54 protein-coding genes (1 of these 54 running past the window's edge) are annotated in these 56,309 nt (G+C 61.5%); 29 read left to right on the top strand and 25 right to left on the bottom strand.

Going from position 1 to position 56,309, the window contains the following annotated elements; translation table 11 throughout:
- The 3 genes from AC4DF4_RS01430 to proB all read left to right on the top strand — a co-directional run.
- Positions 1-698: the 3' portion of an NAD(P)-binding protein gene (locus AC4DF4_RS01430; protein ID WP_490046326.1), read on the top strand. 88 nt of this gene lie to the left of the window's left edge; only the last 698 of its 786 coding nucleotides appear in the window; the start codon falls outside the window, past its left edge; it ends in the stop codon at positions 696-698.
- A 5-nt stretch (positions 699-703) separates the two neighbouring features.
- A complete protein-coding gene (locus AC4DF4_RS01425; RefSeq protein WP_490046332.1) occupies positions 704-1,327 on the top strand; it encodes an FAD-dependent oxidoreductase in 624 nt (207 codons plus the stop codon).
- 75 nt (positions 1,328-1,402) lie between these two features.
- Positions 1,403-2,194: a glutamate 5-kinase gene (gene proB / locus AC4DF4_RS01420; RefSeq protein WP_490046325.1), complete on the top strand. Its 792-nt coding sequence runs from the start codon at positions 1,403-1,405 to the stop codon at positions 2,192-2,194.
- 113 nt (positions 2,195-2,307) lie between these two features.
- On the opposite strand, the gene AC4DF4_RS01415 is transcribed toward proB, so the two are convergent.
- The gene (locus tag AC4DF4_RS01415; protein WP_490046324.1) at positions 2,308-3,570 is read right to left on the bottom strand and encodes a valine--pyruvate transaminase; all 1,263 of its coding nucleotides are present in this window, start codon (positions 3,568-3,570) and stop codon (positions 2,308-2,310) included.
- A 55-nt stretch (positions 3,571-3,625) separates the two neighbouring features.
- Here AC4DF4_RS01415 and AC4DF4_RS01410 point away from each other — a divergent pair, with 55 nt between their 5' ends.
- Together AC4DF4_RS01410 and AC4DF4_RS01405 are read left to right on the top strand one after the other, a co-directional pair.
- Positions 3,626-4,117: a redoxin domain-containing protein gene (locus AC4DF4_RS01410; protein WP_490046323.1), complete on the top strand. Its 492-nt coding sequence runs from the start codon at positions 3,626-3,628 to the stop codon at positions 4,115-4,117.
- A gap of 104 nt (positions 4,118-4,221) precedes the next feature.
- Entirely contained in the window at positions 4,222-5,202 is a 981-nt protein-coding gene (locus tag AC4DF4_RS01405) for a CPBP family intramembrane glutamic endopeptidase (protein ID WP_490046322.1), read from the top strand.
- On the opposite strand, the gene AC4DF4_RS01400 is transcribed toward AC4DF4_RS01405, so the two are convergent.
- Positions 5,199-5,963 (bottom strand): ComF family protein, encoded by a 765-nt coding sequence (locus AC4DF4_RS01400; RefSeq protein ID WP_490046321.1) that lies wholly within the window; start codon positions 5,961-5,963, stop codon positions 5,199-5,201. The genes AC4DF4_RS01405 and AC4DF4_RS01400 overlap by 4 nt on opposite strands.
- Positions 5,941-6,966, bottom strand: a complete 1,026-nt coding sequence (locus tag AC4DF4_RS01395; protein ID WP_490046320.1) for a CPBP family intramembrane glutamic endopeptidase — start codon at positions 6,964-6,966, stop codon at positions 5,941-5,943. Before AC4DF4_RS01395 ends, AC4DF4_RS01400 begins: the two co-directional genes overlap by 23 nt.
- Positions 6,967-7,050: 84 nt before the next feature.
- Here AC4DF4_RS01395 and AC4DF4_RS01390 point away from each other — a divergent pair, with 84 nt between their 5' ends.
- From AC4DF4_RS01390 to AC4DF4_RS01365, 6 genes are all read left to right on the top strand, one after another.
- Positions 7,051-7,902, top strand: a complete 852-nt coding sequence (locus tag AC4DF4_RS01390) for an SMP-30/gluconolactonase/LRE family protein (RefSeq protein WP_490046319.1) — start codon at positions 7,051-7,053, stop codon at positions 7,900-7,902.
- 76 nt (positions 7,903-7,978) lie between these two features.
- Entirely contained in the window at positions 7,979-9,211 is a 1,233-nt protein-coding gene (locus AC4DF4_RS01385) for a hypothetical protein (RefSeq protein WP_490046318.1), read from the top strand.
- A gap of 41 nt (positions 9,212-9,252) precedes the next feature.
- A complete protein-coding gene (locus AC4DF4_RS01380) occupies positions 9,253-9,900 on the top strand; it encodes a hypothetical protein (protein WP_490046317.1) in 648 nt (215 codons plus the stop codon).
- A gap of 98 nt (positions 9,901-9,998) precedes the next feature.
- On the top strand, positions 9,999-11,399 hold the full coding sequence (gene rimO / locus AC4DF4_RS01375) for a 30S ribosomal protein S12 methylthiotransferase RimO (RefSeq protein ID WP_490046316.1): 1,401 nt from the start codon (positions 9,999-10,001) through the stop codon (positions 11,397-11,399).
- 72 nt (positions 11,400-11,471) lie between these two features.
- A complete protein-coding gene (locus AC4DF4_RS01370; RefSeq protein ID WP_490046315.1) occupies positions 11,472-12,038 on the top strand; it encodes a hypothetical protein in 567 nt (188 codons plus the stop codon).
- A gap of 148 nt (positions 12,039-12,186) precedes the next feature.
- Positions 12,187-12,435 carry a hypothetical protein gene (locus AC4DF4_RS01365; RefSeq protein WP_490046314.1) on the top strand — a complete coding sequence of 83 codons (249 nt, stop codon included), beginning with the start codon at positions 12,187-12,189 and terminating at the stop codon, positions 12,433-12,435.
- 47 nt (positions 12,436-12,482) lie between these two features.
- On the opposite strand, the gene AC4DF4_RS01360 is transcribed toward AC4DF4_RS01365, so the two are convergent.
- Positions 12,483-13,946 (bottom strand): protein adenylyltransferase SelO, encoded by a 1,464-nt coding sequence (locus AC4DF4_RS01360; protein ID WP_490046313.1) that lies wholly within the window; start codon positions 13,944-13,946, stop codon positions 12,483-12,485.
- 118 nt (positions 13,947-14,064) lie between these two features.
- Here AC4DF4_RS01360 and AC4DF4_RS01355 point away from each other — a divergent pair, with 118 nt between their 5' ends.
- The 3 genes from AC4DF4_RS01355 to AC4DF4_RS01345 all read left to right on the top strand — a co-directional run bounded on the left by AC4DF4_RS01355 (position 14,065) and on the right by AC4DF4_RS01345 (position 15,519).
- A complete protein-coding gene (locus tag AC4DF4_RS01355; protein WP_490046312.1) occupies positions 14,065-14,511 on the top strand; it encodes a hypothetical protein in 447 nt (148 codons plus the stop codon).
- A gap of 260 nt (positions 14,512-14,771) precedes the next feature.
- Entirely contained in the window at positions 14,772-15,287 is a 516-nt protein-coding gene (locus AC4DF4_RS01350; RefSeq protein ID WP_490046311.1) for a hypothetical protein, read from the top strand.
- Positions 15,247-15,519 carry a hypothetical protein gene (locus AC4DF4_RS01345; RefSeq protein ID WP_490046310.1) on the top strand — a complete coding sequence of 91 codons (273 nt, stop codon included), beginning with the start codon at positions 15,247-15,249 and terminating at the stop codon, positions 15,517-15,519. The genes AC4DF4_RS01350 and AC4DF4_RS01345 overlap by 41 nt, the downstream gene beginning before the upstream one ends.
- A gap of 12 nt (positions 15,520-15,531) precedes the next feature.
- Here AC4DF4_RS01345 and AC4DF4_RS01340 read toward each other — a convergent pair whose 3' ends face one another.
- Entirely contained in the window at positions 15,532-16,461 is a 930-nt protein-coding gene (locus tag AC4DF4_RS01340) for a CvfB family protein (RefSeq protein WP_490046309.1), read from the bottom strand.
- Here AC4DF4_RS01340 and AC4DF4_RS01335 point away from each other — a divergent pair.
- From AC4DF4_RS01335 to polA, 3 genes are all read left to right on the top strand, one after another.
- Positions 16,460-16,729: a hypothetical protein gene (locus AC4DF4_RS01335; RefSeq protein ID WP_490046308.1), complete on the top strand. Its 270-nt coding sequence runs from the start codon at positions 16,460-16,462 to the stop codon at positions 16,727-16,729. The genes AC4DF4_RS01340 and AC4DF4_RS01335 overlap by 2 nt on opposite strands.
- 43 nt (positions 16,730-16,772) lie before the next feature.
- Complete coding sequence (locus tag AC4DF4_RS01330; RefSeq protein WP_490046307.1) at positions 16,773-17,801, top strand: hypothetical protein; 1,029 nt, start codon at positions 16,773-16,775, stop codon at positions 17,799-17,801.
- A 622-nt stretch (positions 17,802-18,423) separates the two neighbouring features.
- A complete protein-coding gene (gene polA, locus AC4DF4_RS01325) occupies positions 18,424-21,201 on the top strand; it encodes a DNA polymerase I (protein ID WP_490046306.1) in 2,778 nt (925 codons plus the stop codon).
- Between the two features lie 9 nt (positions 21,202-21,210).
- Here polA and lptB read toward each other — a convergent pair whose 3' ends face one another.
- The 4 genes from lptB to AC4DF4_RS01305 are packed head-to-tail and all read right to left on the bottom strand — an operon-like array spanning position 21,211 to position 24,498.
- A complete protein-coding gene (gene lptB, locus AC4DF4_RS01320) occupies positions 21,211-21,975 on the bottom strand; it encodes an LPS export ABC transporter ATP-binding protein (protein ID WP_490046305.1) in 765 nt (254 codons plus the stop codon).
- A 34-nt stretch (positions 21,976-22,009) separates the two neighbouring features.
- Entirely contained in the window at positions 22,010-23,359 is a 1,350-nt protein-coding gene (locus AC4DF4_RS01315; RefSeq protein WP_490046304.1) for a hypothetical protein, read from the bottom strand.
- 32 nt (positions 23,360-23,391) lie between these two features.
- Positions 23,392-24,210 (bottom strand): 3-deoxy-8-phosphooctulonate synthase, encoded by an 819-nt coding sequence (kdsA, locus tag AC4DF4_RS01310; protein ID WP_490046303.1) that lies wholly within the window; start codon positions 24,208-24,210, stop codon positions 23,392-23,394.
- A 27-nt stretch (positions 24,211-24,237) separates the two neighbouring features.
- Positions 24,238-24,498, bottom strand: coding sequence for a DUF1844 domain-containing protein (locus AC4DF4_RS01305; protein WP_490046302.1), 261 nt, complete (start codon positions 24,496-24,498; stop codon positions 24,238-24,240).
- 366 nt (positions 24,499-24,864) lie between these two features.
- On the opposite strand from AC4DF4_RS01305, the gene AC4DF4_RS01300 reads away from it, so the two are divergent.
- On the top strand, positions 24,865-25,023 hold the full coding sequence (locus AC4DF4_RS01300) for a hypothetical protein (RefSeq protein WP_490046301.1): 159 nt from the start codon (positions 24,865-24,867) through the stop codon (positions 25,021-25,023).
- 160 nt (positions 25,024-25,183) lie between these two features.
- Here the strand turns inward: AC4DF4_RS01300 and AC4DF4_RS01295 are convergent, their stop codons facing one another.
- Positions 25,184-25,414 (bottom strand): hypothetical protein, encoded by a 231-nt coding sequence (locus AC4DF4_RS01295; RefSeq protein ID WP_490046300.1) that lies wholly within the window; start codon positions 25,412-25,414, stop codon positions 25,184-25,186.
- Positions 25,415-25,486: 72 nt separating this feature from the next.
- Between AC4DF4_RS01295 and leuC the strand changes: the two genes are divergently transcribed.
- Genes leuC through leuD form a run of 3 tightly spaced genes read left to right on the top strand, consistent with a single transcriptional unit; the run spans position 25,487 to position 28,178 of the window.
- The gene (gene leuC / locus AC4DF4_RS01290) at positions 25,487-26,911 is read left to right on the top strand and encodes a 3-isopropylmalate dehydratase large subunit (protein ID WP_490046299.1); all 1,425 of its coding nucleotides are present in this window, start codon (positions 25,487-25,489) and stop codon (positions 26,909-26,911) included.
- Positions 26,912-26,921: 10 nt separating this feature from the next.
- Entirely contained in the window at positions 26,922-27,533 is a 612-nt protein-coding gene (locus AC4DF4_RS01285) for a Uma2 family endonuclease (protein WP_490046298.1), read from the top strand.
- 42 nt (positions 27,534-27,575) lie between these two features.
- Positions 27,576-28,178, top strand: a complete 603-nt coding sequence (gene leuD, locus AC4DF4_RS01280) for a 3-isopropylmalate dehydratase small subunit (protein WP_490046297.1) — start codon at positions 27,576-27,578, stop codon at positions 28,176-28,178.
- A gap of 355 nt (positions 28,179-28,533) precedes the next feature.
- Here the strand turns inward: leuD and AC4DF4_RS01275 are convergent, their stop codons facing one another.
- Positions 28,534-29,739 (bottom strand): OmpA family protein, encoded by a 1,206-nt coding sequence (locus tag AC4DF4_RS01275; protein WP_490046296.1) that lies wholly within the window; start codon positions 29,737-29,739, stop codon positions 28,534-28,536.
- 102 nt (positions 29,740-29,841) lie between these two features.
- Between AC4DF4_RS01275 and AC4DF4_RS01270 the strand changes: the two genes are divergently transcribed.
- Both AC4DF4_RS01270 and AC4DF4_RS01265 read left to right on the top strand, forming a co-directional pair.
- Positions 29,842-30,159, top strand: a complete 318-nt coding sequence (locus AC4DF4_RS01270) for a hypothetical protein (protein WP_490046295.1) — start codon at positions 29,842-29,844, stop codon at positions 30,157-30,159.
- Positions 30,160-30,223: 64 nt separating this feature from the next.
- The gene (locus AC4DF4_RS01265) at positions 30,224-31,549 is read left to right on the top strand and encodes a homoserine dehydrogenase (protein WP_490046294.1); all 1,326 of its coding nucleotides are present in this window, start codon (positions 30,224-30,226) and stop codon (positions 31,547-31,549) included.
- Positions 31,550-31,565: 16 nt separating this feature from the next.
- Here the strand turns inward: AC4DF4_RS01265 and AC4DF4_RS01260 are convergent, their stop codons facing one another.
- The gene (locus AC4DF4_RS01260; protein ID WP_490046293.1) at positions 31,566-32,321 is read right to left on the bottom strand and encodes a DUF1287 domain-containing protein; all 756 of its coding nucleotides are present in this window, start codon (positions 32,319-32,321) and stop codon (positions 31,566-31,568) included.
- Between the two features lie 135 nt (positions 32,322-32,456).
- Here AC4DF4_RS01260 and AC4DF4_RS01255 point away from each other — a divergent pair, with 135 nt between their 5' ends.
- A complete protein-coding gene (locus AC4DF4_RS01255; RefSeq protein ID WP_490046292.1) occupies positions 32,457-33,104 on the top strand; it encodes a DOMON domain-containing protein in 648 nt (215 codons plus the stop codon).
- 11 nt (positions 33,105-33,115) lie between these two features.
- Positions 33,116-34,405: a 1-acyl-sn-glycerol-3-phosphate acyltransferase gene (locus AC4DF4_RS01250; RefSeq protein WP_490046291.1), complete on the top strand. Its 1,290-nt coding sequence runs from the start codon at positions 33,116-33,118 to the stop codon at positions 34,403-34,405.
- Between the two features lie 2 nt (positions 34,406-34,407).
- On the opposite strand, the gene AC4DF4_RS01245 is transcribed toward AC4DF4_RS01250, so the two are convergent.
- On the bottom strand, positions 34,408-36,915 hold the full coding sequence (locus AC4DF4_RS01245) for a M16 family metallopeptidase (protein WP_490046290.1): 2,508 nt from the start codon (positions 36,913-36,915) through the stop codon (positions 34,408-34,410).
- Positions 36,916-36,962: 47 nt separating this feature from the next.
- On the opposite strand from AC4DF4_RS01245, the gene AC4DF4_RS01240 reads away from it, so the two are divergent.
- Positions 36,963-37,190 (top strand): hypothetical protein, encoded by a 228-nt coding sequence (locus tag AC4DF4_RS01240; RefSeq protein ID WP_490046289.1) that lies wholly within the window; start codon positions 36,963-36,965, stop codon positions 37,188-37,190.
- Here the strand turns inward: AC4DF4_RS01240 and AC4DF4_RS01235 are convergent.
- On the bottom strand, positions 37,187-37,831 hold the full coding sequence (locus AC4DF4_RS01235) for an NAD(P)H-dependent oxidoreductase (RefSeq protein WP_490046288.1): 645 nt from the start codon (positions 37,829-37,831) through the stop codon (positions 37,187-37,189). The two genes, AC4DF4_RS01240 and AC4DF4_RS01235, sit on opposite strands and share 4 nt — an antisense overlap.
- 7 nt (positions 37,832-37,838) lie before the next feature.
- The gene (locus AC4DF4_RS01230; protein ID WP_490046287.1) at positions 37,839-40,307 is read right to left on the bottom strand and encodes an LPS-assembly protein LptD; all 2,469 of its coding nucleotides are present in this window, start codon (positions 40,305-40,307) and stop codon (positions 37,839-37,841) included.
- A gap of 107 nt (positions 40,308-40,414) precedes the next feature.
- On the opposite strand from AC4DF4_RS01230, the gene AC4DF4_RS01225 reads away from it, so the two are divergent.
- The gene (locus AC4DF4_RS01225) at positions 40,415-41,308 is read left to right on the top strand and encodes a TIGR01777 family oxidoreductase (RefSeq protein ID WP_490046286.1); all 894 of its coding nucleotides are present in this window, start codon (positions 40,415-40,417) and stop codon (positions 41,306-41,308) included.
- 497 nt (positions 41,309-41,805) lie between these two features.
- Here the strand turns inward: AC4DF4_RS01225 and AC4DF4_RS01220 are convergent, their stop codons facing one another.
- Entirely contained in the window at positions 41,806-42,090 is a 285-nt protein-coding gene (locus AC4DF4_RS01220) for a hypothetical protein (protein ID WP_490046285.1), read from the bottom strand.
- A 492-nt stretch (positions 42,091-42,582) separates the two neighbouring features.
- On the opposite strand from AC4DF4_RS01220, the gene AC4DF4_RS01215 reads away from it, so the two are divergent.
- Complete coding sequence (locus AC4DF4_RS01215; protein ID WP_490046284.1) at positions 42,583-45,327, top strand: hypothetical protein; 2,745 nt, start codon at positions 42,583-42,585, stop codon at positions 45,325-45,327.
- Between the two features lie 662 nt (positions 45,328-45,989).
- On the opposite strand, the gene AC4DF4_RS01210 is transcribed toward AC4DF4_RS01215, so the two are convergent.
- The 8 genes from AC4DF4_RS01210 to AC4DF4_RS01175 form a co-directional block, all read right to left on the bottom strand.
- Positions 45,990-46,697, bottom strand: coding sequence for a 3-keto-disaccharide hydrolase (locus tag AC4DF4_RS01210; protein ID WP_490046283.1), 708 nt, complete (start codon positions 46,695-46,697; stop codon positions 45,990-45,992).
- An 11-nt stretch (positions 46,698-46,708) separates the two neighbouring features.
- Positions 46,709-48,061 (bottom strand): Gfo/Idh/MocA family protein, encoded by a 1,353-nt coding sequence (locus AC4DF4_RS01205; protein WP_490046282.1) that lies wholly within the window; start codon positions 48,059-48,061, stop codon positions 46,709-46,711.
- 165 nt (positions 48,062-48,226) lie between these two features.
- Positions 48,227-48,370, bottom strand: a complete 144-nt coding sequence (locus tag AC4DF4_RS01200; protein WP_490046281.1) for a hypothetical protein — start codon at positions 48,368-48,370, stop codon at positions 48,227-48,229.
- Entirely contained in the window at positions 48,367-49,245 is an 879-nt protein-coding gene (locus tag AC4DF4_RS01195) for a sialate O-acetylesterase (RefSeq protein WP_490046280.1), read from the bottom strand. The genes AC4DF4_RS01200 and AC4DF4_RS01195 overlap by 4 nt, the downstream gene beginning before the upstream one ends.
- 54 nt (positions 49,246-49,299) lie before the next feature.
- Positions 49,300-50,673: an alpha-L-fucosidase gene (locus tag AC4DF4_RS01190; protein WP_490046279.1), complete on the bottom strand. Its 1,374-nt coding sequence runs from the start codon at positions 50,671-50,673 to the stop codon at positions 49,300-49,302.
- Between the two features lie 154 nt (positions 50,674-50,827).
- The gene (locus AC4DF4_RS01185) at positions 50,828-52,150 is read right to left on the bottom strand and encodes a Gfo/Idh/MocA family protein (protein ID WP_490046278.1); all 1,323 of its coding nucleotides are present in this window, start codon (positions 52,148-52,150) and stop codon (positions 50,828-50,830) included.
- 28 nt (positions 52,151-52,178) lie between these two features.
- On the bottom strand, positions 52,179-53,024 hold the full coding sequence (locus AC4DF4_RS01180) for a sugar phosphate isomerase/epimerase family protein (protein ID WP_490046277.1): 846 nt from the start codon (positions 53,022-53,024) through the stop codon (positions 52,179-52,181).
- A gap of 15 nt (positions 53,025-53,039) precedes the next feature.
- On the bottom strand, positions 53,040-54,713 hold the full coding sequence (locus AC4DF4_RS01175) for a DUF6807 family protein (RefSeq protein WP_490046276.1): 1,674 nt from the start codon (positions 54,711-54,713) through the stop codon (positions 53,040-53,042).
- A gap of 76 nt (positions 54,714-54,789) precedes the next feature.
- On the opposite strand from AC4DF4_RS01175, the gene AC4DF4_RS01170 reads away from it, so the two are divergent.
- On the top strand, positions 54,790-55,842 hold the full coding sequence (locus AC4DF4_RS01170) for a helix-turn-helix domain-containing protein (protein ID WP_490046275.1): 1,053 nt from the start codon (positions 54,790-54,792) through the stop codon (positions 55,840-55,842).
- On the opposite strand, the gene AC4DF4_RS01165 is transcribed toward AC4DF4_RS01170, so the two are convergent.
- Positions 55,787-56,110 carry a bifunctional ornithine acetyltransferase/N-acetylglutamate synthase gene (locus AC4DF4_RS01165; protein ID WP_490046274.1) on the bottom strand — a complete coding sequence of 108 codons (324 nt, stop codon included), beginning with the start codon at positions 56,108-56,110 and terminating at the stop codon, positions 55,787-55,789. The genes AC4DF4_RS01170 and AC4DF4_RS01165 overlap by 56 nt on opposite strands.
- Positions 56,111-56,309: the final 199 nt, after the last annotated feature.

Raw genomic sequence — 56,309 nt, 5'->3', positions numbered from 1 at the left:
CGGATGAACGGATTACTGATTTCCACGAGATTTATTCGCTCTTCGATGAGGCGACGATCCGCGAGCAGGCCGCACGGTGCGTCCAGTGCGCCGCGCCCGCGTGCGTCGCGGGGTGTCCGTTGCACAATCACATTCCGGAATGGGTCGGCCTCGCGGCGGAGGGCCGGTATCTGGAGGCGGCCGGGATTTCGCGGCTAACGAGCAACATGCCGGAAATCTGCCCGCGCATTTGCCCGCAGGAGCGATTGTGCGAGGGGGCCTGCGTCATCCACGCTCCGGAGGAGCCGGTCTGCATCGGGGCGATCGAAAAATTCATCAACGAATACGCGCTGGCTCATGGCGAGGGCCGCGTCGCCTGCCTGCCTCCTAACGGGAAGCGCGTGGCGGTGGTCGGCTCGGGGCCGGGCGGGATGGCTTGTGCGGACGAGCTCTCGCAACTTGGATATGCGGTGACGGTGTTTGAAAGCCAGATGTTGCCAGGCGGGCTGCTGTTGTTCGGCATTCCGGCGTTCAAGCTGGAAAAGGAGGTGGTGGAGCGGCGGGTGAACATTTTGCGCCAGCAGGGCGTGGAGTTCAAAGTGGGCGTGACGGTGGGCAAAGACGTCACGCTGACGCAGCTCCAGGCGGATTTTTCGGCGGTCTATCTTGGGATCGGCGCGTTGCAGGCCAAGCCGCTGGACGTGGCGGGCGCGGCTTGAAGGGCGTGATCCAAGGGCTGCCGTTTCTCGCGCAGAAGAACGCGCCCATCGCGCTGGGGCTGCCGCCCGTCGAGGTGAAAGGCAAGCGCGTGGTCGTGCTGGGCGGCGGGGATTCGGCGATGGACTGCCTGCGCACGGCGGTTCGCTGTGGCGCGGCGGACACGGTTTGCGCGTATCGCCGTGACCTGGCTAACATGCCCGGTTCGAAGAAGGAATACGCGAACGCCTTGGAGGAGGGCGCCCGGTTCATGTTCCTGACAAACCCGATCTCGCTCGAAGGCAACGCCAACGGGGAGGTGACGGCCGTCTATTGCATGCGCATGGAATTGGGCGAGCCGGATGCCTCGGGCCGCCGCAAACCGCGCGCGGTGCCCGGATCGGAATTCACGTTGCCGGCGGACCTGGTGATGATCGCCTACGGTTTCGATCCGGTGCCGTTCCCGGCGGAGAGCGATCTATCACAAATCGAGGTGAACGACTGGGGCGCGACGAAGGTGGACGCCGAGCAGCGGACCAACATTCCGGGGGTGTTTGCCGGCGGCGATGTGGTGCGCGGTCCGAGCTTGGTCGTGCATGCCGTGCGCGATGGTCGCAAGGCCGCGGCCGGAATCCATCGCTATCTGGGCTGATTTTTCGCGAGCTTGCACTGGCGCGGGCGCATGAATGCGGCTATGTCGGGCATCGCCTCACGGCGAAATTTCCCCATGATTCCCGATCTCACACTCATCAAGGCCGGCACCGGTGTCCTCACGAAAGCGAACGACGGCACGCTCGACCGCGCCGCGCTTGTGCACCTCGTTTCGGCCATCGCCGCACTGGTGAACGCCGGCCACCGCTGCCTTTTCGTCTCGTCGGGCGCGGTCGGATCGGGCGTTTCCGCACTGGGCCTGAGCGAGTATCCGCAGGACACCGCCACCCGCCAGGCCTGCGCCGCGGTCGGCCAGGCAAGGCTGATGCAGACTTACAGCAGCTTGTTTGCAAACTTCGAAATCACCATCGCCCAAGTGCTGCTCACCGCGGGCGACCTCGGCACGCCGGAGCGCGCGGGTTACGTCTCGGACACGCTCGAGCGACTTCTATCCGAGCCGGGCATTTTGCCGATCATCAACGAGAACGACTCGGTCGCGGTCGAGGAATTGAAATTCGGCGACAACGACATGCTCTCCGTCCGCGTCGCGAAACTCGCCGGAGCCAAGCGCATCATCCTACTCACCAGCGTCGATGGTCTGCTCGATCCGGAAACCAACGAGCTCATTCCCGAGGTGACCGACATCGACAATGTTTTCCGCCACGTCCGCGAGGACAAGGGCCGCTTCTCGATGGGCGGCATGGCGTCGAAACTCGCCGCGGTGAAATTCGCCGTGGCCGCGGGCATCGAGACCCACATCGCCCACGGTCGCCACCCGGAGCGGCTGGCGGAAATCGTGGCGGGGCAGGGGATTTCGACCCGGTTTCACGCGGCCGCTGGCCCGTCAAATCCAGAGCGGGTGGATTGAATCCGCCGCCGATGAACTTGATTTCCACGCCCATCAGGCCTGATGCGGAAAGCATTCCGGCTGTCTCAGCCGGATCCGGAGGCTTCGCTCCCGACTGAGACCGTCGGGACACATTATTTCAGGCGGCGCACTTCCTCGGCGATGATTTTTAGCCCGTCTCTCACGACGGTTTCGTCCATCGCGTAGGACACGCGGATGCATTCGTGGCGGTGCGGCCAGTTTTCGTCCTCGTGGCCGAAGAAGAAATGCTGGCCGGGGATGACGAGGACCTCGCGTTTTTTCAGGCGTTCGTAGAGTTCCTGCGAGGTGATCGGCAGGCCGGGGAACCAGAACCAGAGGAACAGCGCGCCCTCGCTGCGGTGCATGAACCAGTCGATGTCGTCGCCGAACGCGTCCATCGCGGCCTGGCGGGCGAGCCGGCATTTTTCCTGGTAGAACGGGCGGACGACCTCGCGGCTGAGGCGCAGGATCTCGCCGGATTTGATCAGCGGCAGGGTGATTTGCTGGCCGATGTTAGGATTCGACAGGCCGGCGATGGCGCTCATCGAGCCGAGCGCGCGGATGATTTCCGGCGGGCCGATGACGATGCCGGTGCGGGTGCCGGGCAGGCCGAGTTTCGAGAGACTGAGCGTCAAAATCACGTGCGGCTCCCAGAACGGCGTGGCGTCGGCGAAGATGATGCCGGGGAAGGGCGCGCCGTAGGCGTTGTCGATGATGAGCGGGATGTTGTGTTGCTTGGCGATGGCGGAGAGGCGGGCGATTTCCTCGTCGGTGAGGACGTTGCCGGTGGGATTGGTGGGGCGGGAGGCGCAGATCGCGGCGATGTCGGGGGTGACTTCGAGCTGGTCGAAATCGACGCGGTATTTGAACTCGTGCGGGCCGGTTTTTTCAATCAGCGGGGTGACGGCGCGGAACAAGTCGCCGCTGGCACCCTGGTTCGCGTAGCCGATGTATTCCGGGACGAGCGGGAGCAAAATTTTGCGGCGACTGCCGTCGGGCATCGGTCCGGCGAGCAGGTTGAAGAGAAAATAAAAGGCGGTCTGGCCGCCGCTGGTGACGCCGACGTTTTCCGGGCCGAGCTCCCAGCCGAAGGTCTCACGGAAGAGCGTGGCGATGGCTTGGATGAAATGCGGGTTTCCGCCGGGCGGGTCGTAGGTGGTGAGCGCGCGCTCGAGGCCGCCCATTTCCTCCATCAGTTCGTGGAGCCGCCGCCGCCAGACGGCGTTGATCTCGGGAATGCGGGCGGGTTGGCCGCCGCCGAGCATTTTCAGGTCCGGGCCGCCGCTGGCGAGGGCGTGGCCGAGGTCGTCCATCAGCTCGCCGATTCCGCTGCCGCAGCCGAGGTGTTGCCCAAATTGTGAGAATTGGTATGACATATCCGGATGCCACGTTCTAGGATGCCGGCGAACTTCAAACAACCAACAAACCACCATGTCCATCAAAGTCGGCGACCAAGCCCCAGATTTCACCCTCGTCAGCAAAACCGCCAACGGCCCGGAGCTGGTCACGTTGAGCGAGCTTGTCGGCAAATCCAACATCGTCCTGCTGTTCGTGCCGATGGCCTTCACCGGCGGCTGCACGGCGGAGTTTTGCAGCATTTCCCAAGGGATTTCCGAGTATGACGCGCTCGACGCAAAGGTGCTCGGGATTTCCGGCGACAATCCGTTCGCACAGGAAGCCTGGGCGCAAAAGGAAGGCATCACGATCTCGCTGCTCAGCGACTACGAGCACAAGGTGACCGGGGCTTACGGCGTGGCTTACGAGCAATTCCTGCCCGCGAAGAACCTGATCATGGGCGGCGTGCCGAAGCGTTCGGCCTTCGTGGTGGATAAATCCGGCGTGGTCCAATACGCCGAGGTGCTCGAAAATCCCGGCGACATGCCAAACTTCGATGCGATCAAGGCGACCTTGCGCGCGCTCTGAGAAACCCGCGTATCTCATTTCAAAAAAGCCGCCGGGAGATTTTCCCGGCGGCTTTTTCATGCTCCTCTGGACAAGCGGCATGGAAACCTTCCAGATTAACGCACTTGAAACGCTTTTTCCAATCCGAGGCCGGCGCGGCGGTGCTGTGGGTCGTCTCCGCGATCCTGCTGGCCGCGGTGATTTCGCCGTGGCTCTACCAAGTGGGAAAGTGGTTCGGGGGAGTTTCCGCTGCTAGCGATTTGAACGCGCTCGCCGAGTGGTTGGGAAAGTCATGCCGCCGGGCGGATTTCGACCGGTATTTCAGCCGCGCGCTGGTGATTTCCGGGCTGGCGTTGCTGCCGTTTTTATTTCGCAGGATCCGCCGGATCCGGATCCGGGTCGGCACAGGCGCGGGCGGAGTGGCTGCGCGGCGGGTTTCCTGGCAATCCATGGTGATCCAGATCGCCGCGGGATGCGTCATCGCGGGCGGCATCTTGTGGGCGACGGGCGCGGTTCTGGAGACGTTGGGAGCATACGTCCCGGAGAACAAAGTGCCTGGCATTGGAAAGCTGGCGGGCGGGATTTTACCCGCGGCGATCGGGGCTTCGCTGTTGGAGGAATGGCTGTTCCGCGGGCTCCTGCTAGGTCTCTGGCTGAAATTCGCCAAACCGCTCGCCGCCTGTCTCGGCACCTCGCTTTTTTTCGCCTTCGTCCACTTCCTGCGGCCGCCGTCCGAGGCGGTCATCGCCGCACCCGGAGCGCCGCTGGCGGGCTTCGAGCTGTTGGGGAAAATCCTGCTTCATTTCACCGATCCGCGGTTTTTCATCACGGATTTCGCCACCTTGTTCGTCATCGGGATGATACTTGCGATTGCCCGCGTGCGGACCGGGGCGCTGTGGTTTTCAATCGGTCTCCACGCCGGTTGGATCCTCGCGTTCAAGTCGTTCAACATGATTTATAAATCCGTGCCCACGCATCCGCTGCGGCCGTGGGGCGTGGGCGACTCGCTGCGTTCCGGGGTTGTGCCGCTGCTCGCGCTCGGGCTGACCGCGGTGATTTGCCACTTTGTCTTGAAGCGCTTTGAAACGACGCGGACGCTAGGTTAGCCCCGCATCACGGTGACGGCGCAGACTTTTTGAAACCCCGCGCGGCGGAGGATTTTCGCGCATTCGTCCACAGTCGAGCCGGTGGTGAGCACGTCATCGACGAGCACCGCGCCCGCCGGGGATTGCTCGCTCCGGCGGCGTCCGGCGGCGGTGATGACGAAGGCCCCGCGGAGGTTTTCCAGTCGCTGCGAGCGGGTGAGCGCGGTCTGGTGCTCGGTGGCGCGGATCCGCCGCAGGGCGCCGATGACGGGCAAGCCGGTATGCGCGGATAGCACCCGGGAGATTTCCTCGGCCTGGTTGAAATGGCGGTGTTGCAGGCGCTTGCGATGCAGCGGCACGGGCACTAACGGCCAGTTTCCCGCGAGCGCCGGAGCCAGCCGGGGATCCGCGAACGCCCCGGCGGCGAGACGCCCGAGGTCCTTGGCCAGATGGAGTTCCCGGCCGTATTTCAGGCGGTGGATGATCTCCAGCACGCGCTCGTCGCGCACCATCGCCGGCCGCGCGAACTCGAAGGCGAACTTCAGTTTGCTGCAGTTCGGGCAGGCGAAGGGGCCTTCGATTTCCCCCGGAAACGGCTCGCCGCAGGTTTTGCAAAACGGCTCGACGAGTTGCGGCAAGTCGGCGTCGCAGGCATCGCACAAGGCCCGCCCTTCAGATAGGTTTTCCCGGCACACCGCGCAGAGCGGCGGATAGAGCAGGTCCAGCGCGCGGGACGCGAGTTTCCGCCAGCCGCGGATTTCAAGCCGGGGTGTCGGTGTCATCGGCGGGCGTTGTCAGATAGCTGGAGAGGACTCCGGCGATGAGGATGCCGGCGAGCGGAACCAGGCCTTGCGTGGGGGACGCGCCTGAGATCACCCACAGGATCGAGTCCGGGCGACTCGCCGCCATGGTCACACCGCCGAGGATCATGTTCGTGAAAATCCAGCCGGCATGAAGCCCGATGGGCAGGCACAGCGAGGCGGTCCGCCAGCGGGCGTAGGCGAGCACGCCGCCGAGCGCGAGCAGCGGGGTGAAGGTCCCCAGCACGACGCGCGGCTCGGAAAACTGCCCGGCGATTTTCCGCAACAACTCGAAGCCAACGCCCGCCGCGTCCGGGTCGGCCACGTGCAAGCCCGGCGGCGGATTGAGGAAATGGACGAGCGCGAAAAGCACCGCCGACATGCCGAGCGCGGCCGCGGGCCGCATCGCCCGCAGGAAGATCCCCATCGCGATTCCGCGGAACAGGATTTCCTGCAAGACCGCCAGCCCGAGCGCGGCCGCGAACGCCCGCAGCACGAGCTTCGGCACGCTTTCCCCCGGACTTTTCCACTCGAAAACTCCTGCCAGAACCATTACCCCGGCGATCATGAGAAACAGCGCGGTGACGAGCAAAAACCCGGTCACCCCTTGCCGCGTCCCGCGCGGATTGCTCGCCAGCCGTTGTCCGGCGGTGCGCGCCCTGGCGTTTTCCGGCAAGCGGAACGACCACGGATTTCCGCCTGCCCCCGCCTGTCCGCCGCGCAGCCATCGCATGAACGGCAGGAACAAAACCACCGCGAAAACCGCCAGGCTTGCCTCGAAAAACCCCGGAAAACCCGTCCTCTGGCAGATCCCCGCCAGCCACTCCAGCGGGCCGTTGGTTTGTTTGGTGGCGCAGATTTCCGCGATGGCCTTGCCGGCGTTGTAAAGCAGCGGGGCGGTCCACGCGCCTAGCAGCACCACGGCCGCGGCGTAGAGCCAAACTTTGAAGACATCGCTGGAAGCCTCGCTGCGCATGGGTGACATCTTGTCAGGGGTTAGATAAAATGAAAGCCTTGGATCGGTGATTTTACGATGGCGCGCGTTTCCCCCGGCTTTTAAGGTTCCGTCATGGTCAGCATCGAACCGATCGGAAACATCCGCAGCCAGTGGGGCGAAGGCCCGGTCTGGTGGCATGACGCGCTCTATTTTGTCGATATCGAGGGCCACCGCGTCCATCGCTTCGACCCGGCGGACGGCAGCGGGAAATCCTGGGACGTCGGCCAACGCGTGGGCACCGTGGTCCCTCGCGAGAGCGGCGGACTGGTCATCGCGGGCGATCACGGGATGTTTTTTCTCGATGAGGAAAGCGGCCTGCTCACCCCGATCGCCGACCCGGAACCGGACAAGCCGGACAACCGTTTCAACGACGGCAAGTGCTCGCCCGACGGCCGGTTTTTCGCCGGAACCATCAGCCTGGTGAAGAAAGCCGGCGACGCCCGGCTCTACCGGCTCGACCCGGATCTCACGCTCCACGAAGCCTTCGGCCCGGTCACGAATTCCAACGGCATCGCCTGGTCGGCGGACGGGAAAACGGTTTTTTACATCGATACGCCGCGCCGGGAGGTGCTCGCCTTCGACTACGAGAACGGCCACCTGCGGAACCTGCGCGGCGTGGTTTCCACCGCGCATCTCGACTCCTCGCCGGACGGAATGGCCATCGATTCAGACGGAAATTTATGGATCGCGTTTTGCCACGGCGCGTGCGTCGTTTGCTTCGATCCGGAGTCCGGCGCGGAGCTGCGGCGCGTCGAGCTGCCGTGCCTGGAAACCACCGCCTGCGCGTTCGGCGGGCCGGATTTGGCGGATCTTTACGTGACCACCGGCGTCCACAAATCGGTGGTCGAGGAGCACGCCGGGCGCTTGTTCGTGATCCGCGGGCTGGGGGTCCATGGACTGCCCGCGAACGCCTTCGCGGGTTGAGGCTCCGGCGGTTTTTGGAAAAAACCGGGAGCATGGATCGTTATCGTGATGTAAGAATGTCCGTCGCTCAAATTTCATGAAACTCACACCTCTCACCGCCTTGGCCGCCCTCGTTCTCATCGGAGTTGGAGGTTTCATGGCGGGTCGCGTCTCGTCTCCGGCCTCCTCCGAGAAATCACAAGATGGCCCGGCGGAAACCCGGTCAACCCGCTCGGCAGCGCGGAATTCCTCAGGAAATGGAACGGAAACCACCAGTTCCTCACGCAGCACCCGCCCGGAGCGTGACGCGAAATCAGCGCCCCAAGACCGCTTGGCGCGCCTAGAGTCGCTCATGCGCGGGGAAAATCCGCTGGACCGGAATCGCGCCTTGCTGGCTTACATCGACCAGCTCGGACCCGGCGATTTCGAAGCAGCCGTCGCCCATTTCCGCAGTCTCGGCCTCACCGACGAGCGGATGGGCGAATATTCGCTGCTGCTGACGGCATGGGCGCAGGCCGATCCCTTGTCCGCCTTGGCTTATGCCAAGGAAAACACCCGTGGCGGGTTCGCCTCAGGCACCATTCTCACCTCATGGGCTTCGACCGATCCGGAAGCCGCCATCCGCTGGGCGCAAGCGAATCACCAAGGTGACGAAGCCAATCCCTATATGCCGGGAATCATCCGCGGCATCGCCGAATCCGATCCCGCCCGGGCCACAGTGCTCCTCGCCGCCATGCCCAAAAGTGTGGAGCGCGGCAACGCACTCGATTTCATTTTACCGCATCTCCTCCAGCAAGGAACCGAAGCCACCCGCGCCTGGATCGCCGCCATCACGGATGATTCCCTCCGCAACGGTGCCATGATGCGCGCTGCGGAAAAGCTCGCCGCCACCGATCCGGCCGGCACCGTTTCCTGGCTCCTCGCCAATCCCGGCGAAGCCTCCGAGCGTCGCATCGATGATATTTACAGCGCGTGGTCGAAAAAAGACGAACAAGCCGCATGGAATTCCTTCAACACCCTTCCCGCCGGTGAGGCCCGCAGCAACGCCCTCCGCGGCATGATCACCAGCGCCGCCGCGCAAAACCCGAAGGAGGCGTTCTCCCTGATGGACCGCTATCCCAACGACGTCAACGACCGCTTGGTGCGGAATTTCGTCTGGCACTCCTTCGGCAACGACCCCGCCACCGCCGTCGCGGCGATCGCCCGGATCGGCGACCAGAACCAACGCGATCAAATGTACCGCCGCACTCTCGACGCTTGGCAGAAGGACGACCCGGCTGCCGCCGAAGCTTGGCTGCGCAAGAATCCCGGCGCGCTCGCCCCGCGTTGACATCCGCTTCCCGCCCGTCCAACGTCCCGCCCATGGACACGATGAAACTTCTTCTTGGCGCGACCATCGCGCTGCTGCTCGGTGCGCTCGCCGTCTCCTGGCAAGGCATGAATCAGGGGGTGAAGAACACCCCGCCGGATGAAATCGCTCGCCTGCAAAAACAAGTGAAGGAACTCCGCGCCGAGCAAGACAACCTCAAGATGCAGCGGGACTTGCAACAACTCCGCAGCGAATCCGTCCAGACGCCCGCCAACTCCGAACTCGAGGCGATGAAGCTCCAGCTCGCGCAAAACAAGCGCGCGCTCGAGGAAATGGAACTCCGCAAGGAAGCCGAAGCCCGCGACAAAAAAGTCGCCCAGGATGAAGAAGGCCTGCTCGCCCAGCGCGGCCTCGAGGGCAAGGACAGCGAGCTCCGCCGCGCCCGCATGATTAGCGACGCCCTGCTCGTCGGCCGCATCAAGGAATACGTCGAGGACGCGCAATACGGCGGCTTCGTCACCTTCGAGGTGTTGATGCCCGAGCAGATCCAAACCGGCGTCATCGTCGCCATCCGCCGCAAGACCGGCATCCTCGGCCAACTCAAGGTTTCCGACATCACCCCCGAGGGCGCCATCGCCAACCCGCTGCCCGGCTTCGGCCCGGTCAAGCCCCAGGTCGGCGACGAACTCATCCTGCCGCCGCAGTATTAAGGTAAAAGCTGAGATGCTGAAATGCTGAGAAGCTGAAATTGCTTCGCTCGCCTCTTTCTCTTATCTCAGCATTTCAGTTTTTCAGCATTTCAGAATTTATGACAACAGTTGGTCTCATCTCACTCGGCTGCGCCAAGAACCTCATCGACTCGGAAGTCATGATCGGCCACCTCGCCCAAGCCGGCATGTCCCTAACTCCCGACCCCGAGCTCGCGGACGTCCTCATCATCAACACCTGCTCGTTCATCGACATGGCCAAGCAGGAATCCATCGACGCCATCTTCGGCGCCGTGAAGGACCGCTCGGAGGACCCCGACCGCGAGCGCCAGAAAATCATCGTCGCCGGCTGTCTTTCACAGCGTTTCGCCAAGGACCTTCCCGGCATCATGCCGGAGGTGGACGCCTTCATCGGCCTCGACCAGATCACCAAGGTGGCTCCGATCATCGAGAACCTGCTAGGGAAGAAGAACGACTCCGAAGTCCAGAAAACCGAAGGCCCGTCCGCCACCGAGGACCCGCGCGATTTCGTCACCCTCAAGCCGCAATACGTCCCGGACTACTCGACGCCGCGCATCCGCCTGACGCCCGACCATTTCGCCTACGTCAAGATCGCCGAGGGCTGCAACCACACCTGCACCTTCTGCATCATCCCGACCATCCGCGGCAAGCACCGCTCGCGGACGCAGGACTCCGTCGTTAGAGAGGTCCAGGCGCTCGTTGCATCCGGCGTGAAGGAAATCAACCTCATCTCCCAGGACACCACCTACTTCGGCATGGACCAGTGGGAAGGCAAGCGCCCGACACCGAGCTCGCCCGTCGATTCCAGCCGAGGCGAATCGCTCTCCACCCTGCTCCGCGAGATCAACAAGATCGAAGGCGACTTCTGGGTCCGCCTGCTCTACACCCACCCCGCGCATTGGTCGGACGAGCTCATCACCACCATCGCCGAGTGCGACAAGGTGGCGAAATACGTCGATATCCCGCTCCAGCACATTTCCGATAGAATGCTCGCCGCCATGAAGCGCGTGACCAGCGGCGACTACATCCGCGACCTGCTCCGCCGCATGCGCGCCGGCATCCCCGGACTCGGCATCCGCACCACCTTCATCGTCGGCTTCCCGGGCGAGACGGAAGAGGATTTCCAAGAGCTGTTGGAGTTCATCGAGGAGTTCCGTTTCGAGCGCGCCGGCGTTTTCCAATACTCCAAGGAAGAAGGCACCCGCGCCTACAAGATGGACGGCCAACTCCATCACGCCACCCGCAAGAGCCGCTGGTCCCGCGCCATGGCCGCGCTCCAGAAAATCGCCGGCGAGACCAACCAGGCGCAGGTCGGCAAGGCCGACCGCGTGTTAGTCGAGCAGCCCGGCGTCGCCCGCACCCAGTGGGACGCCCCGGAAATCGACGGCTCGGTGATGGTGGATGAAAGCATCCCCGTCGGCGAGTTCGCCGACATCACCATCGGCGACTGGCGCGGTTACGATCTCGTGGCGGCGAGGTGAAACAAGTCCCATGAATCCCATAGGACTTGTTATCGGCTTGGTGCCGTGCGTTGCGAGTCTATCGTTCTCGGTATGGATCGCTTGGAGCTTTCGCCGTTACCCCAAGCCACCCCTGTGGAGTATGATCTGTTTGCTGATCTTCGGCATCGGGACGATCAGGCTGATCTCCATCATTGGGGTTTCACCATTCAGCATCGTGGTATTGACGGTGCTTATCGCGATCTTGTCCGTCGTGCAGGCGCTCGCACTGATCTGCCAAAGGTGGTTGGGAGTCACCGGATGTCATGGGGCATTGCAGCGACGGTCGTTCTCCCGTTTGTGGTTTGGACGGACCTTCGCTTCCGGATCACCGTGGTTGAGGCGGATGGCACACCGGTCGAGGTGGATCCGAAAGGATTCCATTTCCATCGACCGCCACGCAGCTACTTCCAAGGTTTTCACTACGGCTATGGAAATCGATTGAAAAAAGGCGTGGTCTATTTCGGATTCTGCCAGTGGGTGAGACACCGCGAAGACTGGAGTATTTTCGGGGATGCCGGCCCTCCTGGAGGAGGTCGCATACGCGGGAGCCTGGCGCTCACTGACGGGGGCTGGGAAAATTGGCCGATGAGGATAACTGTTCCTCCCGGAGTGCCTTGATGAATCACAGACGGGTGGCGCAGAGCGCTTCTGTAAATTCAGCGTAAACGGCCCGATGGTTCTTGTCGGAAGCCCGGATCCGGAGGTTTCCTTCGGATGTCATGAAAACCACACGTTTCCCGCGGGATTCCGCACCGCTCTAACCGTCATGAATCCGGACCGAAAGACCCACCCAGTCGTCCTCGTGGCTTGTGCCATTCTCGCCATTTCCTACCTCGCGGGATATGCCGTGATTCGCCGGGACTGCACGACACTCGGTGCCAACTGGTTCATCACACCCTCCTATCTTTCCACAAATACGAGCTTGCAGACCTTGTACCGCCCGTGTTTGCGATTCGAGAAACTCCTGGGTTGCGGGCAGTTTACAACCTCGCCTTGGGGAATGAGCGATCCGTAGCTAGCTCATTCCATCCGCGAATGAACGAAGTCGCATCGTGCGCCCGCTCACGTCCCGCAGAACGTCTTGTAGCCAGCACCGCCAGCAGGATCGGGCGAGCGGTATTCCGGGACATCGCGGGCGTGGTCGTAGGGTGTTGCTAGAATTTCCAGGAGGCGCTCCATCGGGCCCGTGTCGCCTGATTGGCCGGCGGCGAGCGCGGCTTCGACGAGGTGGTTGCGCGGGATGAAGGCGGGATTGTGGGCGTTGCGGAGTGCGGCGGATTCCCCTGGGGATTGCGGTTGGCGGGCGAGGCGGGCCTGCCAGGTTTCCTGCCACTGGCGGAAAATTTCATCGGGCGCGGGCCGGGCGAGCGCGGCGAAGGTGTTGGTGAAATCCGCCTTGGCGCGGTGCATCCATTCGAGCAGGGAATGGACGAGGGCGGTGTCGCCCGCCTCCTCGTTGAAGATGCCGATTTTCCGCCTCATTTCCGCGAGCCAACAGGCCTGATAGCGGACGGTGAAATTCTCGACTGCCGCGGTCGCCAGCTCGATGGCGCGGGTTTCCTCCGGGTGAATCAGCGGCAGCAGGGCTTCTGCCAGACGGGCTAGATTCCACTGCGCGATGGCCGGCTGGTTGCCGTAGGCGTAACGGCCTTGGCGGTCGATGGAGCTGAAGACGGTGGCCGGATCGTAGGCGTCCATGAAGGCGCAGGGGCCGTAGTCGATGGTCTCGCCGGAGAGCGCCACGTTGTCGGTGTTCATGACGCCGTGGATGAAACCGACGCCCATCCACCGCGCGATCAACGCTGCCTGACGCCCGATCACCGCCTCTAGCAGGCCGAGCGCGGGATTTTCCGCCGCGGCGAGCTCGGGGAAATGGCGCTGGAGCGTGTAGGCGACGAGCACCTCCATGTCCGCCCGGTCACCCGCGGCGGCGGCCCATTCGAAGGTACCGACGCGGATGTGGCTGGCGGCCACCCGCGTGAGCACCGCGCCGGGGAGTGGTCCGTCCTGGCGCATGACCTCCTCACCGGTCGCCGCCACGGCGAGGCTGCGGGTGGTAGGGATGCCGAGCGCGTGCATGGCCTCGCTGATGATGTATTCGCGCAGCATCGGTCCGAGCGCGGCCCGGCCATCGCCGCCGCGGGAAAACGGCGTGCGCCCGGAGCCCTTGAGCTGGATGTCGAAGCGCTCACCGCTTGGGGTGATCTGCTCGCCTAGCAGAATCGCCCGCCCGTCGCCAAGCGTGGTGAAGCCGCCGTATTGGTGGCCGGCATAGGCCTGGGCCAGCGGCGAAGCGCCCGGCGGCAGTGCGTTTCCGGCGAAGACGGCCTCGTCTAGCGAGTCGGCCGCCAGACCGAGCGACTCCGCCAACGGGCGGTTCAGCACGACCAGCCGCGGCGCGCGCACCGGCACCGGCGCGATGGCGAAATGAAAGACCTTGGGCAGCGAGCCATAGGAATTCTCCAAGCGCCAACCGGCATCGGTGGCAGCGGACGCGGGGACAGGAGGCGGGTGGGATTCGGACATGCCCGAACTTCCCCGATTTTCACGATCCGTCGAGGCGGGGATTGGAGAGAATTTCCCAAACCTCCAAATCCCTCTAAGGAGCTGCATCCCGGCCTCACGCTCACCGGCATTTTACAACGTGCTCGAAAAGCTCCGCAGCGGCGAGCCGCTCACCGCCAAGGAAAAGCAAATCCACGACCAAGGCCTCGTCACCGTCCTCCGCCAGATCCACGACGAGCTGGATGAAGCCGTGTTGGAAGCGTATGGCTGGGAGGACTGTAGTGGCGATCACCGGTCGCCAAGCCCGCCGGAGGCAAGCCGACCTCGCCGGCACGGAAACTTCCGATCATTCAAAAATCCAAAATCAACAAACTTCAATCGTCAATCAACTCCTCTTCCTCCCCCCTGGCCCGACCGCCTCCCAGACCAAGTCGCCATCCTCCGCAAGCTCATCGCTGCTTACGACAAGAATGTCGCAACTCCTGACCCCGAATCCATCTCCGCCCACTTCGGCCGCAAAAACAAGAAACGCACCGAGCAGATCGAGGGGATTCTGGAGACGCTCAAAGGTCTGGGGCAGTTGTAATCACGCTTCACTCCTCCCTTGCAATCATCCTCCCCAAGTGGCAAATTCCCGCCGTTGTCCAATGAACAAAATCCCCACCACCCAACCGGATCCGCTGGATCAAATGTCCGAGGAATACCGGAAAATCCGCTCGAATCAGCCATCGCGTTCGTCCGCGGAAATGCGCGCACAACTGGAGAGGAACCGTTTGGATTACGCCGAAAAGCCGCAACCATCCAGCGAGCGCGCTCGTCCGGTGGGCTGAAAAAAGCGGGCTGATCGTGAGTCCTTCCCTGTGGGAGGGAAAGGCAGCGATCGGCGGCTCAGAGCATGACATCTGGGAACTGGATGGCGAGGTTTGGAAAGTCACGCGTCCGGATCGTTTCGGCTGGACCGTCCTTCCGGGAGAAGACGGAGTTCCACATCTCGCCGAGGCCACACCGCTCGAATATCTCGAACGCTGGCAAAACGCGAACCGTCTGCTTGGCGACAACGCGATACTCCAGGGCGTATCGGAAACCGATGAAGGCGTTCAGGTTGTCATCTCGCATCCATTCATCGAAGGCCCGTATCCGGAAAAACGCGACATCATCAGCGAGCTACGCAAACGCGGATTCATTTTGGTGCCGAGGTTTTTCATCGGCTCCGAATCGGATTCGTCATTTTACAACGATGCGAAGCGGATCGGGATATTTGACGCGACCTGCGACAATTTCATCCTTAGCCAAGGTGTGCCGATCCCGGTGGATGTGGTGATTGTCGAAGTCGGCGACCTACTGCGACTCCAAATACTTTGAAGAATCCCCGCTCAAGCAGCGCATCCGTGAGATCCACGACGAGCTGGATGAAGCCGTGTTGGAAGCGTATGGCTGGGAGGACTGTAGTGGCGATCACCGGTCGCCGCGACTGGATCGCTCCGGTGAAGACGACTCGCGGCGACCGGTGATCGCCGCTACGCTGCCCGACCAAGTCGCCATCCTCCGCAAACTCATCGGCAATCACGACAAGAGTGTCGTGGCTCCTTATTGACCTCTCGTCCCCTTAGTCAGCTTCCTTCACCAGCCGGATGCCGTTGTTCTCAATCATGATCTCACCCTTCTTGAAGAGCGCGCCGGTGGCTTGCTTGAAGGTGCGCTTGCTCACTCCTAACTCGTCGTTGATCTCCGCGGCGGGGCTGTGGTCGCCGATGGACCAGAAACCGCCGCGGGCTTCGAGTTCGGAGAGGATTTGGCCTTCCAGGTCATCGACTTTCGCGCGGCCGGCGGCGTGCAGGCTGATGTTGATTTTCCCGTCCGGGCGGAGGGCGGTGATGTAGCCTTTGAGGGCTTCGCCGGGTTGGAGCGGCTGGAAAACTTCGTTGGCGAAAATCAGGCCGCTGTGGGTGCCGTTGATGATCGCCTTGTAGCCGAGGTCGGTTTTCCCGAAAATGATCAGATCGACTTCCTGCTCGAGCCGGAAGTCGGGCGGCGTCAGGTCCATGTGCCGCGCGATCCGGCTGGAGGCGATGATGCGGCCGGTCTGCTCGTCAATGTGGACGTGGACGATGTAGTTTTTCCCGACATCCATGCGGATTTTCTGCTCGCGGAAGGGGACGAGCAAATCCTTCGGCAGGCCCCAGTCGAGGAACGCGCCGACGCCGGTGACGGCCACGCATTTCAAGCGGCCGAACTGGCCGGGCATGACCTTGGGCGACTGGAGCGTGGCGACCGGGCGGTCCTCGGAATCGTTGTAAAGGAAGACGTCGAGGGATTCGCCGATGCTGCAACCGCGAGGTATTTCCCGGTGAGGCAGCAGGATTTCCCCCAGCTCGCCGCCGTCGAGAAAAAGCCCGAAGCTTTTCTCATGTAGGATTTGAAGGGACGCGCGCTCGCCGATGGTTGCCATGGCGGGACGATGCACCCGCGGGGGGGGCGCGTCGATGGCGGATTCGCCGCTTGTCTCCGGTTTCCCGCGCCGCCAGTCTCCGGCCATGGAAAGTCACGAGTGGTTCGAAAATACCGACGACGGGAAAGTCTTCTACCGGGCGAATTACCTCGGCACGCGGTGGACGATCATGACGACGCGGGAAAAGCGCAACCCGACGTGGACCGACCTGAAACCGCCGTCGGAAGCGGTGTGGCGCGAGCTGCGCGACGTGGTCTGGAAAAAATACCAACGCAAGCGCTGCCCGTGGGAGCGGGTCGCGGACTTGGATAAAATCCTGGGCGACGAGCCGCTGCCCAAGCCGGGGAAGCCCTAAAGCCGCGCTCGCCATCGGGCCGGACCGTGCTTATTTTCTCGCCGTGATCGCGCGACAGAAGACGAAATATCCGGTTTCCCAATCGTTGCGGCAGTATCTCTATCACTTCGACCGCTACCGGGAAATTCCGCGGGTTTATGAAGAGCTCTGCCGCTTCAGCGGGGCGATTCCATACGAGGATCCCAAGGGCAAGGAAACCTTGTGGCTCACCGTGATGTATCCGCCGGAGGTGCTCGCAGAACTGCGGCCGCGGCTGACGAGCATCTACACGGAGCTCAAACTCGGCCGCGATGTGGAGCAGCACGACCACCTCGTGGTGGACCGCATCGACTTCGGGGATTTCGGGAATTCGAAACCTTTCCGCATCCGCGTCACCAACCTCTTCAACGACAACTCCGACTATTTCTACGTCAAGCAAGCGGACTCCTCGCGCATCTACGGCCTGGAGCTGGAGCACATCCTCTCGCCTAACCGGATCAACTATCTGGTCAACGGCAACACCCTGATCGAGGAACACATCGCCGGAGTTCCGGGCGATGTCTTCATCCGCGACTACCTGAAGCAGCCCGGCCTCAACAAGGTGCGGATCGCCAAGGAGTTCACGAAATTCACCGAGCGCAGCTTCATCCGCCTGCTCGGCGACATGCGCAGCGTGAACTACGTGGTGGACATCACCCCGGACTTCGAGGAGGTCCAATACCGCGTGCGGGCGATCGATTTCGACCAGCAGTCCTACGAGGGCAACGGCAATATCTATCTGGCGTTCCGCTTCAACTCGAACCGCCAGGTCACCCGCCTCGCCTTCGACGTGCTCAACCGCAAGAGCATCGACCAATACGTGGCTGAGGAACACGCGCAGATGGCCCGCCGCGCCAAGGTCGAGAGCGGCCGCCTGCGCGCGCTGCTCGGAATCATGCGGCGCGAGGACATCGCCCCGCGCGAGCACGTCGTCACGCTGGCCCGCGAGCTCGACCGGATGCACGCCACCAGCGGCTTCGGCGACTGCACCTCGATGGGCGAGCTCACCGCCATGCACATTTCCCTGATGCTCGACATCAAGCCGACCAACTGACAGGGGGGCCGCCGCCGGCTCCACCGGCTTCCCCCGAAACTGTAGCGGCTGTCTGTGACTGTCGCTAACTTCCGTTTCATCATCCCCGCTTCCGCTCGCCACCAGATTCGGCTCCGGCGTCTCCACCAGCAGGTGGAAATGATTGCCCATCAGCACCCATGCATGCACCCGCCAGCCGTAGCTCCCGCAGGTCCTCTCCATCAGATCCACCCAGCCGTAGTGGTCCTTGTCGTCCTCCACCACCTCGAACGTCAATGCTTGTTAGTCGGGACCCTATCGATATCGATATCGACTGACCCTATCGACTGGAACCTATCCGGCGGCGAAGTGGAAGCTACCCGGTGGCGGGGTAGAAGTTGCCCGGTGGCGAGGTGGGAGCTACCCGGTGGCGAGGTGGGACCTACCCGGCGGCGAGGTGGGACCTACCCGGTGGCGAGGTGGGAGCTACCCGGCCCCGAGGTGGAGGTCACCCGGCGCTGGAGTGGGAGTGAAGCGGTGGCAGCGTTTGGACCTCATCTTGATTTTTGCGTTTTCTTGCGCCTTTTTGCGGCTGAAACTCTTCCTCTGATTCAAGCCGCGCACTCTTCTGGACTCGCCGGGAAAGCCCGCCCAAGCTCCGGCCATGAAACGCCTCTTCCTGCTCGACGGCATGGCCCTGATTTACCGGGCCCATTTCGCCTTCATCCAGAATCCCATCCGCAACTCCAAGGGCACCAACACCTCCGCGCTCTACGGCTTCATCAACACGCTGCTGTCGATTCTCGAAAAGGAAAACCCCACCCACATCGGTGTCGCCTTCGACACCTCCGCGCCCACGCCGCGGCACATTTTATTTCCCGCCTACAAGGCGCAGCGCGACGAGATGCCGGAGGAGCTCGCCGCGGCGATTCCGCACGTGAAGGCGCTTTGCCGGGCGTTCGGGATTCCCGTGCTGGAGGTCGATGGCTTCGAGGCGGACGACATCATCGGCACGCTGGTGAAGCGCGCGGAGCAGGATGAGTTCGAGTCGTTCATGGTGACGCCGGACAAGGATTTCGCCCAACTCATTTCGGAAAGCACCTGCATGTGGAAGCCGGGGCGCAAGGGCTCCGACCATGAAATCATCGACCTGCCCACCATGCTTGCGAACTGGGAAATCGAGCGCCCGGAGCAGGTCATCGACATCCTCGGCCTGTGGGGCGACGCCGCGGACAACATTCCCGGCATCCCCGGCGTCGGCGAGAAGACGGCGAAGAAGCTCATCGCCGAGTTCGGCTCGATCGAGAATCTCATCGCCAATTCCGCGAAGCTCAAAGGCAAGCAGAAGGAAAACGTCGAGACCCACGCCGACCAGGCGCTGCTTTCCAAGGAGCTCGCCACCATCATCCTCGACGTCCCGGTGGACGTCACCTGGGACGAGCTCGTCATTTCCGAGCGCAACGACGAGGCCTTGAAAACGCTCTTCAACGAGTTCGAATTTCGCACCCTCACCAAGCGGCTTTTCCCCGCCGCGGGCGCGGAGCCGGGCCAACCCGAGGTGCCCGAAACGCCCACCCTCTTCGAAACCTTCAAGACCATCCGCGACGTCGAGCACACCTACCACCTCGTCGACACCCCGGAACTCCAAGCCCAACTCTTCGCCGCGCTCGCCCAACAGAAATCCTTCTGCTTCGACATCGAGACCACCGGCCTCGACCGCTTCACCTCCAGGCTGCTAGGCGTGGCGTTCTCTTGGAAAGCCCACGAAGGCTGGTATCTTCCCTACTCCGATTCCCTGCTCCCTGCTGTTCGTTCCGCCCTCGCATCTCCCGCGGAGAAAATCGGCCACAACCTCAAGTTCGACCTCTCCATTCTCCATCATCACGGCATCGAGGTCGCGGGTCCGTTCTTCGACACGATGCTCGCCGACACCTTGATCGCCCCCGAGCGCCGGCACTCGATGGATTACCTTTCCGAAATCCTGCTAGGCTACACCCCGGTCAAGCTCGCGGACATCTCGAAGCCCGCCGCCGAACCCGACGCGGCGACTCTGCTCGATCTCTTCTCCCACGCGGAAAAAGCCAAGGCCTCCAAGGACCTCGACATCGCCGCCATCCCGCTCGCCATTCTCGCGGAATACGCCGCTGAGGATGCCGATGTCACTTTCCAGCTCGCACAAAAAATCCGCCCGCTTCTAGCCGAGTCCGGTCAGGAATCCATCCTCAAACAAATCGAAGGCCCGCTGCTGCCCGTCCTCGTCGGCATGGAAATGGAGGGCATCGCCATCGATCCCGCCGCGCTCGGCGTCATCGGCGACGAGCTGCAAATCCAAATCGACGAGCTCGCGAAATCGATCCACGTCCACGCGGACCGCTCGTTCAACATCGCCTCGCCCAAGCAGTTGGGAGAGATCCTTTTCGACCAGCTCGGCCTGGCCGAAAAAGCCAAGAAGACCAAGACCGGCCAATACAAGACCGACGAGCAGACGCTCGCCACGCTCGAAGGCAAGCATCCGATCATCAGCGACATCCTCGCCTGGCGCGAGTCCACCAAGCTCAAGGGCACTTACCTCGACGCGCTGCCCACCCACATCGTCGCCGAGACCGGGCGCATCCACACGCATTTCCATCAGCTCGTCGCCGCCACCGGCCGGCTCGCCTCGTCCGATCCCAACTTGCAGAACATCCCGGTCCGCTCCGAGGCCGGCCGCAAGATCCGCAAGGCCTTCGTCCCGCGCGACGGCTTCACGCTGCTTTCCTGCGACTACTCGCAGATCGAGCTCCGCGTGATGGCCGCGATCTCGCAGGACGTCACGATGATCGAGGCCTTCCAGAACGATGCCGACATCCACACCATCACCGCCGCGAAGGTCTTCGCCGTCGAGCCGGAGAACGTCACCTCCGACATGCGGCGCACCGCGAAGATGGTGAACTTCGGCATCATCTACGGCATCTCCGCCTTCGGTCTCAGCCAGCGCCTCGCCATCCCGCGGACAGAGGCGGCTAACATCATCGAAGCCTATTTCCGCGAGTATCCCGCCATCCGCCAGTTCATGGATCGCACGGTCAACGAGGCCCGCGAGGCCGGCTACGTCGAGACCCTCAGCGGTCGCCGCCGGTATTTTCCGGACCTCAATTCCGGCAACCAAAACCTCCGCGGCATCGCCGAGCGCGCTGCTATCAACATGCCGATCCAAGGCACCGCCGCGGACATGATCAAACTCGCGATGATCCGCATCGCCACGCTGCTGCGGGAGAATTCCTGTCAGTCCAAGATGCTGCTCCAGGTGCATGACGAACTCGTCTTCGACCTCGCCCGCGACGAGCAGGAGGAGCTCGTCCCGCAGATCCTCACCGCGATGAAGACCGCGCTGCCGCTTCCCAACGGCGTGCCCGTCGAGGTCAGCTCCGGCACCGGGCCTAACTGGCTCGCGGCGCATTGATCGCCGCCATCACATCCTGAAATCCTCGCCCAGGTAATGCTTGCGGGCGATGGGGTCGTTGACGAGCTCGTCGGACGCGCCTTCGAGGATGACGCGGCCGTCGTGAATGAGGAAGGCGCGGTCGGTGATGCTGAGGGTTTCGCGGACCGAGTGGTCGGTGATGAGAATGGCGAGCCCGTCGCGGTCGCGCAGCTCGCGGACGATGCGCTGGATGTCCTCCACGGCGATGGGATCGATGCCGGCGAAGGGCTCGTCGAGCATCAGCAGCGTCGGGTCCGAGCACAGCGAGCGGGCGATGGCGAGGCGACGTTTTTCGCCGCCGGACAGGGTGATGGCAAGCGACTTGACGAGCTTGCTGATGCCGAAGCGATCCAACAAATCATGGGCGCGTTCATGGCGCTCGGCGCGGTTGAGATTCGGCCGGGTTTCGAGAATGGCTAGCAGGTTGTCCAGCACCGAGAGCTTGCGGAAAACCGACTCCTCCTGCGGCAGATAGCCGAGGCCGAGGCGGGCGCGGCGGTGCATCGGCATGCGCGACATGTCGTGGCCGTTGAAACAGACCGAGCCGGCGTCGGCGGGGATCAAGCCGGCGATCATGTAGAACGAGGTGGTCTTGCCCGCGCCGTTAGGGCCGAGCAGGCCGACGATTTCCCGGGGCTGGACGGTGATGGAAACCCCGTCCACCACGGCGCGGCCGTTGTAGGTCTTGCGAAGTCCGTTAGCAAAAAGGACGGCGGATTCCGTATGGGAGCAGGTGGAGCCGGGGTGGTGCATCGTTGGAATGGGTGTCGATCAGGCCGGGAAGCGGCTACTTCTTTTTGGATTCGAGATTTCCGCCCATGTCCCAAACTCCTTCGGTGACGAAGCTGCCCGTCTTGGGGGACATCCGGATGGTGAGGTTCGGCTCTCTCGCCCGCATGAAGGTCGTGCCCTGGGTATACCAAGGGTAGCCGCCGCTGAGGATGATCTGGTCGGCTTTGACGTTGTAGGTGAAAATGGCGCCGCTGGCGTGGATGGGGTCCTTGCCCGGCTCCGCTTTCTGTTCGATGAGCACGGCGCCGGTGGCCACGATGCGCTCGACCTCACCGAAGCCCGAGCCGGGACTTCCTTTCGCGCCGGGCTTGGCTTTTTCAGATGCTTCCGGGGCTTTGTCCGGCGGGGTGCTTGCCGGAGCCGCGGATTTCACCGTGTCTTCCGGCGATTCCTTCGAGTCGGCTTTTGCGACTTTGGCCGGCTTTTTCTCGAAGAAAATTTTCAGCTCGTTGGCTCCGGATAGATTGAAGCGCGGGTCCTTGACGGTGACGTTTTTCAGGTAAACCATGACGCCTTCGTCCGCATCGTAATACATGCCGCCCTCGCAGTGGATCAAGGTGTCGTTAGGACCGCTCTGGATTTCGAGCGGTTTCGCGGGTGCCGGCACGGTGTCCGTGGCGACGGCCGGGAGATCCGCTTGAGTGACGAAGGCGGCGGCGTCTTTCGAGACGGTGGCGGCAGCCGCCACATCGTGGTCCAGGCTCTTGCGGGCACCGGTTTGCGCGGCGGTGGCAGCGGCGGCCTTGGATGCGGCGTCCGCCTGGATCGCGGCGGTTTCTGCGGCGGTTAGCGACTTGGGTGGCGCGGCGACCAGCGACTGGGTGAGAAGCGAGACGCCGAGGAGAGCGGTCGTACGGAGCGGTGATTTGGGAGCATGCATGGTCGTCTCGGTGGGAGGAGCTTGGAGGTTGGTGGTGACGGGGCCGAGCATAAAACCCTTGCCCTGCGCGACGGAGTAATAAAGGCCGCTGCCGCGGGTGCTCATCCGGTCGGATTGCAGGTGGACGGGATCCTTGGTGGTCAGCAGGCCTTTTTGCTGGTTGAAAACCGCCTTCGCGAGATCGACGCGCCCGCGCTGGGTTTGATTGGAGTTGTAAAACAACACGGTAACCGTGTCGCCGGCGATTTCCCCGGCACTGACGATGGTCATCGCCTTGGCATTCATGACGCTGACCAAGCGGCGGTTTTCATCGTAGCGCGGGAGGATCACGTTCTTGAGCTCGCTGCCGTCTGGAAGGAGCCCGAAGGCGGGAATTTTCTCCACCGGCGGCGGCGTGGCCGCCACTTCCGCGGCCAGGGTGGCGGCGGGCACGACAAGCGCGAGGGCTGTAAGAATGCGGCGCAAGAACGGGCGGGATCGATTGGGTTTGAGCCGCCTCAGTGCGAGGCGTGATGAATCGCGATCAGTTTGACGAGAAGGTCCTCGATGAATTCGAGCGGGATTTGGTTAGGCCCGTCCGAGACGGCGTTGGCGGGGTCGGAGTGGACTTCCATGAACAGGCCGTCGAGGCCGGTGGCCACCGCCGCGCGGGCGAGGACCGGGGCGAGCTCGCCGTCACCGCCGGTGGCGCCGCCGAGTCCGCCGGGGCGTTGGACGGAGTGGGTGGCGTCGAAAATAACAGGCAGGCCCTCCTTGCGCATCCAGTAGAGCGAGCGCATGTCCACGACCAGGTTGTTGTAGCCGAAGGTGGTGCCGCGCTCGGTGATGAGGAAGCGCTCGCAGCCGAAAGCGCGCATTTTTCCGGCGATGTTGACGGTGTCGAGTGGGGCGAGGAACTGGCCTTTTTTGACGTTCACGGCGCGGCCGGTTTTGGCGGCGGCTTCGAGCAGGTCGGTCTGGCGGCAGAGGAAGGCGGGGATTTGCAGGAGATCGACGTGCTCGGCGGCGATCGCGGCCTGCTCGGCGGTGTGGATGTCGGTGGTGACGGGGACGCCGAGCTCCTTGCCGATTTCACCGAGGATGCGGCAGCCTTCCTTCACGCCGGGGCCGCGGAAGGCGTCCACGGAGGTGCGGTTCGCCTTGTCGAAGGAGGCCTTGAAAATGAAATGGATGCCGGTGCGGTCGGCGATTTCCTTGAGCGAGCGCGCCATTTCCCAGGCGAACGCCTCGGATTCAAGCGAGCATGGGCCAAGGATGAAAAAGGGAACCGGCCCGCCGACGGGGACCTTGCCAATGTTGAAGGGGTCGAAATTCATGGGAGTTGGATGGGGTCAATGATCGGTTTAAGCTTGGGCGGCTTGGAACAGCGGGCGGAGATTGTCGAGCGCGGTGGTGAGCAGCTTCTGCTCGGAAGTTGTGAGATTCCCGCAGGTTTTGGAAGCGAGCATTTCCAGTGAATCAATCACGGATTTGGCGGCGCGCAGGTTGATTTGTTTCTCCCCGCTGTGGGGATTGGGAATCTGGCCGAGAAACAGCCCGGCGTTCTGGGCTTGGAGGATGATGAATTCGTTGAACCGGGGATCGGCTTCTGGCGCTGCGGGCATGTCGTGAGAGTCCGGGCTGCGGGAGAAATATACAAGTGGGAAGACGGAGGGCCGGGCGGATTGCGGTCTGGGAAGCGCCGCCGCCCGACTCGTCTTTTGCCTTGCAGGGCCGGACACCGCCGCTAGTCTCGCGGCTCAATGGCATGCGTTTCATGTCATCGCCCAATCAAAAACCACCTCATTGAAATCATGAAACTCGCCTTCATCGCCGCTGCTGCCGCGCTTTTCGCCGCCTCCTGCTGCCCAAGCGCCCCTGCTCCCAGCCAACCGGCTTACGTGGCTCCGTCCAAGTGATTTCCCTCTCCGCCGCCCTTCCTCGCTGAAAACCTCTTCTTCATTCTCCTTAAACCTTCCGATTCCACTCCCATGACCCGTATCCTCTGCACTCTCGTCGCTTCCGTTTTCGCACTGTTGGCCGCTTCCTGCTGCTGCACCGGCGAGCAAAAGGCACCCGGCCTGCGTTCGCTCCCCCAATTCCAAGAAATCCAGTCGGCTCCTGCTCCTGAAGTGCATTACTCCAAGTAATGCCAGCCTTCCGGTGCGTTCATCGCGGGTAATCAAGTGTCCCCGGCATCGGGCGGGATCTTCATAGTGGTGACACCAAAGTCACAAGAATAGGCTGCCTAAACCGGAAAACGCCCTGTCATATGCTTGATTGCTACCCATGAAGCACGATCTTCCATCCTCAGGAGATTCCAAGTTCAATGGGAACTTGCGTCATTACCACCGGTCCCAGCCCCAAACGCAGCGAACCTGGGATGAATGGGTAGAGGGTTCTCCCACCAAGGTCCGGCATTTCCGGAATTGGCTGAAAATCATCGGAATCATCGCCGGCGTGCTCGCGCTGGCGGGAATCATTGCCGGCTTGGTCATCGTGCTCAGCTGAGGTTCCGGTTTCTTTCAGCCGGATTTGCATGCGGCTTTGACATTCTGAATCCGCATGGGCATTTTTCCCGCCCGTCGCCAACCACGGCGGACATCTTACACCATGGGAAAAAGCCTCTTCCAAAAAGTCTGGGACGCACACACCGTCGGCACCATCGCCGATGGACGCACGCAACTCTTCATCGGCACGCACCTCATCCACGAGGTCACCTCGCCACAAGCCTTCGGCATGCTCCGCGATCTCGGGCTGAAGGTGAAATTCCCCCAGCGCACCTTCGCCACCATCGACCACATCGTTCCGACGATCAATCAGGACCAGCCCGCGGATCCGCTCGCGGCTGAGATGATCGATGCGATCCGCAAGAACTGCGATGACTTCGGCGTCACCTATTTCGATCTCGCCTCCGGCAAACAAGGCGTCGTCCACGTCGTCGGACCCGAGCAAGGCATCACCCAGCCCGGCACCACGATTGCTTGCGGCGACTCGCACACCGCCACCCACGGTGCGTTCGGCGCGATCGCCTTCGGCATCGGCACCAGCCAGGTCCGCGACGTTCTCGCCACCCAGACCATCGCTCTGCAGGAAATGAAGGTCCGCCGCATCGAAGTGAACGGCGACCTCGCTCCGGGCGTTTATGCCAAGGACGTCATCCTCCACATCATCCGCCTGCTCGGCGCGAACGGCGGCATCGGCTACGCCTACGAATACGCTGGCGACGTCTTCGAGCGCATGTCCATGGAAGAGCGCATGACCGTCTGCAACATGTCCATCGAAGGCGGCGCCCGCTGCGGTTACGTCAATCCGGACGCCAAGACCATCGCCTATCTCCACGGCCGCCCGTATGTGGACATGACCGACTTCAGCGCCACCGCCGCCCGCTGGCTTTCCTTCGCTTCCGATGCGGACGCCGCGTTTGACGACATCGTCAAAATCAACGCCTCTGAAATTGAGCCGACCGTCACCTGGGGCATCTCCCCGGACCACGGCATCTCGATTTCCGAAAACATCCCGGACCCTGCAACCGCTTCGACCCCGCTGGAAAAAGCCACCATCGAGGAAGCCCTCGCCTACATGAAACTTGACGCCGGCACCCCGATCAAGGGCGTGAAAATCGACGTCGCCTTCATCGGCTCCTGCACCAACGGCCGGATCTCCGACTTCCGCGAAGTCGCGAAATACATCCAGGGCCACCACGTCGCTCCCGGCGTGCAAGCCATCGTCGTCCCCGGCTCGCAAGTCGTCGCCATCCAGGCGGAACAGGAAGGCCTGCCGAAAATCTTCACCGACGCCGGCTTCGAATGGCGCGGCGCGGGATGCTCGATGTGCCTGGCGATGAACCCGGACAAACTCGTCGGCGACCAGCTCTGCGCCTCGTCGTCTAACCGCAACTTCAAAGGCCGCCAAGGCTCGCCCACCGGACGCACCGTTCTCATGTCGCCCGTCATGGTCGCCGCCGCCGCGATCCGCGGTTCCGTCGCCGACGCGCGCGAGGTTTTCACGCTGGAAGCGAGAGCGGCAGTCGCCTAGAATCCACGTTATGAGCAGCGCCGCCACGAACTTACCCATCACCGCCGCCGAATATCTTGAAGGAGAACTGCGCTCCGAAATCCGGCATGAGTTCGTGGACGGGCGGATCTACGCGATGTCTGGCGTCAGTTTCCGGCATAACGAAATCTGTTTGGATACAGCCACGGCCATCAAGAACCACCTTCGTGGCGGACCCTGCCGGGTTTTTATCGAGGCCGTGAAAGTCCAAATCGCCGACGACGTGGGAGAATCCTATTATTATCCGGATGTCTTCGTGACCTGTGAACCCGCCGACGATCAATCGTATTTGGCTCGGTCGCCCAAGCTCATCATCGAGGTTATCTCCGAATCGACCTCGCGCTTTGATCGAGGCGACAAGCTCACCACTTACAAACGGATGCCGAGCGTCGAGGAAATCGTTTACATCGAGCAGGACTGGCCGGAGATCTACATCGTCCGGCGCTCGGACCATTGGAAAAAGCATATTTACACTCAGTTCGATTCCTTGATTCACCTCGAGTCCATCGACCTCACGCTTCCGGTCTCCGCCTTCTATCGATCCGCTCCATTTCCCGACGACGTGAAACGGCCGTGGTATCTCATCAACCGCGAGGACGGCTAATTTCAGCATTTCAGTTTTTCAGCATTTCAAAATCTACCTAATATGGCACTCGAACCTGTTCCTTCCGTCACCGGCCGCGCCGTTTTCATCCCCGGCGCCGACATTGATACCGACCGCATCATCCCGGCGCGTTTCATGAAATGCGTCACCTTCGACGGTCTCGGTGAATTCGCGTTCTACGACGTGCGTTTCAATTCCGAGACCGGTGAAAAAACCGACCACCCGCTCAACGACCCGCGCTTCGCCAAGGCCTCCATCCTCGTCGCCGGCGTGAACTTCGGCTGCGGCTCGTCCCGCGAGCACGCCCCGCAGTCGCTGCGCAAATACGGCTTCAACGGCGTCATCGCCGAGTCCTTCGCGGAAATCTTCTACGGCAACTCCACCACGCTCGCGATGCCCTGCGTGATGGCCAGCCCGGCCGACGTCGTCGCCATCCGCGACGCCGTGGAAGCTGATCCGGAAACGGAAATCACCATCGACGTGCAAGCGCTCCGCGTCCGCACCTCCGGCGGGCTCGACATCCCGGTCACCATGCCCGACTCCGCCCGCGAAGCCCTGCTTTCCGGCCGCTGGGATCCGATCCAGGAGCTGCTCGACAACGACGCCGCCATCGACGCGAAGGCGGCCGAGCTGCACTACGTCTGACGGCGACTCATTGCCGGGTGACTTGAATGCGGATGAAACACGTGCTGCCGGAGCTCAACGGGATTTTCGCCTCGCGAGTTTCCAAAGTGCCGAGTGTCGAAATCACGGTATCCGTAAATCCGGCGGGCGCGCCGGCTTATACAAGGTCTGCCCTTGGCAAACACCAGTAAGGGCAAACAAAATCGCGAACGCAAAAAATCGGTGGCTGGAACGGGCTTGCATGGCGGATTTTTGAAATACCACCTCCGGTTAGTCTGCTTTTTAAAAAGTCAATGCGGAGAGATAGTTTGGATGGCTTATCCATCTAAATTTTTACTCCAAGTTAAAACTTGCCGGAGGAACTGCAACACGCGGATCACTCGACCGGCTGCGCGCGGGGGATGGCGCGGGGGATTTCGACTTCGGGAAGCTCTTGGAATTCCTCGACCGGATTCGCCCGCAGTGGCTTCACGAGAATCGCTTTAGGCGCGGGTGCGGGAGATTCCTCGATGACGGCGGCCTTCTGCGGAACGACCGTCATCTGGGCCTTGTTCGGCGGGGTTTTGCGCATGCGGATTTCCACCCGGCGGTTGGCGGATTGCTCCTCGGCGGTGCCGGTGATGATGAGCGGTTCATAACGGCCGAAGCCGCGGGTGATGATCTTGGAGCGGTCCATCCGCAGGGAGGTGACGAGGTAGTTTTTTACCGCTTCGGCGCGCTTGATCGAGAGGTTGAGGTTGAATTCGTCGCCGCCGACGAGGTCAGTGTGGCCCTCGATCCAGCAATAGAGACCGGGATTCCGGTCCATCAGCAGGCCGAGTTTCATCAGGCCGACTTTGGCGCTCTCGCGGAGTTCCGAGCTGTTGAATTCGAAAAGCAGGTCGCTGGGCAGCATGGTTTTCTTGCTGAGCAGGATGTTGGCGGGCAGATCGAGCAGGCTGTCGAGCGAGATCACGCCGTCGAGCGTGCCGTTCTCGACCTTGCCGTTGGCACCTCGTTTGATGAGGTCGTCGGTGAACTTCCCTATCTCATTATCGTCCACGAGGGCCGCGCCGGGATCCACGGTCATCTGGCCGATTTCCGCTGGCTTGATGTTGACCGGCTCGCGGCCGAGTTCGGGGAGATCGGCGTCCACTTCCAAGCCTGCGGAAATTTCGAGCGCGGTAGCCTCGGGATTTCCCGCTGCGGCCGGGTTTTTCATCTGCAGCGCATACTCGGCCTCGATGATCGCGGGCTTGATGTCGATTTGCTGATCCTTGGGCAGAATGTCCAACAACTCGACCTCGTCGAGCAAGGCCGCGCTGTCTTTGGGCGGCTGGATGACGTCTTCCGGCGGCAGCGATTTCTCCAGATCCATCGGCCGCACTTGCATCTGGCTGACATCGATCGGTTTGGTGCTGAGTTCGCGGGCCTGCTCGAATTTGAAGGCGATCTTCATCTGATCGAGCGCGAAGAACACGATCACGTGCAGGAGGATCGAGACCAGCATCGCCACCGCCGCCCACCAGCCAAGATGATCCGGGCCGGGCAAGCGATAAACCCTCCCGCCGCGCGATGCACTCCATGAATAGGCGTTTGCCACGGCGGGACTATACCCAGATCGAAAGGGCTGGCAATCACCAGAAAGCCTGTTTATTTTCGGTTTGGCATCTCTGTGCTGACTTTACAACAACCTCCCCAATTTATGGCTGCCAAGAAAACTGCGAAAACGACACCTGAATCCGCCCCGAAAAAAGCGGAAGCGACCCCCAAGCCCGCTGCGAAAAAAGCCGCCAAGAAGGCCGCTGTCAAAAAAGCCGATCCGGCCCCCGCCGCTGTGAAAGCTTCCGCTCCCGCCGCTGCGAAAAAGGCTCCCGCCAAAAAAGCCGCCGCGAAACCATCGCTCGACACGGTCGCCCGCGCCGCTTACCTCAACTACCGCAACCGCGTGGAAAAAGGCCTGCCCGGCGATTCCCACGGCGACTGGCTGGAAGCGGAGCGCCAACACGGCGAGCCGGGCTGATCGCCGGTTTTTTCCATCTGTTCCGGCTTGGACAAGCGGGTAAAACGCGATCACAGTCCCCCGCGTGAACCCCTGCTCATCTCTCGGCATCGGCCTGGCCGGCTTCGGAACCGTCGGTTCCGGTGTCTGGAACACCCTTCAGCGTAACGGCGAACTCATCACCGGACGCACCGGCGGAGACGTGACCTTGCACATCGCGAAAATCCTCGTCCGCGACCTCGCGAAAGTCCGCGCCACGACCGGGGAAGTCGCGGCCGAAATTTTCACCACCGACTGGCGCGCACTCGTCGCGGACCCGGCGGTGGACATCGTCGTCGAACTCATCGGCGGCACGACCGACGCGTTTGAAATCGTCGCCGCCGCCCTGCGCGCCAAGAAACCGGTGGTCACCGGCAACAAAGCCCTGCTCGCCGAGCGCGGAGTCGAGCTGTTCGCCATTTCCCGGGAAATGGACACGCCGATCCACTTCGAAGCAGCCGTCGCCGGCGGCATCCCGATCATCCGCACCGTGCAGGACTCGTTCATCGGCAATAGGATTCACTCCTTTTCCGGAATCATCAACGGCACTTCAAACTACATCCTCGGTCGCATGACCGACGCCGGGCTCACCTTCGAAGCCGCGCTCGGCGAGGCCCAAGCGCTCGGCTACGCGGAGGCCGATCCGGCGCTCGACGTGAACGGCTGGGACGCCGCTCACAAGGCGATTCTCCTCGCCACCCTCGCCTACGGATTTCCCATCGATCCGGCATCGATCCACGTCTCCGGCATCGAGCAAGTCCGCCCCGCCGACATCAATTTCGCCAAAAACCTCGGCTACGTCGTCAAGCTGCTCGCGGTCATCCGGGAGCATGCCGACGGCGCGGTTGAGCTTCGCATCCAGCCGTCATTCATCGCCCAAAGCCACATTCTCGCCTCCGTCCACGGCGTCTTCAATGCCGTCGCCGTGCATGGCGATGCCGCCGGTGAATCGCTTTTCTACGGTCGCGGCGCGGGTCAGGATCCTACCGCTTCGTCCGTCGTGGCGGACCTCGTGGAAGCCGCCCGCTCGCTGAAGCAGGTTTCCGGCCACCGCGGCTTCCTGCCATATCGCGAAAGCGGCCGGGTTCTGCCGGTGGGGGAAACCTCCACCGCGTATTACGTCCGTTTCGACGTCACCGACCGCCCCGGCGTGATCGCGGAAATCGCACGGGTGCTGGCGGACCAGCGCATCGGTATTTCCGGCACCCATTCGCCGGTGAATCCCGCGAATCCGGACGCCGCCTTCGTGGACATGGTTTTCCTGCTGCACACCTGCCCGTTCGGAAAACTCCAGGCCGCGCTGACCGAGATCGAGGCGCTCGACTGCATCAACAGCACGCCGGTCGTCTTCCGCATCGAGAATCTCGGCTAAATCCCGCCGGGAAATTTCACCGCGCCCCGTCAGCCGGAAAGCGGAAATGGCGCTGGATGCTGTAGTCGAAAAGGATGTTCTCCCATTTCACTCCGGCACCGATGTTGTGGACGACCCACATTTCATTCGCACGGTCGCCAGGCCCCGGAACGGCGATCCCGATGTGGGGTTCCGCGTTGCCGAGCGACCAGACGACGATGTCTCCCGGATGATAGTCGGCCGCATTGCGGGACGGGGTGAGGCTTTGTCCCTTGTGTTCGAAGAAGCGCTGGAGGTTCGGAATCCGGCGATGGTCGATGTTTGTGTCAGGAGCCGACGCGTTCCAAAGCTGCGGATAAGTGCGGAAACTCTCGGTCATGTCCTCATGGACCAAAACCTGCAAATCCATGTCCATCGCGCGGTAGCAGCGGACCAGCACATCGGCGGCGACGCCTTTATTTGCTGGCACGTCACCGTTAGGATAGGCTATCTTGTAATAGGAGGGGTCGAAGGCGACGGCATCCCCGGAATGGGAAAGCGCCGCGGCGGCGAGGCCGTCGCCGAAGCTCTTGGAACTCTCCAGCGAGGGAATCAGCAAAGCGGCCTGATCCATCGAAGCGCCCACCTGGGCCGCCTTGAGAAAGGGAATCAGGGGCCGGCCAAACCAGAACCCCATGCCCAGAGCAATCGCGATGATCACCCAGCCGCCGAAGAAGTTGCGGCGCTTCGGCTTTTGAGGGCGCGGGCCAATGTACTCAATGGTGCTGTAAAATCCGGATTTCGAACGGGCCATGAATAAATTTGTTAAGGGGCTTGAACCAAATGCCCGGCCAAAAAGCCACCAAATTTAAGTTTTTTTTCACCTGTCGGAAATCGGAACTCATTTCGCGCCTCGACATGAAATCCCGGCCGCGTCCAGATTCCCGGCATGATGGTTTTTCGCAGCGCCCGGCCCTTGGTTTGGGGTGAATTGGATGTGTCCTTGTTCGGCTTGGAAAAGGATCTGCACGGCACCCCGCTCCAAGCGGCCGCGGCGTTTTCCATCGTCACCGACGAGCGGTATTTGTGGTTCATCGCCAACCACCGCAAACCCGCGCTCGTCCACCCGAAAGCGCGCCCCGGTGCTTTCCAGGCGGAACTCTGGCGCTACGACGTCGCCGAGTTGTTCTTCGCGGACCCGGTCAGCGGGCGGTATTTCGAGTTCAACCTCGCGCCTAACGGAGCTTGGTGGTCCTGCGAGTTCACCGCCCCGCGGGTGCGGGCGGAGGAGACGGAAATCGCGATGCCCGAGGTCGCGACTTTCGCCGAAATGTCCGCCGACGGCTCGTGGCTCGCCGCCATGGCCATCCCTCTCGACCTGCTGCGCGCGCGGCTGGATTTCGGCCCGGAAACGCGACTCAACGTGACGATGATCCTCGAATCCCCGGCCCAGAAATTCGTCAGCGCCAGCGATCTGGGAGCCGGCGAGCCGGATTTCCATCAGCCGGAGCGGTTTTCGGAAATCCAGTTCGCGCCGTTGCCGATTTCATCCGCCGGACCGGTGGATTCCGGTTTGACATCGCCCTCGTTGGTGTAGCATCCGGGCCCATGAGCGCATCCATCATCCGCCGCTTGTCGGGCGATTTCATCCGCCTGACCGGTGGAGCGCTGATCCGTTGGATCTACCGCATCCAGCTGGTGCATCCCGAGCGCCTCCCGGCGACGGGCGGGGCGCTGTTACTGCCTAACCACATCACCTTCGCGGACGGCTTTTTCATCACCGCCGCCTGCCGGCGGCATGTCCGCTTCGTGATGGACGAGGCCTACGTGGCCAGGCGCTCGGTCCGCCTTTTCACCAGCATTTTCCAGACGGTGACGATCCGCGTGAACCAGCCGCGCGAGGCCATCCGCATCACCATCGAGGCGCTGCAAAGCGGCGATCTCGTCTGCCTGTTTCCGGAAGGCCAGCTCACCCGCACCGGCGCGCTCAACGAACTGAAGCGCGGCTGCGAACTGATCGCGAGAAAGGCCGGCCACCCGCTCATCCCGCTGTGGTGCGACGGCGCGTGGGGATCGGTTTTTTCCTTCGAGCGCGGGAGGTTTTTCGGCAAGCGCCCTTACCTGAAACGGCCGGGAATCATCGTGGCGCTGGGGCATCAGATCAGCCCGGAAACGGCGGATCTGGAAATCGTCCGGCAGGAAATGTTAGTCGCTTCCGCGGAGGCGGTTTCCAAGCGCTTCGAGTCGCCCCGCTGGGGCACGCGGCTGCCCCGGGGAAATGGTGCCGCGCTCGAAAACCTGCGCGATGCCGACGAAGCCGCGATCCGCCGGACGTGGGTCAACGGCTACCAGATCAGCCAGGTCAGCACCCTGCAATGGCGGCAGCCGTTTTCGATTTTGAACGACGACCCGGTGCCGGCGAGCCTGCCCGGCTTGCGGCTGGCGTTTCCCGAAATGGTCCATGCGGCGGTGAAAATCCACGAGTTCGTGCCCGGCAAACAATCCGCGACCTGGGTCGGCGGCGACCGCCTGCGCGAGGTGCTCGGCCACACCCAGCTATCAGGCGCGATCGTGTTTTACGACTTCGGCGAGCACGCCTTGGATCCGGTTTACCGGGCGGGCTTGCTGCATTGCCCCTGCCTCGCCGTCGATGGAATGGTGATCGCCATGTCGATGCCCGATCCGACGAAACCGTGGGCGGATAGCGAGCCGCAAGCCGGCCACAAACCCGGCACCTGGGGGAAACTCCTGCCCGGCTGGTATCTTCTCCCGTCGGAAGACGGCGGCCTCCGGGCGCACGGCCCGGCCGCCCCGGAAAACGGCCTCGAACTCCCGGCGGGCTCCTTCCTCGATGCGGAAGGTTTCCTCACGCGGCCGACCCCGAAAACCCGCCGCTGAGATTACTCGGGCAGGACGGTGACGATGGTCGGCGTTACCGAAAAGACACGGGCTGCGGTTTGCCGGACCTGCTCCGGCGTGAGCGCGTTGTAGGCGGCGGGCAGGCGGCGGTATTCGTCGGCGGGGTGGCCGAACAGCAGATCGAGCGCGACGTGGCGGGCAATGGATGACGGCGATTGCTGTTGGATGGCGAGACCGCTGAGGACGGTGGAACGGACGCGGTCAAACGCTTCGTCCGGGATGCCGTGAGTGGCGATCTTTTCGATTTCGATGAGGATTTCCCGCCGGGCGAGCTCGACCTGCGCGGGCGAGGTGGCGACGTAGAAGGTGAAGAGGCCGGCGTCGTAGCCGAGGAACTGGGTGGCTCCGACCTGATAGGCGAGGCCGAGCTCCTCGCGGATGCGGGTGAACAGCGGACCGGCCATGTCGCTGGCGTATTCCTGGATCATCGCCAGCGCGTGGCGGTCCGGGCCGCTGACGGTGGTGCCGGGGAAGCCGATGGTTAGAACGGCCTGCTTCTTCGGCAGGTGGCGGGTATGGTGCGCGCCGGGCGTGGATTGGCTGGCCGGTGCCGTCCAGCGTTCGCCTTGCGGAAGCGCGGAAAATTTCCCGGCGATGAGTTCAAGCGTCGCCGCCGGATCGAAGTCCCCGGCGATGGCGAGAGTGACGTTAGACGCGTTGAAATGGCGTGAGTGATGGGCGCTGAGCGCGAGGCGGTCCAGCGCGGTCAGGCTTTCCAGCGAGCCGAGCGAATCGAGGCCGTAGCCGGTGCCGCCGAACGCCGCCTCGCGCAGGGCGCGGAACCCGGTGTGCAGCGGGTCTTGCAGGGCTTCCTCAAGAGCGGCGAGCTGGCTGGCTTTTTCCCGGCCGATCGCGTCGCCCGGAAGCGAGGGCGAGAGGATGACTTCGGCGAAAACACCGGCGATGGTCGCGAGATCCGGCGCGAGTCCGGCGGCTTGGACGAGCAGCGCGTTGTTGCCCGCGGTCGCGCCGATCGACGCGCCGAGCGATTCAAGGGTGACGGCGATTTCCTGCGCCGTGCGGGTGAGCGTGCCTTTAGAAAGCGTCGAGGCGAGAAGCTGGTTGAGGCCGTTAGTCCCCGGAGTTTCGGACGGAAGCCCGCCCCGCACGGCGGCTTGGAAATGGACGAGCGGGACGCGGTGGTCCGGGATGAGCGCGAGCGTGAGGCCGTTGTCCAAAACGTGGACTTGGAGTTCCTCGCGGACGCGGGCGGTTTTCGCGGTGCGGGCCGGAGCCGGGGCGTCGAGCGGATCGAGGATGGTGAGGCTGAGGCGGCTTTCCGTTAGCGTGGCGGCGGCGCGGCGGATATCGGCCGCGGTGACCGCTTGGATCGCGGCGAGATCGCGGCGGGTGAAGTCGAGATCGCGTGCTTCGTGCCAGTTGGAGGCGAGGTCCGAGGCGCGGCCGGAGGCGGTGGTCAGGCTGCGGAACTGGCTGGCGGCGATCTGGCGTTTTGCCTTGGCGAGGTCGTCGTCCAGCTCGGCGGCGCCGATGGCGGCGACTTCGGATAGAATCGCCTCGATCAGGGCGTCGCGCTTGGCGGGTTCGGCATCGGCGGAAGCGCCTAGCAGTCCTTCGCGGCCGGGGCCGGTCCACGAGAACGCGGAAATTTCTAACGCCAGCTCGCGCTCCTCGCGCAGCTTGCGGTGAAGGACTGACGAGCGGCCGCGGCCGAGGATGGTGGCGAGCACGTCGAACGCGGGCGCGTCCGGGTGATCGAGTGCCGGGGCTTTCCACGAGAGGGAAATCCGGCTGGTGGGGACGGCGAAGGTTTCGCGCGCGCGGCGCGGCCCGATCTGCGGCGCGTCACGCGCGACGAGCGGATCGCGACCGCCGCCGGGAAGGCAGCCGGCGGTGAGCTCGGCCGCCATTTTCCGCGCCTCGTCCGGATCGAAATCTCCGGAAATCACCGCGAAGCAACGGTCGGGCGTGTAGCGGGCGCGATGGTATTCGGTGAGGTCCTGATGGCGGATCGCATCAAACAGATGGCGATGGCCGATCACCGGATGGCGCCGCGGATCGTGGGCGAAGACGGTGGAGAATAACAGGCGTGAGGCGACGTTGTCCGGATCGTCGAGGCCCATGTCGATTTCCCGGCGGATGACGTCCTTTTCCTTCTCGAACTCGGATTCCGGCAGGGTGGGAAAGAAGACGAGATTGGTCAGGGTTTTGAGGAAAACAGGCAGCGAGGCGGCCGGCCCGTCGATGTAATAGACGGTGCGGTCGAAGCTGGTATAGGCGTTCCAATGGCCGCCAGCCGCCTGCACGGTGCCTGCCAGAGTGTCGGCGTCGAAGTCGCGGGTGCCTTTGAAAACCATGTGCTCGAGGAAGTGGGAGATCCCCGCGCCGAGGTGCGTGTCCTCGTGCATGCTGCCGGTGGCCACCCAGATTTGCGCGCTAACCACCGGTGCGGCCGGGTCCGGATCGAGAATCAGGGTGAGGCCGTTGGGAAGCGTCTCGACGGTGGCGGCGGTAGCGGGGTATTCCATGAAGTTCTGGCTTGGATGAAGGGGTGAATGACCTATAAGCAGCGGCAATGCAACGGTGGATCGTGATCGGTGTGGTAACAATGGCGCTGATGCTCGGCGGCGGAGTGTTTGCCTACTCGGCTTACAAACAGAACCGCCCGCATCCGATGTGGGTTCCGCTGCCGCTCAATCCCGCGTTGCCCGGCGAGAAGAGGCTGGAAATCGCCATGCGCCTGATGCAGGATGTCTGGAAATTCCTCGGAATCAAACCGCCGCCGCCGAAGGACGAATTTTAGAGATGGCTGACGACCTGTGAGCGGTCGAAGCGGGCCTTGGGCATTTCCGCATACTTGTCATCCTCCGCGCGATAGCCCAAAGCGCAGGCCACGACGGTCGCGTAGCCGCTGCCTTCGAGGCCGAGCACGTGGTCATAGCCGGCCGCGCTGATGCCTTCCATCGGGCAGGCGTCAATTCCTAGCAGCGCCGCGGACGCCATCAGCTGGCCGAGGGCGATGTAAACCTGCCGGATGTTCCAGGCGTGGCGCGCCTCGTGGCTCATCGCCTGGGCGAATCCGCGGATCATCCCGTCGAGCGGCGCGACGGCTTCCGCGCTGCTGCCCTGCACCTCGCACATCCGCTTCATCCACGCGTCGATGTCGGTGGAATCCAGATCCGTGCGCGCCGTCAGGACGACGTAATGCGACGCCTCGGTGACCTGCGGCTGCTTCCACGACTCCGGTGATAGATTGGCGCGGACGCCGGGGTCCTGGACGACGATGAATTTCCATGGCTGGAGACCGAAGGAGGACGGCGTGAGGACGAGCGACTCCTCGATGGCGTCCCAAGTCGCGGCGGGAATCTTGCGGGATGCGTCGAATTTCTTGGTGGCGTAGCGCCAGCGAAGCGAGGCGAGAAGTTGGTCAGGGGAAATGGTCATGGCGGCGCTACTGTTGCCCATCAATGCCGAAAGGCAAGGCGACTGAGGAAAATCCCTTCAACGCCAGGCTGAAAACCAGGCCGTATTCGGTTTGAATGCGGTTATCCACCACGGTCACGCCGAACCCGGCGACCCAGTTCCCCAAGTCACGGTTGAGGGCGTATTGCTGATAGGTGAGCGTCCCGTCGTCGAGCTCGTAGAGATGGTTCGTGCCAAAGCCCCAGCGGGAGTTCAGGGAAGTAAAGGACTCCAATGTCACCTGGTTGGAGTCCGTTAGCATCGGGTGGGAGCTCAACTGCCGGTAGCCGAGCGAGAACTTGAAATCCGGCGCGGGCATGAAGCGCAGCTTGGAGGTGAATTCATTGAATCCCGGCCCCCCGACGACGATGGGAAACTGGGTGGTGACGTTGAGCGCCATCCATGGTACCGGCTGCCAGGTGAGATCGTTGTAGAGGTTCGAGAAATCCCGCTGCTCCTCGGGGTCCTCGAGGAAGCCGTCGATGTAAGTGTCCAAAAACAGCCACTCGAAGGCCTGATTGTCGCGCTTGGTCAGCAGCCGGTTGCGCGCGCCCATGCGGACCACGTTCCAGCCCTGCATGTCGTCGATCGCCGAAAACCGCACCGGATCCAAGGGCCGCGGGCGGGTGGTCGGGGTGAGCCGGTCCACGTTCGGGCTGTTGAGGTCGAAATCATCGGTGGAAACAAACGACCAGGCGGCATACGGCTGAAGAACATGCTTGAGGCCGTCCAGCCCCAGCCGGCGATTTTGATAGGCACCCAGATCCTTGGAGAACTTCACCGACGTTTCCGCGCCCATGTGGAGGGTCGTCCGGTCCAGATCGCCGAGCTCCCAGTTCGCCGCGGCATACCGCGTATAACCCAGACCGGCCTGGGGGGTGACGTTCAGGAAGTTGCCGAAGGTCATCGGCATCGACAGCTCCTGATAGGTATTGAAGCGGGCGTAGCTCGAATCCGTCAACTGGGTGCGGATGTCGTCCCGTTTCGGATCGCCGACCGGCAGGGCGAGGAGCTTTTCGGCAAGCTGCCGCTCGTAGCCGCTGAGCTGGCCGAGCAGCGCCTGGGCCGCGGGATCGCCGGCGGCCAGGTCCATCAACGGATTGAAAATCGTCCCGTCCGCCAGATCCGCCGCTTTTTCACCCATGTAGCCGAGCGACGTCTTGCCCTCGTGCAGCAGCGGCAGCCCGAACCGCGGGCCCCGCGCCTGGTCGAAGGAAATTTCCGGCAGCCGGCTGTCCGCCCGATAGAAATCATTGACCTGGTAGCGCGTGAACAGCGACAGCAACGAGTCCTCGCCCCGCCGGTAAATCCCGAGCGTGTTGTCCGGCGCGTAGTTGGTCCGGTATTGGTCGAGGTCGAAATCCTCGAGGTAATATTGGTCACTCAGCAGCGTGATGTTGGATTCGATCCGCCAGTCCGCGTCGTCCGGGAAATCCAGCTCGCGGCGATGCTTCAACTCCACGCTGTAGCGATCGCTGCTCACCTCGCCGCGCGGGAGTCCGGTGGTGCTGGTTTCAGGCGCGACGTCATTAAGATAATAAAAACTCAGCCCGCTGATTTCGTCCTGGTTGGGCACCCGCGTATCGACCAAATCGACCCCCGCCGCCACGCCGCGTTTGCCGCGGATGTCGAGATGCCAGCGGGAAAGCAGCCAGGCGTCCTCGTTTTCCCCGGTTTTCTCGTTGTACTTTCCGCCCAGCATCATGCCGTAAGTGTTGAGCAGGAAAGGTCCCCAGCTGGACCGCGAGCCCGGGATGAAATGGTAGCCGAGCTCGGCGTTGAGCGGCTGGCTCAGGTAGGGCAGCCAGAAAACCGGCAGGTCGCCCGCGTAGAGCCGCAGGTTTTTGAAAACGATCTTTTCCTCCGGATAGATCGTGATTTTCCTGGCGCGCACCCAGAAATTCGGGTCCTCCGAGTCGTCCGTGGTGATGCCGGCATCCTCGCCCACGAAAACCTTCTTGCCGTCCCGGTCCTCGGCGGTGAATTTCCCCGCTTCCAACAGAATCGGATCCAGCCCGGCCCGCAGCCCGCGGGTGTCCATGAACTTCTTCTCGTAATAATACACCGCCCGGTCGCCGCGCTGCAGGATGCTTCCCTGATAGATGCTGACGTTCCCCAGCAGCGTCGCGGACTTGGCCTTGAGGTCCACCACCGCGCTGTCCGCGAAGGCCTCCATCCCGTTGTCGCCGGTGATCTTGATTCCCGGGCCTTTGTAATGCAGCCCGACGTCCTTCCCTCCCTCGATCGGCCCGCCGCCGTAGTTGCTGATTTGCAGGCTCTTCGGCATCGCGAAAGTATCCGCCCCCGGCATGCCGAACGGGATTTCCGGCTCGGGCACCGGCGTGATCAAATCCACCGCCGGCGCGCTCAAAGCCGCCTCCGGAAGGACTTGCTCCTCCTGGGCCCAAAGCGGCACGAACAGCAGCGGGGAAATGATCCATGCACCAAGTTTCAGCATCGGCGTGATAAGAGAACTCCCGGCCCGTGAAGTAAAGGGCGAAAGCCCGCCCGCGTGCTGCGATAAAATCCCCTTTCGCCGCTTGGATTTCATGCCAATATTCGGCCATGCAACCGATCCAACGCACCGCCATCATCGGAGTGACCGGGTTCGTCGGCCGCGGACTGCCCGCCCTGCTCGCGGAAATGGGCGTCGCCACCACCGGCGTCAGCCGCTCCGGAAAGGGCGCGCTCCCCGGCATCGACCGCTGGCAGACCCCCGAAACCCTCGACTTTTCCGGCCACCAGACCGTCATCAACCTCGCTGGCGAACCCATCGACCGGCGGTGGAATGACAAAAACCGCCGCCTGTTCCGCGAAAGCCGCGTCGGCCTCACCAACCGCATCGTCGCTGCTATCGCCAAACTCCCCGCCGACGAGCGCCCCAAGGTCCTCGTCAACGCCTCTGCTGTGGGCATCTACGGCGACCGCGGCGATGAACTCCTCACCGAAACCTCCCGCCGCAGCTTCGGCTATCTCGCGGATCTCTGCCACGACTGGGAGCACGCCGCGCAGGACGCGGAATCCCTCGGCGTCCGCGTTATCCGTCTGCGGACCGGCATCGTCCTTGGGAAAAACGGCGCTGCCTTTGAAAAACTCCTCTCCGTTTTCAAACTCGGCATCGGCGGCCGGCTCGGCTCCGGCACCCAATGGATGCCTTGGATCCACCTCGCCGACCACCGCGCCGCCATCCTCCACGCTCTTCTCTCAGAAACCCTCGCCGGCCCGCTCAACCTCACCGCGCCCCATCCCGAGCGCAACCGCGACTTCACCCGCAAGCTCGCCGCCGCGCTGCATCGCCCCGCCATTCTTCCGGCACCCGCCTTCGCCCTCAGGCTCGCGCTCGGCGAGTTCGCCAGCGTCCTGCTCGCCAGTCAGCGCGCCTTACCCGCCGCCCTCGAAGCCGATGGTTTTCATTTCCGCTTCCCCACCTTGGAGCAAGCGCTGGCCGATCTCGTCTGACCATCAAATCCCGGATTACGGGCCTTTTTTCACTGCGCCGTGACATGCTCCACGTCCGCAGCTGCGAGTTTAGCAGCTGCGTCTTCCGAATCCATAGCTGGCGTGCCCTCCCCGGAAACCACGATCCGCACGCTTCAGCCGTCGAGCCACCCGAAAAAGCCCTCCGCTCAAATCCCGCAGGGCCCAAAGCATGCCCGCAGCGGCAGCCGCACCACCTCCCATCTTTCTGGCGCCCTTTTTCGCTTCGCCCCGTAGCGTTCCTGGGATCTGGCGAACGCCTCGTTCACGAAATTCCTGCTGCCGATCACCGCGCCGTCCGTGAAATACCGGATCCGACAGCGCAAAACCTTCCCGATGGGAATCTCCCCGTCCCTGTTGCGATCCAACTTCGCCTCCTCTTTTGAAATTCCTTTGCGCAAGGTCTTGGTGATCTCCTTTCCATCCCGGCCAACAGAGACCGATGATTTTCCAACAGCTCCAGCCATTAGCAGTTTCCGCTATTCCAGCGAAAAATCGTTAGCCCATATCGAATCATCCGCCCCGCATCCCTTGTGCGCCCGCAGCGCCCTTACCAGGTCGGCTCGCGCCGTTTTTCCGTTGCCCTTCGCCCCGCCACCGATCGCCTCGCCGTAGCTGTTCCAACGGTAATCCGCCGGGTCCTTCACCATCCCGGCGCGCAACGGATTCAGGTCGAGGTAGGCGGAAATCGTCTTGGCCGCCACCCCGTTCTCCATGACCACGCTCTTGAACCAGCACTCAGCGTCTGAAGCAAGGGAGATCATAGAAAACATACCCGCCTGTGTTTGCTACTTATGCTCCGTTGCACAATGGCCGCCGATTGACCGCTTACAGGGAGTTCAACAGGATGTCCGGAGGGGAGCAATCAGATTAAAATGTTACACTGCGGGGACCGTCCCCAGAGACCGACCCCAGAGAGGAAGCCCTTCCGCCGAAAAACCGCAGTCAAAAGAAATCTTGGCAAAGCGGCCTTGAGAGCTACGCTCGCGGCGAATGAATTTCCCTCCGAAATCTCCCGCCTCCGGTCCGGCCACACGCTCTTTCAACGGCCTTCACCCCAAAAGCAATTTCCTAGCAATCAGAGGATTGTAAGATTCAGGGAGCCGGCATCATCATCCGCCAGACCCAGCAGGTGACCGACCAGACCCGCACCGAGTTGGAACTCAAAGTCGCTCCCGGTGCCGCAGTCGGAGAGGTGACGATACGCATGATTTACCAACAATAAATGAGCAACGCATGGAGAGATTGAAATGACCATGATCAAAGAAAACATAAAAATGAAACGGTTGACGCTATGTGAGGTTGCCCTATTGGGCGTGTGCTGGGTTCCTGTGTTCGCATGTGCCGAGCAAACAAACCCAAACGGCTATAACATGCCGCCCGCTGTAGCAGGCACGATGGGGGTGGATGAAGCGATGAAAAAGATGGAGACCGCCGTCAGCCCATCGGTTCTCGATGCCTTCAAAAAGGCGAATCCAGCGCCGTTATGGCTATTCGGGGAGGATCGTCAGTTGGCGGTCCGCAACCAGATCATCCCGGCACATTGGTTTGAACATGGCGCCAAACAGCAGGGTGCGTTTTCCGGCATTGCGCGACCCGGTGAATTCTACGTCTTCCAAGTCTGTGTCGTAGCAGGCACTGAGCCATGCTCCATTACAAAGATCGACCCCCGGCTTGAACTCGCAGGCTCGCAGGCTCGGGTGATCAACAAGACACCGGATAGCGGCGCATTCAAGGTCGGCTCTGGCACCGTGAAGCCGCTCTGGCTGGGAGTGCAGATCCCGGTCGATGCTAAACTAGGCACCTACCCAGGCGTCGTGGAAATTTCCGTCGCAAAGAATGCGGCAGAGGCTAGCAAAGGAGGAGATCTAACGAATCAAGGCCATCAGAGGCTAACATGTCGAGTCTCACTCACAATTGAAGGTGACGCGCTTGCGGAATCTGGCACAGGGCCTGGCGAGGCCTGGCGGTTGGCGCGCTTGAAGTGGCTGGACTCGGATATTGGAAAAAGCGACACGGAAATTACGAGGCCCTTCACGCCGATAGTGGTGGATGAGCAGACCCGGACACTTGATATTCTGGGTCGACGCATCACACTGGGAGAAGATGGCATCCCTGCCCAATTCACGAGTTATTTCTCCGGCAGTAACACCCGCATCCAGCAGAAGGGGCGCGAGGCTTTTGCTGCGGCACCTCGGATGGAAATCATGCGCGGCGCGAAAATACAAGGTTTCAAACCCCAAACATTTGCCTTCATCAAGAAAACCCCAGTGGGCGTGGAATGGACGGCCTCAAGCATTTGCGACAACTTGCAGTTGCAAGTGGATGGACGCCTAGAATTCGATGGTGCCCTGCACTTGAACATGAAGATGAACCCACCTGAGGACGAGACGCTTGACGACGTTCGCTTCGTGGTTCCTTGGTCGGAAAAGATTGTGAAATACGCGATGGGTATCGGCATGCAAGGTGGCAAGTGCCCAGAGCGTTACTCATGGAAATGGGATGTTTCAAAGCATCAGGATGCCGTTTGGTTAGGCGACGCCAACATCGGTCTGATGCTCCGGTTCAAAGGTGATAATTTTGAGCGGCCGCTCATCAATGCCTATTATGATTTCAAACCCCTTAACCTGCCGGAATCCTGGGGCGGAGGAGGGATTCAAATCGAAAATCAAAACGGCTTGACCCAGCTGACGGCCAACTCGGGGAAACTGCATATTCAAAAACAACCCGCTCACACAACGAACCTTGGTTTCAACATCGATTGGTATTTCACGCCATTCAAGCCACTGGACACGAAGGAACACTTCACCGATCGCTATTATCATGCCGGCCAACAAATCGGCTTGGAGAACACGAGCGAACTGCGGCAACAGGGAGTTGGCATCCTAAATGTCCATCACAACCGCCTGTGCAATCCATACATCAACTATCCCTACAACGATGACTCGCTCAAACATCTAACGAATTTTATCCGTCAAGCACACACGGATGATATGCGGGTTGCCCTCTACTACACAACACGCGAACTGACCCAGAATCTTCCAGAATTTTTCGCGCTCAAGAGCCTCGATGGAGAGATCATTCTTCCGCGCAAGGATGGTGTCAAATGGCCAGTCACGAATGCAGACGGCCCGCACCCGTGGCTGAAGGAACATGTTGGCATGGACATCGTTCCCGCTTGGCGTGAAAACATCGGTTATGAATACAACAAGCTCGACTTGTCGGTGATCACCACGCCGGATTCACGTTGGAATAACTTCTATCTGGAAGGCCTCGATTTCCTTGTGAAGCATGCGGGAATAGATGGCCTCTACATCGATGACACCGCACTCGACCGCGCGTCGCTCCAGCGGGCTCGGCGGATTCTAGATGCCGATGGCAATCCCGGGCGTCGCATCAATATGCATTCGTGGAACCACTTCAACGAGCTGGCAAAATATGCGAATAGTTCCATCGCTTTTATGGAGCTCTATCCGTATTACAATGGCCTCTGGCATGGTGAAGGATTCAGCGCGAACAGGACACCCGAGTTCATGCTCATCGAAATGTCAGGGATTCCCTACGGCCTGATGAGCGAAATGTTGGATGACTCGAACGACTGGCATGGCATGGTCTTTGGTGCAACCCGCCGCTGGCCGTGGAGCGGCGATCCACGGCCCGTCTGGAAAATCCTGGATACATTTGGCGGTTTGGCGGATGCCGAGTTTGTTGGATGGTTCGACCCCGCCTGTCCAGTGACCTGCGACAACCCTCAGGTCAAGGTTTCCATTTACCGCAAAGCGGACAAGATCATGATCGCACTTGCGAGTTGGTCGTCCAAACAGGAACGCGTCAAACTAACGATTGATTGGAAATCCTTGGGGCTTGATCCCGTGAAGACGACCCTGTGGGCACCCGCTTCTGGAGAGATCCAGTCGGAGCAAGTTTTTGCCGCGGATGCCGAGATCCCAGTCGAGCCAAACAAAGGCTGGCTGCTCATTGCTTCAGAAAAAAACCATTAAACATTGCTTCAACACAAACAGAGAATGGAACATTCAAGATCCCAGATAAATGATCATGGGGCACGCTTGTCGCAGCGTGTCTATCAACCCCCTTTTTCCCCGCCTCCGGTCCGGCCACCCGCTCTTTCAACGGCCTTCACCCCAAAAGCAATTTCCAAGCCATCGAATGGTCGGAAACTCTTGAAAGCGAAATGGAAATCGCCGCCGCCCTCAGTCAAATTGCGGTCACCCTCGCGGAGACGGACCCGAAACGCGCAGCCAACTTACTATCCGAATCCGCCATCCCAGGGCGTGACTTCGAGGTCGCCATAGTGCAAGTCATCCAACGCTGGTCGGCCCAATCCGCGCCCGATGCCGCCGAATGGGTTGGTTTATTCCCCCCCGGCGCAGCTCGCGAAGCCGGAATCAAAATCATCGCGGAACATTGGTTATCCAAAGATACGCCCACCGCGTTCGCTTGGCTGGATCAAATGGAGGATGTGGAACTCCGCAAGGAAACCGCACGAGCCATGGAAGGAATCATCCTCCAACAAAGCCCGGCAACCCGCGATGCATGGATCCAACACGCCAATCCCCAAATCCGCATCGAACTCGAACAACAACGCGATCAAGCCCTCAAGGATGTCGGCAACAATATCCAGCAAGGCCAGCAGGCATTGCCCTCACGGCAGCTCGCGGATGCGCAGGCGGCGGAATTGGATCGGCGATCCTTCACTTTCCAAGCAGAGGTAGCCTTCAGCCGGATCACAGGCGGTGCCGCCGGACACTTCCTCGCCATTCACCCATAGCCGCACTTCACCGTGGGTCGCACGGATGTAGTAGTGGTTCCACTGGCCGTGGTCCTTGCACAAGTCCTTGCGTGGAAAACTGCGCTCGCCATTGGGTGAGGTCTTGCCGATCGGCGTCATCTTCACCCGCACCGGAAACACATCGCCGTGGGTGGTGAACCAGTCGGTCTTCTGGCCGGCCTTCGCCATCTGGTCGGTGAACGCATTGTCGAGCACCTGGACTTCGATACCGTCCGGCAACCCGGGCTTGCCTGCTAGGGCAAGCTTTTCCACCGAGGCGGGCGTGGTCCAAACGAAGACGCCTGAGTTCCCTGCGGGTTTTTCGTGCATCCATTCGACGACGAGTTCGAAATTGCGGAGCGATTTCTTGGTCCGCATCACGCTCACCGGTTGACCGGTGCAGAACAAGATATCGTCTTTCCATGCCCAGGTGTCGTCGGCGCTGTTGACCTTGGTGAAGTCGTCCTGCGTCAGCGCGCGCCAACCGGGTTGGGTGTCGTCGATCACCGGCTTTGCCGGATCGGCGAAAGCGAGCGACGTCAGCAAGCCTACCAACAGGAAAAATCGTTGCAATGCTTTCATGGCGATGGAAATCATCCGTTGAGTGTCCAGCCCGCGCGGTAGTTGCGCTTGAGGAGCGCGTTGGCCTCGGCGTTGTTGGTGACGACCCCCTTGGCACCATCGTAGGCGATTTCGCCGCCGGAACGATACGCCACCAAGCCGAGCAGCATCTGCTCAATCAACTGTGAGTGGTATTCGAAGTTGCAGCACGTCGATTTCGACGGATCCTTGCAGGCGTCCACCCACTCCTGATAGAAACTCGGAATGGCGGGGAGTTGCTTGTCCTTGGCACGGGGTTTGAAGTAGCTGAGGTCGGCATCCTTGCCGGAGGGGATGAGCAGGCGTTGGTTGTAATCGGCGATGATGAAGCCTTCTGTGCCCTGGAACATCGCGCCGTGGCCGAGTTTTTCAAAATCGAGGAACGGGCGTGGTGAGCGCGGATACAGGCCACCCTGATGCCAGTTCACCCGGATCGGCCCGCGCCAGTCGTTGGCCGGGTGTTCGAATTGGGCCTCCAACTCGACCGGAGTCACATCCGGGTTGTATTTCTCGCCAGTTGCCTTGACCGAGGTCGGCAGTTTGGCATCGGTGACGCAGTAGAGCAGATCCATGAAATGGCTGCCCATGTCGCCCATCTGGCCGACACCCCAGTCCCAGAACATGTTCCACTGCAGGCAGTTCGACACCGGGGAGCCGGTGAAGTATTCCGGATGGTAGGGTCGCTCCGGCGAAGGGCCGAGCCATAGGTCCCAGTGCAGGCCTGCGGATGGATTGCCGCCGCTGGGAAAATAGCCTTTGCGGGGGAACTTGCGGTTGCCCCATGCGGTGGCCGATTTGAATTCGCCGATCGCACCGTCGAGGATCATTTCCTTCACCCGCGCATAGTTGTCCTGCGCGTGCATCTGGGTGCCGCACTGGGTGGCGAGTTTGCCTTTTTTCGACAACCAGTTGGCGCGCAGCGTGCGCGCTTCCTCCACACTCAGGGCCAGCGGCTTTTCGCAATACACGCTCAGGTTCCGGTTGAGTGCCCAGTTGGAAATGAATGCATGGTGGTGGTCGGCGGTGCAGATCACCACGGCGTCGAGCCCCTTGTGGTCGAGGCACTTGCGCCAATCAACGTAGGTCTCGGCCTTCGGAAATTCCTTCAAGGCATGGGCGAAGTGCGCCTCATTGATGTCGCAAATCGCAACCACGTTCTGCTGCTTCAGCCAGCCATAGTGGGCGGTGGCGCGGCCCCAGGCACCGATGAGCGCGATGTTGAGTTTGTCGTTCGGCGATTGCCCGGCAGCCCGGATCCCGCTCGGCAAGATCAGCAATCCGGCGGCGGAGAGCGTTGATTTTCGCAGAAACGAACGACGGTCGAGAGGATGGGTCTGGATATTCATGATTTGCTTCCTACGCGGATGAATGAATGTTCTTCCAGAGAACAAGGAGGGAAAGAATGAAAAAAACTCACATCTTTGGGGTCGGTCCCCGCAGCAGAACAAATGCGCCATTTTTCTTTGGGGTCCCCGCAGCAGAACAAATGCGCCATTTTTGATGGCGAAATGTTACACTGCGGGGACCGACCCCAGAGAAGAGCCGGTGACCAGACCGGAGGGCGGGGAAAAGGGGGGTGTTTCGCCGTTGAGGCAGCCAATGCCGATGCAGGCGGCTAACAAGGCGATGCCGATGCCGGTTGAAAATGTGGTCATTTGACTACGTCCACGTGGTTTGTCTGACGGACTTTTCCTCTTTTTAAATAGACCTCAGCGTAACGTTTGCCGAGGATGATGTAGGACTTGCGATCGAAATGGACCATGTGCTGGTCCGGCGACGAGCGATCCGTTGACTCAACAAATCCGGTGTTTGCAATCTTGCCGGGCAATGCGCGGAGGATCTCACGCACTTTGTTGATGTTTTTCACGCGCTCCGGTGCGCAGTGATCCGGGCCGCTGCCATAAAATTCTGCAAGATTTCCGACAATGAAAGGCAGCTTGTCGTCATTCAGGTCTTTTCTCACATCTGTTATAAGCTGGTGAAGCTTACTTTCATAGCTGTCAGCCAAGGAGGCGTTTACGGTGTCGGACTCCCCTTGATGCCACAGAATGCCTTTGATGATGCCGTTAGTATTGGCGAAGGCAGCTTTCTTCATCGCATCGGCATAGGTTTCGGTTCCCTTCTTCAATTGGTCAATTCCCGCGCCGCCCCAGGCAACAGGAATAAATCCTACGGTAACGCCCGGTTTGTCTTTGAGATACTCGATGGCGAAAGGAAGCCCCAGGCCGAAGCGGTCAGATGGAAGTCTGTTGTGAAGAGGATGGGCGGCAGGTGCCCATTTCATTTCCCCTTTTGTCGGCAGTTTGACGACATGCGGAACCGGTAATTTATCCTCCGGCAGCATGTCACCATACCCGGCCATGTTGGACTGCCCCATCAGGATGAAGATATGAAATTTTTCCTTTTGGGCAGGGGGATTCCACGACGTTGTGTTCTTGGCAGCGTCCTCCGCATGCATGGAAGTAGATATCAAGGCACACAACAGGATGTGAGGCAGTCTATATTTTTTCATATTTAATGTAATTGGCATGGCGGTTGAAAACCGCCGCCACATTTTTGCGGTCACACTATTTCTAGAAATGCTCTAATCGACGTTGAAGACTGTGAGCTGGCGCAGGTGTGGTTCGCTGATGGAGGAAGTTGCGCGGAAGCGCACCTGTGAGACTTCGGTGCGCGCAAACTGCTGGATGCGCTTGTGGCCGATCGAGATGCCGTCGCAGAGCTTGGTCCACGCACCGCCCGGCGTGAGACCCTCGACCTCGTAGGCGCGGACGCGCTCGCCCAAGGCGATGTCCTCCATGATCACGATCTGATTGATCGGCTGCGGTTTGGGAAGGGTGAGTTCAACGGTTGTTCCCTTGCCTGTCGTTTGGGCGATGGGCTTGGAGAAGCGGCGCTGGATCTCTTTTCCGAACTCGGTATAGCGCTGGAAATCCGGCTCCGGGACGAGTCCGTCGGGACCGGGGTTGGCGTTGAGCAGCAGGTTGCAGTTGCGGCCCACCGAGTTGTAATACATCTGCACCATTGCTTCCACGCTGTGCAGGCTTTTCTCGCCGTCGGGCTGCCAGAACCATTCACTGCCGCGGATCGGCACATCGCACTCGCCGGGAATCCACAGCTTTCCATCCGGATCGCCGCCGATTGTTTTCTCGATGGTGCCGCTATCGCTGGTACTCGCGTTGGCCGTGCTCCAGCAGGGATAGGGGGCTACACCGCGTTCGTTGCCGACCCAGCGGATCAGGTTGGGCGTGCCCACGGGCCCTTGAAACACGATGGCCTGGGGCTGGTGCTTTTTCAGGATCGGGACCAGATCCGGGCCGCCGTTTTTCGCGGGGATGGCACCGCCGTCGAACCAGATTTCAAAGAGCTCTCCGTAGCGCGACCAGAGTTCCGTCATCATCTGTTCGCAGGTCTTCACGTAGTTGGCCTGTGCCTCCGCATTGCCGCCACCGACGCGGCCCGGATTGTCAACGTGGAGAAAACCATTGGCGGCGACCGACGCATAGAGGCCGGGCTTGATGCCATACTTGCGGCAGGACGCCACGAAGTCGCCGACCACATCGCCTTTGCCGCCGCGCCACGACGACTGTTTGACGCCGTAGGGGTAGAGGTCGGATTGCCATTGCAGGAATCCGCTGCAGTGCTTGGCCACGAAGATCGCATACTTGGCACCATACGCTTTGGCAGCTTCCATCCACTGGTCGGTGTCGAGCTTTGTCGGTTGATAGAGATTCGGTTCCGGAAAGTCCTTGTAGGTGCGCCAGTTCCAGCCCTGCTTGTAGATCGGAATGTCGAAGTGGAAGAACATGCCCAGCTCCATATCGTGCCAGGCCTGCTGTGCGGCATTGGGTAAAACCAGACTGCGGTCGGTCGGTTCAGCGGCACCCAATGCGCGCTGCAGTGCGTAGGCCGCAGGCGCCAGCGCGGAAGTTTTTAGAAAGGATCGTCTGTTTAGCATAATGTAATTTTGTTAGAAATTATGGTCTTTTGCTGCAAGGAATTTGCTTTCTGCGGGAGGCCCCTGAAAGAGCCATTGGGTCGGACCGGAGGGCGGGGAAATGGGGGTTGTCGTATTCCGCATCGAGAGCCTCGGCTGAGACTGACGGATTCGGTCAGCTTTGCTTCCAATCACCGCGCACCGGGTGGCTCATGCTTTCATTGAGCGACTCCGGCGATACGATGCGGTAGGCCTTGGGATCCCATACGACTTCTTGCCCGGACTTGATCGCCATCAATGAGAGGTGACTGAAAGCATCGGAACGCACGGCATCTTCGATCGGTGCGATGGACGGCGTGCGCTCGCGGACGGACTCCACGAAGGATGCGTAGTAGTTGTTCCGATAGAGCACACGCTTGTCGCCTTCACATTCTTTCAATTTGAGCCACTCGGGATTGCTGGCCTCCGCTCCTCCGCGGTTCAGGCTTACCCAACCCTTGGAACCGAAGAAAGTGGTACCATCAGCCGGAACGTTTTTCCGGTATTGGCTCACTATGGGCTGCGCGTGATTGGTGCTCATGAAATGCATCGGTATGCCTCCGGCGAACTTGATTTCCACATCCCAGGTGGCGCAGTTGTTGAACAACTCATTGGGCGTCGGAAAATCCCCCGTGCCGCGGAAACTGACCGGGCCTTGCTGGTCGTAGTTCTGGCCCCAGATCGCGATGTCCAACGGATGCGCTCCCCAACCGGCGATGAAGCCAATCGAGTAATCGGAACAAAACCACGAGCCCGCGCTGGTGATCCGTTCCTTGCTGCAGGGTTTCACCGGCGCGGGGCCAAGATAGAGGTCGTAGTCGAGGCCGTCCGGCACCGGGATTTCCTCCAGTGATCCGCCGCCCGCGCCGCCCGGTGCCCAGACTTCGATGCGTTGAAGATCGCCGATGTAGCCGTTGAGGACCAGTTCGACGCCACGCTTGAGGATTTCCTGGCTGCGTTGCTGGGTGCCGTATTGGAAGATGCGCTTTTCCTTCTGACAGGCCTCCAACATCGCGCGGTTCTGATTGAGCGTGTAACCTAACGGTTTTTCGATATAGACATCTTTGCCCGCCCGCACGGCTGCCAGTCCGATGGGCACATGCCAATGGTCGGCGGTGGCGATGATCACCGCGTCGATGGATTTGTCGGCGAGCAACTCGCGGAAATCATTGTAGAGTTTCGGCTCGTGGCCTTGCGCTGCGAGGACTCGCTTGCCCGCCGCTTCGCGTCGCGCCTGGAACGGATCGGCGATGGCGACGCTCGTTGCGCCCTTCACCCCGAGGAAATTCTGGAGCAAACCGGAGCCTTGACCGCCGGTGCCGATGTGGCCAAGGCGGATGGTCCGGCCCGGAGCGGTTTCCTGACCTAGCACCCGGCTGGGGATGAATTGCGGGGCCACGGCTGCGGCGATGACTCCGCCCAGGAATTGGCGGCGGCTGTTGAGATGGTTTGAGTTCATGGGTGATTTGGGAGTTGTGATTTGAGTTTTATTGGCTGACCCATTTGCGGAGGCGTTCGGCGGAAACTTTGACAGCCTCTTCCCCGGCGATTTCCAGGGTCGTGGGGCCATCGAAACCTTGTGAGAGCAGCTCCTTGACGATGGCCTCGATGCCGACGACGCCATCGCCGACTGGAATGAGGCCCATGCCGCAACCGAACTGCTTGCCGCGCAGCGGCAGCATTTCGGCAGGCATGTCCTTCCAATGCACGTGCTTGATGCGCGAGCCGAAGGTTTTCACAAACTGGAGCGGATCACCGCCGCCGAGCCATGAGTTGCCGGTGTCGAGATTCACGCCGACGGTTTTCTCGTGGCCGAGCGCGTCGAGGATGCGGGACATGCCGTCCACAGTGTCGGTGAGGATGCCATGCGGCTCCAACAACAACTCGATGCCGAAGGTTTCCGCCCAGCGGATCGGCTCGTGGAGTTTCTCGCGGATACTGAAGAGCCGTTGGTCGTCGGTGAGGTGGTGGCCGAAGTCCGTCTTCGGGTCGCCCTCGGTGGTGATGACCTGCTTCACGCCGAGAAAATGCGCGAGCTTGATCGCCTTGATGATCTCCGCCGTGCCGTAACGGTCCGGCGAGGCTGGATCTAACAAATTAGCATGAGCGCAGACACTGGTGAGCGTGAGGCCGAACTCGTTGACCATGTCGAGAATGGTCGCCGGATGGGAATCAAGACTGAACGAGGCGGAGAAGCCATACTCGGTGCCGAGGGTGGCACCGTCGTGATTGTCTGTTAGGTCCGCGTAGTCGAAGCCGAGTTCGCGGATGAGTTCGAATTGCCGCCGCATGGGCGAGAACGGTTGGATGAGGGCGAAGCAGCCGATTTTCATGAGGATGTGGGTGATTCAGGGGTTAGCAGGCTTAACGAAGGCGCGGGAGTCCGTTTCGATGTCTTCTACGGACATCGGTTTGGAATGGATCAGGATGCGATAACGGAGTTTCAACGATTGTCCGGCGTCGAGGATGAGCGGTTTGTTGAACAGAACGGCGGGGCTGAAGTAGCTCATCGGCCGGCTGTCATGCACATACCATGGTGACGGGTGGCGCAGGTTATCGGGATGATCGCAGATGGCGATGCCCGCACCGGGACTGGAAAAATCCATCCACCGTGCGTTTTGCCCGTGACTGGCGGGCGCGCCGGTTTTCCCTTCGCTCGTGCGGATCGACCATCCATCCGGCTGGAGAACAAGCCTCGCGGACAATCCGGCGTAGCCACCATAGGGCTTGCCATTTTCCTCGTTCGCCAACGGGGTGCGCCCGAGATCAACCGGCGCGTTTCCAGCGGTGAACTCGCTGGTCCAATCGATCCGATACCGGCCATCGGCATCCGGTTGCGTGATGGTGAGTTTGCGGAGTTCCGTCATGACCGCAGGCTGACCGGGCGGGTGGTAGCTTAAGGACAGCTCGGCGTGTGCGGAGAAATCCGCGGCCGGCTTGAAGGTGGCGGACGTGAGTTCGGTTGTCCCTTCGCTCACGTGGGTCTTCGGGTTCTCCTCCCAATAGTTCAATCCGTTGATGAACTTCCATGAAAACCACATGCCGTGATGCCATGGGTGGTCCGCAGGTTGAAAGGCGGTCAGCTCTTCGCCATCCACGCTGGCAAGCGGGTGAAAATAGGATTTCGGCTCCTTCGGGTTCGCCACCAGCCGCCACACGGTTTTTTCACCTTTGCACAAGGCCAGACTGGTTTCGGTTTGCCGCCATGAAAGCGTCGGGGGTTCGGCGGACTCTTTGGTGGAGGGCCAATTCTTTGCCGGCGGAATGGTCACCTTGCCGCTGGCAGCCCACTCGGTGCCGCGCTGGAGCAGTGTCCGCCATGCGGAGTTGCTCATGCCAACCGCATCATGCCCGAGCATGATGGAGAAGCCGCGTCCACCTCCGGCTTCGGTGGAGAAGAGGATGTTCTCCGGCTTGCCGCTGCCTTTGAAGGCGGGGTCCGGTGTCACGCTGCCAAGTGCTTTGGCACCTGGAGCCACCAGGGTTTTCTGCCAGAACTCATCCCGGATCCAGAATGGCTCCAGTCCCCGGGTGATCGGTGAGTCCGGGTCATTGAAGGTCACCCGGTTGGCGTGGATCGCTCCATGGGATGTGCCGTCCTTCCAAGTCCCGCAGGCGAGTTGGTGAAACTCCGGCCAATCGTAAAACACAGAGCCGCCGGCATGAACGATGACGAGACCATGACCTTTCGCGATGTGATCGAGGAATCCCTTCTTCGTCGCCGCATCCCACTCTTTCTTTGCCGGGGCATTATTGCCGAAGGTGTTGAAATTGCTCACAATCGCCGCATACGGGGCAAACGATTCGGGTTTCATGTCCATCACACGCTCCTCGACATCCACTTCAAAGCGCCCGGATTCCTCCAACGTCGCCTTGATCGCCGGCGTGGTGGTCTTCCAATCGTGATTGTTCGCGCCGCTGAGGATGAGCACCCGTAACTCGGCATCGGCTCCCAGAGCACTGCCTGCGGCAAGGCCGATCAAGGCGGCAAAACCAATGAAAATGCGGGCGCTTCGTTGCATGAGTGAACGAAACATAGCGTCCGCCGCATCTCCAATCTTGCAAAGTCGCTCACTGGTAAATATTACACATCCAGGCATGAAACTCCGCACCACGTTCCGCAGCGCCAGCGAACTCTACCACGCGGATACCTGCGAACCGCTCAAGGCGGCGTCCACCCGCGGCGACCTGCGGCTGGCGGCGCTTGGACGCGGAAGCTATCCCGGCACCCGCCTGCCCAAAAACGATCTCAAGGAAATCCTCATGGCTGGCTACTGGAATGCCACCTTCGACCAGGACTGGGGCCTCGACTGGCATTGCAACGAGGGCCTCGAAATCGGCCACCTCGCCGCGGGATCGTTGCCGTTCCGTGTCGACAAGAAACTCTATCAACTCAAACCCGGCGATCTCACCATCACCCGCCCGTGGCAGCGCCACCGCGTCGGCAACCCCCATGTCCCGGCCAATCACTATTCCTGGTTGATCCTGGACGTGGGCATGCGCCGCCCCAACCAGCCATGGCACTGGCCGGACTGGCTGCTCTTGCCGAAAGCCAGCCTCCAACGCCTCACCGACCTGCTGCGCCAGAACGAGCAACCCGTCTGGCATGGCAATCGCGAGATCGGCCGATGTTTCGAGCGCATCGATGAAACCGTCGCGCTGGGTGACAGCATCGCCAACCAGACGCGCCTCAAGATCCTCATCAACGAACTGATTGTCCTTCTGGCTGAATTGTTAGAATCGCGCAACCCGCGGCTCGACGAAACCCTAGCCGGCAGCGAACGCACGGTGCTGCTGTTTCTCGAAAACCTTCACCGTCGGCTCGACGAGCCGTGGACGCTTGACTCGATGGCGGAAGCCTGTGGCCTCGGACGCACGCATTTCGCCCATTACTGCCGGAAACTCGTCAATGTCCCGCCGATGGAACACCTCACGCGCCGCCGCCTGGAAGCCGCCGCGCAATTGTTGCTAGATCAGCGGGAAGCGAGCATCACCGAGATCGCATTCCGCTGCGGTTTCCAATCCAGCCAGTATTTCGCCAGAGTGTTCCGCGAGCGCCACAGCCACTCGCCCAGCGAGCACCGCAAGATTCATCTCACACCAACCCGTCCTTGCGCGCCTGTTTCCAGTAGGCGTATTCCGAGCGGTTGAAATCGATGTATTCGGGCGAGAGGTCGCTGGAATACATCGTGTAGTCGGCATCGCCTTGGTTGAGGTTGATGACGATCTCAAATTCCGGCTCGGCGACGGCGGCGCGCAGCGCATCCATCGGCGTATCCGCCTGCAAGCCGCCGAGGCAAGCAGCCTTGCCGCCGATGTGAATGTCCACAAGCTCCTCACGGATGCGGGCGGTGGAGTAGCCGACAGCATGGATGATGCGGCCCCAATTCGGATCGCCGCCATTCCATGAGGATTTCACCAACGCGGATTTGCACACGGCTTCCGCGACTTTTTTGGCATCCAGATAGGTGCGTCTTTGGGGTCAGTAGTATCAGATCGAACCAAGTGGTTTTTTTGATTTTTTCTGAAGGTTGGATTTGGGCGTGAGGATGCCTGCCAGATCGGGAGTTGCGATTTGGCCGGGCTGAGATTTGGACCTCTTGGTTTGTTGGCTTCCG

Source organism: Luteolibacter sp. (genome assembly GCF_058122085.1).
Note: the sequence above shows the minus strand (reverse complement) of the source record. Positions and strands in the feature narration are given on the sequence as shown.

Coding starts and splice junctions, on each gene's coding strand:
- leuD (WP_490046297.1), top strand. CDS start 27,576: ATGGCACTCGAACCTGTTCCTTCCGTCACCGGCCGCGCCGTTTTCATC.
- AC4DF4_RS01370 (WP_490046315.1), top strand. CDS start 11,472: ATGGATCGCTTGGAGCTTTCGCCGTTACCCCAAGCCACCCCTGTGGAG.
- AC4DF4_RS01260 (WP_490046293.1), bottom strand. CDS start 32,321: ATGGCCCGTTCGAAATCCGGATTTTACAGCACCATTGAGTACATTGGC.
- AC4DF4_RS01415 (WP_490046324.1), bottom strand. CDS start 3,570: ATGTCATACCAATTCTCACAATTTGGGCAACACCTCGGCTGCGGCAGC.
- AC4DF4_RS01185 (WP_490046278.1), bottom strand. CDS start 52,150: ATGAACTCAAACCATCTCAACAGCCGCCGCCAATTCCTGGGCGGAGTC.
- AC4DF4_RS01200 (WP_490046281.1), bottom strand. CDS start 48,370: ATGACCACATTTTCAACCGGCATCGGCATCGCCTTGTTAGCCGCCTGC.
- AC4DF4_RS01235 (WP_490046288.1), bottom strand. CDS start 37,831: ATGACCATTTCCCCTGACCAACTTCTCGCCTCGCTTCGCTGGCGCTAC.
- AC4DF4_RS01305 (WP_490046302.1), bottom strand. CDS start 24,498: ATGCCCGCAGCGCCAGAAGCCGATCCCCGGTTCAACGAATTCATCATC.
- AC4DF4_RS01245 (WP_490046290.1), bottom strand. CDS start 36,915: ATGGAATACCCCGCTACCGCCGCCACCGTCGAGACGCTTCCCAACGGC.
- AC4DF4_RS01225 (WP_490046286.1), top strand. CDS start 40,415: ATGCAACCGATCCAACGCACCGCCATCATCGGAGTGACCGGGTTCGTC.
- AC4DF4_RS01395 (WP_490046320.1), bottom strand. CDS start 6,966: ATGTCACCCATGCGCAGCGAGGCTTCCAGCGATGTCTTCAAAGTTTGG.
- AC4DF4_RS01340 (WP_490046309.1), bottom strand. CDS start 16,461: ATGGCCGGAGACTGGCGGCGCGGGAAACCGGAGACAAGCGGCGAATCC.
- polA (WP_490046306.1), top strand. CDS start 18,424: ATGAAACGCCTCTTCCTGCTCGACGGCATGGCCCTGATTTACCGGGCC.
- leuC (WP_490046299.1), top strand. CDS start 25,487: ATGGGAAAAAGCCTCTTCCAAAAAGTCTGGGACGCACACACCGTCGGC.
- AC4DF4_RS01385 (WP_490046318.1), top strand. CDS start 7,979: ATGAAACTCACACCTCTCACCGCCTTGGCCGCCCTCGTTCTCATCGGA.
- AC4DF4_RS01380 (WP_490046317.1), top strand. CDS start 9,253: ATGAAACTTCTTCTTGGCGCGACCATCGCGCTGCTGCTCGGTGCGCTC.
- AC4DF4_RS01360 (WP_490046313.1), bottom strand. CDS start 13,946: ATGTCCGAATCCCACCCGCCTCCTGTCCCCGCGTCCGCTGCCACCGAT.
- AC4DF4_RS01335 (WP_490046308.1), top strand. CDS start 16,460: ATGGAAAGTCACGAGTGGTTCGAAAATACCGACGACGGGAAAGTCTTC.
- AC4DF4_RS01295 (WP_490046300.1), bottom strand. CDS start 25,414: ATGCAAATCCGGCTGAAAGAAACCGGAACCTCAGCTGAGCACGATGAC.
- AC4DF4_RS01255 (WP_490046292.1), top strand. CDS start 32,457: ATGATGGTTTTTCGCAGCGCCCGGCCCTTGGTTTGGGGTGAATTGGAT.
- AC4DF4_RS01190 (WP_490046279.1), bottom strand. CDS start 50,673: ATGCTAAACAGACGATCCTTTCTAAAAACTTCCGCGCTGGCGCCTGCG.
- AC4DF4_RS01390 (WP_490046319.1), top strand. CDS start 7,051: ATGGTCAGCATCGAACCGATCGGAAACATCCGCAGCCAGTGGGGCGAA.
- rimO (WP_490046316.1), top strand. CDS start 9,999: ATGACAACAGTTGGTCTCATCTCACTCGGCTGCGCCAAGAACCTCATC.
- kdsA (WP_490046303.1), bottom strand. CDS start 24,210: ATGAATTTCGACCCCTTCAACATTGGCAAGGTCCCCGTCGGCGGGCCG.
- AC4DF4_RS01195 (WP_490046280.1), bottom strand. CDS start 49,245: ATGCCAATTACATTAAATATGAAAAAATATAGACTGCCTCACATCCTG.
- AC4DF4_RS01410 (WP_490046323.1), top strand. CDS start 3,626: ATGTCCATCAAAGTCGGCGACCAAGCCCCAGATTTCACCCTCGTCAGC.
- AC4DF4_RS01285 (WP_490046298.1), top strand. CDS start 26,922: ATGAGCAGCGCCGCCACGAACTTACCCATCACCGCCGCCGAATATCTT.
- AC4DF4_RS01170 (WP_490046275.1), top strand. CDS start 54,790: ATGAAACTCCGCACCACGTTCCGCAGCGCCAGCGAACTCTACCACGCG.
- proB (WP_490046325.1), top strand. CDS start 1,403: ATGATTCCCGATCTCACACTCATCAAGGCCGGCACCGGTGTCCTCACG.
- AC4DF4_RS01300 (WP_490046301.1), top strand. CDS start 24,865: ATGACCCGTATCCTCTGCACTCTCGTCGCTTCCGTTTTCGCACTGTTG.
- AC4DF4_RS01215 (WP_490046284.1), top strand. CDS start 42,583: ATGATCAAAGAAAACATAAAAATGAAACGGTTGACGCTATGTGAGGTT.
- AC4DF4_RS01175 (WP_490046276.1), bottom strand. CDS start 54,713: ATGCAACGAAGCGCCCGCATTTTCATTGGTTTTGCCGCCTTGATCGGC.
- lptB (WP_490046305.1), bottom strand. CDS start 21,975: ATGCACCACCCCGGCTCCACCTGCTCCCATACGGAATCCGCCGTCCTT.
- AC4DF4_RS01400 (WP_490046321.1), bottom strand. CDS start 5,963: ATGACACCGACACCCCGGCTTGAAATCCGCGGCTGGCGGAAACTCGCG.
- AC4DF4_RS01210 (WP_490046283.1), bottom strand. CDS start 46,697: ATGAAAGCATTGCAACGATTTTTCCTGTTGGTAGGCTTGCTGACGTCG.
- AC4DF4_RS01205 (WP_490046282.1), bottom strand. CDS start 48,061: ATGAATATCCAGACCCATCCTCTCGACCGTCGTTCGTTTCTGCGAAAA.
- AC4DF4_RS01250 (WP_490046291.1), top strand. CDS start 33,116: ATGAGCGCATCCATCATCCGCCGCTTGTCGGGCGATTTCATCCGCCTG.
- AC4DF4_RS01365 (WP_490046314.1), top strand. CDS start 12,187: ATGAATCCGGACCGAAAGACCCACCCAGTCGTCCTCGTGGCTTGTGCC.
- AC4DF4_RS01270 (WP_490046295.1), top strand. CDS start 29,842: ATGGCTGCCAAGAAAACTGCGAAAACGACACCTGAATCCGCCCCGAAA.
- AC4DF4_RS01180 (WP_490046277.1), bottom strand. CDS start 53,024: ATGAAAATCGGCTGCTTCGCCCTCATCCAACCGTTCTCGCCCATGCGG.
- AC4DF4_RS01230 (WP_490046287.1), bottom strand. CDS start 40,307: ATGCTGAAACTTGGTGCATGGATCATTTCCCCGCTGCTGTTCGTGCCG.
- AC4DF4_RS01220 (WP_490046285.1), bottom strand. CDS start 42,090: ATGATCTCCCTTGCTTCAGACGCTGAGTGCTGGTTCAAGAGCGTGGTC.
- AC4DF4_RS01240 (WP_490046289.1), top strand. CDS start 36,963: ATGCAACGGTGGATCGTGATCGGTGTGGTAACAATGGCGCTGATGCTC.